Annotated in this window: 60 protein-coding genes and 1 other annotated feature (1 of these 61 only partly in view); of the genes, 41 read left to right on the forward strand and 19 right to left on the reverse strand. The window is 42.5% G+C overall.

Annotation, left to right across the window (positions count from 1 at the left end; genetic code table 11):
* Window positions 1-162: 162 nt before the first annotated feature.
* Window positions 163-819, reverse strand: coding sequence for a ClpXP adapter SpxH family protein (locus Q1X33_RS11390; RefSeq protein WP_005229705.1), 657 nt, complete (start codon window positions 817-819; stop codon window positions 163-165).
* 108 nt (window positions 820-927) lie between these two features.
* Window positions 928-1,503: a CYTH domain-containing protein gene (locus tag Q1X33_RS11395; protein WP_005229706.1), complete on the reverse strand. Its 576-nt coding sequence runs from the start codon at window positions 1,501-1,503 to the stop codon at window positions 928-930.
* Between the two features lie 196 nt (window positions 1,504-1,699).
* Here Q1X33_RS11395 and Q1X33_RS11400 point away from each other — a divergent pair, with 196 nt between their 5' ends.
* Genes Q1X33_RS11400 through mgtE form a run of 4 tightly spaced genes read left to right on the forward strand, consistent with a single transcriptional unit; the run spans window position 1,700 to window position 5,457 of the window.
* Window positions 1,700-2,368, forward strand: coding sequence for a GTP pyrophosphokinase family protein (locus Q1X33_RS11400; protein ID WP_005229708.1), 669 nt, complete (start codon window positions 1,700-1,702; stop codon window positions 2,366-2,368).
* Window positions 2,369-2,373: 5 nt separating this feature from the next.
* Window positions 2,374-3,171 (forward strand): NAD kinase, encoded by a 798-nt coding sequence (locus Q1X33_RS11405; RefSeq protein WP_026008090.1) that lies wholly within the window; start codon window positions 2,374-2,376, stop codon window positions 3,169-3,171.
* A 4-nt stretch (window positions 3,172-3,175) separates the two neighbouring features.
* On the forward strand, window positions 3,176-4,075 hold the full coding sequence (locus Q1X33_RS11410; protein WP_005229712.1) for an RluA family pseudouridine synthase: 900 nt from the start codon (window positions 3,176-3,178) through the stop codon (window positions 4,073-4,075).
* A gap of 17 nt (window positions 4,076-4,092) precedes the next feature.
* Window positions 4,093-5,457 carry a magnesium transporter gene (mgtE, locus tag Q1X33_RS11415; protein WP_005229714.1) on the forward strand — a complete coding sequence of 455 codons (1,365 nt, stop codon included), beginning with the start codon at window positions 4,093-4,095 and terminating at the stop codon, window positions 5,455-5,457.
* Between the two features lie 56 nt (window positions 5,458-5,513).
* Here the strand turns inward: mgtE and Q1X33_RS11420 are convergent, their stop codons facing one another.
* Window positions 5,514-6,350, reverse strand: a complete 837-nt coding sequence (locus Q1X33_RS11420; protein ID WP_005229716.1) for an AraC family transcriptional regulator — start codon at window positions 6,348-6,350, stop codon at window positions 5,514-5,516.
* 144 nt (window positions 6,351-6,494) lie between these two features.
* On the opposite strand from Q1X33_RS11420, the gene Q1X33_RS11425 reads away from it, so the two are divergent.
* Both Q1X33_RS11425 and Q1X33_RS11430 read left to right on the forward strand, forming a co-directional pair.
* Window positions 6,495-8,246 (forward strand): ABC transporter ATP-binding protein, encoded by a 1,752-nt coding sequence (locus Q1X33_RS11425; RefSeq protein ID WP_010749432.1) that lies wholly within the window; start codon window positions 6,495-6,497, stop codon window positions 8,244-8,246.
* Window positions 8,233-10,014 carry an ABC transporter ATP-binding protein gene (locus tag Q1X33_RS11430; RefSeq protein ID WP_005229720.1) on the forward strand — a complete coding sequence of 594 codons (1,782 nt, stop codon included), beginning with the start codon at window positions 8,233-8,235 and terminating at the stop codon, window positions 10,012-10,014. Before Q1X33_RS11425 ends, Q1X33_RS11430 begins: the two co-directional genes overlap by 14 nt.
* A 61-nt stretch (window positions 10,015-10,075) precedes the next feature.
* Here Q1X33_RS11430 and Q1X33_RS11435 read toward each other — a convergent pair whose 3' ends face one another.
* Window positions 10,076-10,717 (reverse strand): copper homeostasis protein CutC, encoded by a 642-nt coding sequence (locus Q1X33_RS11435; protein WP_005229722.1) that lies wholly within the window; start codon window positions 10,715-10,717, stop codon window positions 10,076-10,078.
* Between the two features lie 102 nt (window positions 10,718-10,819).
* Between Q1X33_RS11435 and Q1X33_RS11440 the strand changes: the two genes are divergently transcribed.
* The 5 genes from Q1X33_RS11440 (at window position 10,820) to Q1X33_RS11460 (ending at window position 16,180) form a co-directional block, all read left to right on the forward strand.
* On the forward strand, window positions 10,820-11,662 hold the full coding sequence (locus Q1X33_RS11440) for a methyltransferase domain-containing protein (protein WP_005229724.1): 843 nt from the start codon (window positions 10,820-10,822) through the stop codon (window positions 11,660-11,662).
* Between the two features lie 339 nt (window positions 11,663-12,001).
* Window positions 12,002-12,505, forward strand: coding sequence for a tRNA (uridine(34)/cytosine(34)/5-carboxymethylaminomethyluridine(34)-2'-O)-methyltransferase TrmL (trmL, locus tag Q1X33_RS11445; protein ID WP_301969675.1), 504 nt, complete (start codon window positions 12,002-12,004; stop codon window positions 12,503-12,505).
* A 17-nt stretch (window positions 12,506-12,522) separates the two neighbouring features.
* A complete protein-coding gene (locus Q1X33_RS11450; RefSeq protein WP_005229730.1) occupies window positions 12,523-13,176 on the forward strand; it encodes a histidine phosphatase family protein in 654 nt (217 codons plus the stop codon).
* Between the two features lie 20 nt (window positions 13,177-13,196).
* Window positions 13,197-15,851, forward strand: a complete 2,655-nt coding sequence (locus Q1X33_RS11455) for an ATP-dependent RecD-like DNA helicase (protein ID WP_005229737.1) — start codon at window positions 13,197-13,199, stop codon at window positions 15,849-15,851.
* A gap of 101 nt (window positions 15,852-15,952) precedes the next feature.
* The gene (locus tag Q1X33_RS11460) at window positions 15,953-16,180 is read left to right on the forward strand and encodes a hypothetical protein (protein WP_005229738.1); all 228 of its coding nucleotides are present in this window, start codon (window positions 15,953-15,955) and stop codon (window positions 16,178-16,180) included.
* Window positions 16,181-16,283: 103 nt separating this feature from the next.
* Here the strand turns inward: Q1X33_RS11460 and Q1X33_RS11465 are convergent, their stop codons facing one another.
* Entirely contained in the window at window positions 16,284-16,907 is a 624-nt protein-coding gene (locus Q1X33_RS11465; RefSeq protein ID WP_005229739.1) for a response regulator transcription factor, read from the reverse strand.
* On the reverse strand, window positions 16,904-17,983 hold the full coding sequence (locus Q1X33_RS11470; RefSeq protein ID WP_005229740.1) for a sensor histidine kinase: 1,080 nt from the start codon (window positions 17,981-17,983) through the stop codon (window positions 16,904-16,906). Before Q1X33_RS11470 ends, Q1X33_RS11465 begins: the two co-directional genes overlap by 4 nt.
* A gap of 116 nt (window positions 17,984-18,099) precedes the next feature.
* Between Q1X33_RS11470 and Q1X33_RS11475 the strand changes: the two genes are divergently transcribed.
* From Q1X33_RS11475 to Q1X33_RS11485, 3 genes are read left to right on the forward strand one after another with little or no spacing between them, the layout of a single operon-like run.
* Window positions 18,100-19,032, forward strand: coding sequence for an ABC transporter ATP-binding protein (locus tag Q1X33_RS11475; RefSeq protein WP_005229741.1), 933 nt, complete (start codon window positions 18,100-18,102; stop codon window positions 19,030-19,032).
* Between the two features lie 14 nt (window positions 19,033-19,046).
* On the forward strand, window positions 19,047-20,192 hold the full coding sequence (locus Q1X33_RS11480; RefSeq protein ID WP_005229746.1) for an ABC transporter permease: 1,146 nt from the start codon (window positions 19,047-19,049) through the stop codon (window positions 20,190-20,192).
* Window positions 20,179-21,351 (forward strand): ABC transporter permease, encoded by a 1,173-nt coding sequence (locus Q1X33_RS11485; RefSeq protein WP_301969676.1) that lies wholly within the window; start codon window positions 20,179-20,181, stop codon window positions 21,349-21,351. Before Q1X33_RS11480 ends, Q1X33_RS11485 begins: the two co-directional genes overlap by 14 nt.
* A gap of 53 nt (window positions 21,352-21,404) precedes the next feature.
* Here Q1X33_RS11485 and Q1X33_RS11490 read toward each other — a convergent pair whose 3' ends face one another.
* Window positions 21,405-22,376, reverse strand: coding sequence for a diacylglycerol kinase family protein (locus Q1X33_RS11490; RefSeq protein WP_201689455.1), 972 nt, complete (start codon window positions 22,374-22,376; stop codon window positions 21,405-21,407).
* A gap of 646 nt (window positions 22,377-23,022) precedes the next feature.
* On the opposite strand from Q1X33_RS11490, the gene bsh reads away from it, so the two are divergent.
* Window positions 23,023-23,997 carry a choloylglycine hydrolase gene (gene bsh / locus Q1X33_RS11495; RefSeq protein ID WP_151195002.1) on the forward strand — a complete coding sequence of 325 codons (975 nt, stop codon included), beginning with the start codon at window positions 23,023-23,025 and terminating at the stop codon, window positions 23,995-23,997.
* 60 nt (window positions 23,998-24,057) lie between these two features.
* On the opposite strand, the gene Q1X33_RS11500 is transcribed toward bsh, so the two are convergent.
* Window positions 24,058-24,585 carry an aromatic acid exporter family protein gene (locus Q1X33_RS11500; protein ID WP_301969677.1) on the reverse strand — a complete coding sequence of 176 codons (528 nt, stop codon included), beginning with the start codon at window positions 24,583-24,585 and terminating at the stop codon, window positions 24,058-24,060.
* 391 nt (window positions 24,586-24,976) lie between these two features.
* Between Q1X33_RS11500 and Q1X33_RS11505 the strand changes: the two genes are divergently transcribed.
* Window positions 24,977-25,675: an Ig domain-containing protein gene (locus tag Q1X33_RS11505; protein ID WP_005229756.1), complete on the forward strand. Its 699-nt coding sequence runs from the start codon at window positions 24,977-24,979 to the stop codon at window positions 25,673-25,675.
* Window positions 25,676-25,912: 237 nt separating this feature from the next.
* Here the strand turns inward: Q1X33_RS11505 and Q1X33_RS11510 are convergent, their stop codons facing one another.
* Window positions 25,913-26,356, reverse strand: a complete 444-nt coding sequence (locus Q1X33_RS11510) for a hypothetical protein (RefSeq protein WP_005229758.1) — start codon at window positions 26,354-26,356, stop codon at window positions 25,913-25,915.
* A gap of 544 nt (window positions 26,357-26,900) precedes the next feature.
* Here Q1X33_RS11510 and Q1X33_RS11515 point away from each other — a divergent pair.
* Window positions 26,901-27,410: a QueT transporter family protein gene (locus Q1X33_RS11515; RefSeq protein ID WP_005229760.1), complete on the forward strand. Its 510-nt coding sequence runs from the start codon at window positions 26,901-26,903 to the stop codon at window positions 27,408-27,410.
* Window positions 27,411-27,494: 84 nt separating this feature from the next.
* On the opposite strand, the gene cbpA is transcribed toward Q1X33_RS11515, so the two are convergent.
* Window positions 27,495-28,133 (reverse strand): cyclic di-AMP binding protein CbpA, encoded by a 639-nt coding sequence (gene cbpA / locus Q1X33_RS11520; protein ID WP_005229762.1) that lies wholly within the window; start codon window positions 28,131-28,133, stop codon window positions 27,495-27,497.
* A 155-nt stretch (window positions 28,134-28,288) separates the two neighbouring features.
* Between cbpA and rpmG the strand changes: the two genes are divergently transcribed.
* The 4 genes from rpmG (at window position 28,289) to Q1X33_RS11540 (ending at window position 30,905) form a co-directional block, all read left to right on the forward strand.
* Entirely contained in the window at window positions 28,289-28,441 is a 153-nt protein-coding gene (gene rpmG / locus Q1X33_RS11525; RefSeq protein ID WP_005229764.1) for a 50S ribosomal protein L33, read from the forward strand.
* A 12-nt stretch (window positions 28,442-28,453) separates the two neighbouring features.
* On the forward strand, window positions 28,454-28,624 hold the full coding sequence (secE, locus tag Q1X33_RS11530; protein ID WP_005229766.1) for a preprotein translocase subunit SecE: 171 nt from the start codon (window positions 28,454-28,456) through the stop codon (window positions 28,622-28,624).
* Between the two features lie 119 nt (window positions 28,625-28,743).
* Window positions 28,744-29,286, forward strand: a complete 543-nt coding sequence (nusG, locus tag Q1X33_RS11535; RefSeq protein WP_005229769.1) for a transcription termination/antitermination protein NusG — start codon at window positions 28,744-28,746, stop codon at window positions 29,284-29,286.
* 128 nt (window positions 29,287-29,414) lie between these two features.
* Window positions 29,415-30,905 (forward strand): DUF1576 domain-containing protein, encoded by a 1,491-nt coding sequence (locus tag Q1X33_RS11540; protein WP_005229777.1) that lies wholly within the window; start codon window positions 29,415-29,417, stop codon window positions 30,903-30,905.
* 152 nt (window positions 30,906-31,057) lie between these two features.
* Here the strand turns inward: Q1X33_RS11540 and sdaAA are convergent, their stop codons facing one another.
* The gene (sdaAA, locus tag Q1X33_RS11545) at window positions 31,058-31,930 is read right to left on the reverse strand and encodes an L-serine ammonia-lyase, iron-sulfur-dependent, subunit alpha (RefSeq protein ID WP_005229779.1); all 873 of its coding nucleotides are present in this window, start codon (window positions 31,928-31,930) and stop codon (window positions 31,058-31,060) included.
* Between the two features lie 13 nt (window positions 31,931-31,943).
* On the reverse strand, window positions 31,944-32,609 hold the full coding sequence (sdaAB, locus tag Q1X33_RS11550) for an L-serine ammonia-lyase, iron-sulfur-dependent subunit beta (RefSeq protein ID WP_005229781.1): 666 nt from the start codon (window positions 32,607-32,609) through the stop codon (window positions 31,944-31,946).
* A gap of 320 nt (window positions 32,610-32,929) precedes the next feature.
* Between sdaAB and rplK the strand changes: the two genes are divergently transcribed.
* The 4 genes from rplK (at window position 32,930) to rplL (ending at window position 35,331) form a co-directional block, all read left to right on the forward strand.
* Window positions 32,930-33,352 (forward strand): 50S ribosomal protein L11, encoded by a 423-nt coding sequence (gene rplK / locus Q1X33_RS11555; protein WP_005229787.1) that lies wholly within the window; start codon window positions 32,930-32,932, stop codon window positions 33,350-33,352.
* A gap of 100 nt (window positions 33,353-33,452) precedes the next feature.
* Window positions 33,453-34,142 (forward strand): 50S ribosomal protein L1, encoded by a 690-nt coding sequence (gene rplA / locus Q1X33_RS11560; RefSeq protein ID WP_005229790.1) that lies wholly within the window; start codon window positions 33,453-33,455, stop codon window positions 34,140-34,142.
* A gap of 63 nt (window positions 34,143-34,205) precedes the next feature.
* Window positions 34,206-34,332 (forward strand) — a sequence feature (ribosomal protein L10 leader region).
* Window positions 34,333-34,397: 65 nt separating this feature from the next.
* On the forward strand, window positions 34,398-34,898 hold the full coding sequence (gene rplJ, locus Q1X33_RS11565) for a 50S ribosomal protein L10 (RefSeq protein WP_005236672.1): 501 nt from the start codon (window positions 34,398-34,400) through the stop codon (window positions 34,896-34,898).
* A gap of 61 nt (window positions 34,899-34,959) precedes the next feature.
* The gene (gene rplL / locus Q1X33_RS11570) at window positions 34,960-35,331 is read left to right on the forward strand and encodes a 50S ribosomal protein L7/L12 (RefSeq protein ID WP_003127081.1); all 372 of its coding nucleotides are present in this window, start codon (window positions 34,960-34,962) and stop codon (window positions 35,329-35,331) included.
* A gap of 116 nt (window positions 35,332-35,447) precedes the next feature.
* Here the strand turns inward: rplL and Q1X33_RS11575 are convergent, their stop codons facing one another.
* Entirely contained in the window at window positions 35,448-35,621 is a 174-nt protein-coding gene (locus Q1X33_RS11575; protein WP_005231922.1) for a hypothetical protein, read from the reverse strand.
* Between the two features lie 148 nt (window positions 35,622-35,769).
* A complete protein-coding gene (locus Q1X33_RS11580; protein WP_005229799.1) occupies window positions 35,770-36,789 on the reverse strand; it encodes a branched-chain amino acid aminotransferase in 1,020 nt (339 codons plus the stop codon).
* A gap of 210 nt (window positions 36,790-36,999) precedes the next feature.
* On the opposite strand from Q1X33_RS11580, the gene Q1X33_RS11585 reads away from it, so the two are divergent.
* A complete protein-coding gene (locus tag Q1X33_RS11585) occupies window positions 37,000-37,968 on the forward strand; it encodes a pyridoxal-phosphate dependent enzyme (protein ID WP_301969679.1) in 969 nt (322 codons plus the stop codon).
* A 199-nt stretch (window positions 37,969-38,167) separates the two neighbouring features.
* Here Q1X33_RS11585 and Q1X33_RS11590 read toward each other — a convergent pair whose 3' ends face one another.
* Genes Q1X33_RS11590 through Q1X33_RS11600 form a run of 3 tightly spaced genes read right to left on the reverse strand, consistent with a single transcriptional unit; the run spans window position 38,168 to window position 41,356 of the window.
* Window positions 38,168-38,992, reverse strand: coding sequence for a TPM domain-containing protein (locus Q1X33_RS11590; protein ID WP_201689435.1), 825 nt, complete (start codon window positions 38,990-38,992; stop codon window positions 38,168-38,170).
* Complete coding sequence (locus Q1X33_RS11595) at window positions 38,989-40,110, reverse strand: hypothetical protein (RefSeq protein ID WP_034869341.1); 1,122 nt, start codon at window positions 40,108-40,110, stop codon at window positions 38,989-38,991. The genes Q1X33_RS11590 and Q1X33_RS11595 overlap by 4 nt, the downstream gene beginning before the upstream one ends.
* 16 nt (window positions 40,111-40,126) lie before the next feature.
* Entirely contained in the window at window positions 40,127-41,356 is a 1,230-nt protein-coding gene (locus Q1X33_RS11600) for an SPFH domain-containing protein (protein ID WP_010749514.1), read from the reverse strand.
* A 283-nt stretch (window positions 41,357-41,639) separates the two neighbouring features.
* On the opposite strand from Q1X33_RS11600, the gene dnaX reads away from it, so the two are divergent.
* From dnaX to Q1X33_RS11665, 13 genes are all read left to right on the forward strand, one after another.
* Window positions 41,640-43,361 carry a DNA polymerase III subunit gamma/tau gene (dnaX, locus tag Q1X33_RS11605; RefSeq protein WP_015509951.1) on the forward strand — a complete coding sequence of 574 codons (1,722 nt, stop codon included), beginning with the start codon at window positions 41,640-41,642 and terminating at the stop codon, window positions 43,359-43,361.
* A 20-nt stretch (window positions 43,362-43,381) separates the two neighbouring features.
* On the forward strand, window positions 43,382-43,696 hold the full coding sequence (locus tag Q1X33_RS11610; protein ID WP_005229811.1) for a YbaB/EbfC family nucleoid-associated protein: 315 nt from the start codon (window positions 43,382-43,384) through the stop codon (window positions 43,694-43,696).
* A gap of 14 nt (window positions 43,697-43,710) precedes the next feature.
* Window positions 43,711-44,307: a recombination mediator RecR gene (gene recR / locus Q1X33_RS11615; RefSeq protein ID WP_005229813.1), complete on the forward strand. Its 597-nt coding sequence runs from the start codon at window positions 43,711-43,713 to the stop codon at window positions 44,305-44,307.
* A gap of 20 nt (window positions 44,308-44,327) precedes the next feature.
* Window positions 44,328-44,975, forward strand: a complete 648-nt coding sequence (gene tmk, locus Q1X33_RS11620) for a dTMP kinase (RefSeq protein ID WP_005229815.1) — start codon at window positions 44,328-44,330, stop codon at window positions 44,973-44,975.
* 32 nt (window positions 44,976-45,007) lie between these two features.
* On the forward strand, window positions 45,008-45,337 hold the full coding sequence (locus Q1X33_RS11625; RefSeq protein ID WP_005229817.1) for a cyclic-di-AMP receptor: 330 nt from the start codon (window positions 45,008-45,010) through the stop codon (window positions 45,335-45,337).
* A gap of 14 nt (window positions 45,338-45,351) precedes the next feature.
* Window positions 45,352-46,284, forward strand: coding sequence for a DNA polymerase III subunit delta' (gene holB, locus Q1X33_RS11630; RefSeq protein ID WP_005231923.1), 933 nt, complete (start codon window positions 45,352-45,354; stop codon window positions 46,282-46,284).
* Window positions 46,285-46,313: 29 nt separating this feature from the next.
* A complete protein-coding gene (locus Q1X33_RS11635; RefSeq protein WP_005229821.1) occupies window positions 46,314-47,114 on the forward strand; it encodes a stage 0 sporulation family protein in 801 nt (266 codons plus the stop codon).
* A 19-nt stretch (window positions 47,115-47,133) separates the two neighbouring features.
* Complete coding sequence (locus Q1X33_RS11640; RefSeq protein WP_026008088.1) at window positions 47,134-47,481, forward strand: DNA replication initiation control protein YabA; 348 nt, start codon at window positions 47,134-47,136, stop codon at window positions 47,479-47,481.
* Window positions 47,482-47,551: 70 nt separating this feature from the next.
* Complete coding sequence (rsmI, locus tag Q1X33_RS11645; RefSeq protein WP_005229825.1) at window positions 47,552-48,412, forward strand: 16S rRNA (cytidine(1402)-2'-O)-methyltransferase; 861 nt, start codon at window positions 47,552-47,554, stop codon at window positions 48,410-48,412.
* A gap of 171 nt (window positions 48,413-48,583) precedes the next feature.
* The gene (locus Q1X33_RS11650; protein WP_005229828.1) at window positions 48,584-49,801 is read left to right on the forward strand and encodes an ammonium transporter; all 1,218 of its coding nucleotides are present in this window, start codon (window positions 48,584-48,586) and stop codon (window positions 49,799-49,801) included.
* 16 nt (window positions 49,802-49,817) lie between these two features.
* Window positions 49,818-50,159, forward strand: a complete 342-nt coding sequence (locus Q1X33_RS11655) for a P-II family nitrogen regulator (protein WP_005229830.1) — start codon at window positions 49,818-49,820, stop codon at window positions 50,157-50,159.
* Window positions 50,160-50,309: 150 nt separating this feature from the next.
* Complete coding sequence (dinB, locus tag Q1X33_RS11660; RefSeq protein WP_005229832.1) at window positions 50,310-51,434, forward strand: DNA polymerase IV; 1,125 nt, start codon at window positions 50,310-50,312, stop codon at window positions 51,432-51,434.
* A 19-nt stretch (window positions 51,435-51,453) separates the two neighbouring features.
* Window positions 51,454-52,110 (forward strand): DNA alkylation repair protein, encoded by a 657-nt coding sequence (locus tag Q1X33_RS11665; RefSeq protein WP_301969680.1) that lies wholly within the window; start codon window positions 51,454-51,456, stop codon window positions 52,108-52,110.
* 136 nt (window positions 52,111-52,246) lie between these two features.
* Here Q1X33_RS11665 and nrdG read toward each other — a convergent pair whose 3' ends face one another.
* On the reverse strand, window positions 52,247-52,843 hold the full coding sequence (gene nrdG / locus Q1X33_RS11670) for an anaerobic ribonucleoside-triphosphate reductase activating protein (protein WP_005229836.1): 597 nt from the start codon (window positions 52,841-52,843) through the stop codon (window positions 52,247-52,249).
* Between the two features lie 83 nt (window positions 52,844-52,926).
* Complete coding sequence (nrdD, locus tag Q1X33_RS11675; RefSeq protein ID WP_034869343.1) at window positions 52,927-55,122, reverse strand: anaerobic ribonucleoside-triphosphate reductase; 2,196 nt, start codon at window positions 55,120-55,122, stop codon at window positions 52,927-52,929.
* A 287-nt stretch (window positions 55,123-55,409) separates the two neighbouring features.
* On the opposite strand from nrdD, the gene Q1X33_RS11680 reads away from it, so the two are divergent.
* Window positions 55,410-56,174 (forward strand): ABC transporter ATP-binding protein, encoded by a 765-nt coding sequence (locus tag Q1X33_RS11680; protein ID WP_005229848.1) that lies wholly within the window; start codon window positions 55,410-55,412, stop codon window positions 56,172-56,174.
* A protein-coding gene (locus Q1X33_RS11685) for an FtsX-like permease family protein (RefSeq protein ID WP_301969681.1) crosses the window boundary here: on the forward strand, window positions 56,164-56,433 show its beginning. Its footprint extends 1,785 nt past the window's final position; only the first 270 of its 2,055 coding nucleotides appear in the window; its start codon is at window positions 56,164-56,166; its stop codon lies beyond the right edge, outside the window. The genes Q1X33_RS11680 and Q1X33_RS11685 overlap by 11 nt, the downstream gene beginning before the upstream one ends.

Below are 56,433 nucleotides of genomic sequence, written 5' to 3' on the forward strand. Positions count from 1 at the left end.
TGAAGAATCAATTCTGATTCATCAGTCCCATAAATTATAGAGCCCCAATCCGTAAAGGATTGGTTTGTTTTTTTGTTTGTCCACAATAAAAAACGCTGCGCAGCGAGCCAAACACAAGATCATCGTTTGGCTCGCTGCGCAGCGTCGCTATTGAATAGGGTTTCATAAAAGAATCAACCCGCGATCAATTTCATGAATAGTGGAAAGTTTTGGTGCTTTCAAAGACTGAGCTTTTTGCAAAAATGTATCGAGTTCTGTTGCTGTACCACAGACGAGCGGAAGACTTCTCAGTTCCTCTGATCCTTCTAAAAGGACCCCATATTCTTCTTCACTTGAAAAATCATACACCACAGCAGAGGGTGTGATCGTGATGCCCATATCTTTGGCTACACGCTGATCGGTGGCAAAGTTCTTTTTCACTAGCTCAGAGGATCGATCTTCTAGGAACATCTCTAAATCACCATTCGTTTCAGAAAATAATTCTTTCACTAAGGCATCGCTATATTCTTGTCTTTCGATCCCTATCCGTTGTTGCAGTTTCAACAAGAAATCCCGCGCAATTTTTTTCCCTTGCAACTGAGCGGCCTTATAGTCCAGTGATGCAGCATAGATTTGGTTGGTCTGTTCATTTCGCAAGACCAAATCCGTCTTATTCATGGACAAATAGTCCATTGAGACACCTACGGAAAACAAGTTAACGAAAGGTAGGATCTGCAAATGGATTTTTTTGCGGCTGGTGTTTAATTTATTGAGAATCTCTTTTTCGATATCATAACAAATAGGCCCAATCGGATTAATAAATAAAAACAGTTCGATCATTTGAATCTCTCCCCAATTAAGATTCTTTTGTACCTTGAAAAACAAAATAAGTATGTTTTATTAAATATAGCAAAAAAACGCGAAAAAAGTAAGCAAAAGGACAGCTTACTATGATTTTTCTTCAACGGCTCGGATGATCTTGTTTTTCGCTGGTCGGTAAGGAACGCCAAAGAGACGTAACAAGGAGTGAAAGGCATCTTTCCCTTTAATCGGTTCGTTGACTTCTAACTCCAACTCATAATCATGCTGTTGACCATACCAGCTTTCATCTAACGCGAGCAATCCTTCTTCAATCGGAAATTCCGCCCGTTTCGTTTTTAATGCTGCGATCATACGTAACTTGTCAGGCTCGATACCTGCCGCTCTTAGGCGTTGAGCAACGATACCCGTAGGTAGAATTTTTTCTGAAGCAATCAATGAAGCTGCGGACGTTTTCGTCAAAGGATCAGTCGTCTCTAATAACCCGTGCTCAATGGGGGTTTTTAGCGTTAATTCCGCATTGGTAGCAGTCGTGCGAATACGCAAGCCAAAGTGCTTTTCCCGCAGCTTATGATCTACCGTATCAAAATAGTAATTGGTTTGTATCTTAAATGCTTCTTCTGACAAATTGTAATAAGCAAGCAGCTGGTGGTATTCTTTTTCCGTCAACATTGTTTTATATTCAATCTCTACTTGTTCGACCATCGTTTCTCACTCTCTTTCTATTGCAACCATAGTGTACGCTGTTTCAACTATTCCGTCAAAGAAACCAAACAAAGAAAAGCAGAGATGTTGGGGGATAGACAAAAAATCTTTTGTTTCTGCTCTTCTGTTCATTCAGTTTTATTCCAAGAGTATGGTAGAATAAGAGGTATGTTATGAACAGAATCGAGGGAGAAGAATGATTCGAGATTGGGAAGAATTCTTAGCGCCTTATGAACAGGCGGTTTCAGAATTAAAAGTAAAATTAAGAGGCATACGAAAACAATATCGGGAACAAAACAAGCATGTTCCCATTGAATTTGTCACTGGGCGGGTCAAGCCAGTGGATAGCATTTTAACGAAAAGTAAATTACGTGGGATTGCTTTGGATCGGCTGGAAGAAGAGATGTCTGATATCGCTGGCTTGCGAATCATGTGTCAATTTGTGGAAGACATTCACCAAGTCGTTGAACTCTTACGAACACGCAAAGACATGAAAGTGATCATTGAACGGGACTATATCACCAATAAAAAAGCCAGTGGCTACCGTTCGTATCATCTAGTGATCGAATATCCCGTTCAACTGATCGACGGGGAAAAAATTATTTTAGCTGAGATTCAAATCCGGACACTAGCGATGAATTTTTGGGCAACGATCGAACATTCATTAAACTACAAATACCAAGGGGAATTTCCCGCTGAAATCAGTGAACGACTGCGTCGGTCGGCAGAAGCCGCCTATCAGCTAGATGAAGAAATGTCCAATATCCGTGAAGAGATCCAAGAGGCACAACGGTTATTTTCACATGGGAAAGGCAAGCGAGGCGGACATGATCAGAACCCGTTGCCAAAGGGGGAAACGGAATGAAAGGTATCCGCGTGGCAATCGTCCATAATCAAGAAAGCAAGTCGGTAGAAGTGACAAAGCGTTTAACTACGCTTTTAGAACAATCTGAAAATAAGATCGATCAAGACAATCCTGAATTAGTGATTTCTGTTGGGGGAGATGGCACGCTCCTTTCTGCTTTTCACTTGTACAATCATAAGTTGGACCAAGTACAGTTTTTAGGCGTCCATACGGGTCATCTCGGCTTTTACACGGACTGGCGAGATTATGAATTGGAAGAACTAGTCGAGTCATTATGCAATGACCATCAAAAAAGCGTCAGCTATCCGTTATTAGATGTCCGTATCACGTATGCGAATGGGAAATCAGACAAGCATTTCCTAGCATTGAATGAATCAACGATCAAGCGCGGCAATCGAACGATGGTTGCCGATATTTCTATTAAAGAAGACCTCTTTGAAAAGTTTCGCGGCGATGGCTTATCGATCTCAACGCCCACCGGCTCCACTGCTTATAACAAGAGTGTTGGTGGGGCAGTCTTGCACCCAAGTATCAATGCCTTTCAATTGGCAGAGATTGCTTCGTTGAACAATCGTGTCTTTCGGACCCTTGGTTCGCCGATCGTCGTGGGTCACCATGAATGGGTCAAAGTACAACTGCAGCAAAGCACCGACTATTTAGTGACGATCGATCAGTTTACCATCGAACAAGAAGAAATCGATGCTATCTATTACCGTATTGCCGATGAACGGATTCATTTTGCGTCTTATCGGCATATGCATTTTTGGAATCGGGTCAAAGATTCCTTTATTGGAGAAGAATAAACCCATGGAATTTACGTATCACTATACTGGACAAGGACAGCAAGTCAAATACTTTTTGAAGGAACAAGGGGTGTCCAAAGGACTGTTAGCAAAAATCAAATTTCAAGGCGGAAAGATATTTGTCAACGATCACGAGCAAAACGTCTTGTTTTCTTTGGCGCAAAATGATAGGGTAACTATTGTAATTCCTCCTGAAGGGGAACATGAGACGATGCTGGCTGACCCGACACCGATTGAGATCGTGTATGAAGATGCCCATCTGTTAGTCGTGAATAAGCCAGCAGGCATCTCATCGATCCCTGCGCAATATCATCCGACTGGCACGATGGCCAATCGCGTCAAGGCCTACTATCAAGCGCAGCACTATGAAGATCAAGTGATTCATGTAGTCACGCGGTTAGACCGTGACACATCAGGACTGATGCTTTTTGCAAAACATGGGTTTGCCCATGCGAAGCTGGATAGCCAGTTGCGAAAGAAGCAGGTCGTAAAAAAATATCAAGCCCTCGTTGCTGGTGAACTGCCCGCACTTTCTGCCCATGGTGAGATTGAGCTGCCGATTGCTAGGGACCTGACGTCACTATTGAAACGCAAGGTCAGTGACGAAGGAAAAGAAGCACGGACGGAGTATTGGCTAAAACAACGCAATTCAGATTGCGCTTTAGTTGATATTCAGTTACACACAGGCAGGACACATCAAATAAGGGTCCATTTTTCTGCAATCGGTTGTCCCTTATTAGGAGACGAGATGTATGGCGGTACAATGGCTCTTGGGATCAAACGACAAGCATTACACTGCTGTCAGCTGCAATTCCAGCATCCCTTTACGAATGAACCGTTGGCTTTTGAACTGCCTTTACCTGCAGACATGGCCGCTGTTTGTTCAGCTATCGATAAGCAATAACAAATGAGGTGAAGAGATTGGATGAAAATCAAGAATTAACCGAACGATTTGATCAACTGAATCAAGCACTAAAAGACAATGATATCCAGGGATTTCGTGAGGCATTCTTGGATCTGCATATCTACGAGCAGGGTCAATTCTACCAATCTTTAGAAGCAGACGATCGACAAATCGTCTATACGTATCTATCGCCGAAAGAATTGGCAGATATGTTTGACGTCATTGAAGAAGACGATGAAAACATGGTGGACTATCTTTCAGAAATGCGGCCGGCATATGCTGCAACGATGTTAGCAGAGATGTATACCGATAATGCTGTCGATCTACTGAATACATTGGACAAGAAACAAACGGCGAAATATTTGAGTCTGATGACTGCTGAAGCCGCTAGCGAGATCAAAGAACTATTGCATTATGAAGATGAAACAGCTGGATCATTGATGACAACCGAGTTTGTTTCCATTGTTGCCAACCAAACGGTTCGTTCAGCGATGTATGTCTTAAAAAATGCCGCAGATGTTGCTGAGACGATTTATTATATTTACGTCGTGGATACCGACAACAAACTTGTGGGCGTTATTTCTTTAAGAGACTTGATCATCAATGATGAAGATACCATGATTGCTGATATTTTGAACGAGCGGGTGATGTCGGTTCATGTTGGAGATGACCAAGAGGATGTCGCTCAGACCTTCCGGGATTATGACTTTCTCGCATTGCCAGTCACCGATTATGACGATCACCTATTAGGGATCGTGACCGTCGATGATATCATCGACGTTATCGATGATGAAGCAGCCAGTGATTATTCGGGTTTGGCAGGGGTCAATGTGGAAGAAGTCAGTGAGAACCCGATCAAAGCGTCTTCGAGACGCTTGCCTTGGCTTATCACCTTACTCTTTCTCGGAATGGCCACCGCCAGTCTGATCAGTCATTATGAAGAGTTGGTCAGCGAAGCAAGTATTCTCGCTGTTTTTATCTCACTGATCACTGGGACCGCCGGTAATGCTGGTACCCAATCCTTAGCTGTAGCCGTTCGTCGTCTGGCGATCAATGACGACAAAGAAAACAGCTTTATGAAGACGGTGGTCGGTGAAGTGCTGACGGGACTGTTCACAGGTGCCATCACGGGGTTGACGATTTTTGCTATCGTAGCTGTCTGGAAACAAAATCCGATTCTAGGGTTTGTGATTGGGATGGCGATGATGTGTGCCATCACAGTAGCCAACTTAGCGGGAAGTTTGATCCCGATGCTGATGGACAAGCTGGGTTTTGATCCAGCAGTGGCAAGTGGTCCGTTTATCACGACCCTTAGCGATTTGACCAGTGTTTTGATCTACTTCAACATTGCCAGTCTTTTTATGAACTATTTTATTCAATGAACAAAAAAGAGCAAGCCGATGATTCTTCATTCGAAGGAAGGTCATCGGCTTGCTCTTTAATTTTTTGGTTTTGGCAATACCCCAGAAGGAGAGACACCATAAAGTTTTTTAAAAGACTTGCTAAAGTGATAAGCATCCTGATAGCCCACAGCAGAGGCGACTTCTTTGATCGTGAGGTTTTCATTTTTTAACATGTCTTTGGCACGCTTTAAGCGAATCTCAATCAAGTAGTTGATGGGACTGACACCCGTCGCCTCTTTAAAAATCTTTGAAAGGTACGTCGGGCTGAGAAATTGATCCTGTGCGAGCTTCTCTAACGTGATTTCTTCTTTGTAATGATTTTCCAAGTAATAGACCGTATAGTTGACGATCTGTTGTTGTCGTCGTTGGCTTTTGGAAAGGTAAGGCAAGACATTGATATGGTCTTCATTTAGTCCACGTAAAATGTAGACGAGCATCTCCATCAAAACAGCCTTTTGCATCAATTGAAACTCATCCCGCTCTTCACTGCTTTCTCTTACCAACTGCCAGGCTTTTTCCAAAACTTGATGATGGTATTTGCCTAGCTCCAACAAGGGGTGTTTGTTAGGGAAAAAATTCCGTTTAAAACCTTCCAAAGAAATATTTTTTAAACCAATATGCAGCTGATGGGAGCGAGTGCCCTTAGGCTGCAATTCGCAGTGATCGACGCCAGGATTGAAAAGCATGACGCTGCCAGCACGGATTTTTTTCGCTGGTTCTTTTTCAAAATAATAGGTACTTTCTCCTTCTAATAAGACGCTGATTTCTAAAAAGTCATGATGGTGCATTTCTCCATGACTTTCTGATTGCGTCCATGGGTCAAAGAGATAGATGATTTCTGGATTAAACGTGCGAGGGTTAACTAAATTCATGGCTGATTCACTCCAATTGGGTGCTTATTTCCTGTAAAAAAAGGGAATGGTGCTTCTTACTAATATTTTACATCAAAATGAGTAAGAAAAACCATTCAAATCGCTTTTCAAAACGCTAAGCTTAACAACGAGAGGGGGAATTAGATGAGTAATACACAATGGATCTGGCGCTATGCCAAAAAGAACCGGGGAAAAATCATATTGGCAGTCCTGTTTTTAGTGATCAATGCAGCGCTGATCATTGTTAATCCGTACTTGGGAGGAATGGTGATCGATGATGTCATCAATCAGCAAAAAACGCACTTATTGATTCCATTATTGTTGATCATGATCGCAACGACCGTCATTCGTACCATTGTCCGCTACAGTTATCAAATTTTATTTGAACGGGTCGGACAAAATACGCTATACGATTTACGGGAAGACTTGTATCAGAAACTGCAGGAATTGGATTTCGACTTTTTTAATCACACACGGGTTGGAGATATTATGGCACGAATGACCGGGGATACTGATGCCATACGCCACTTTGTTTCTTGGGTGACCTATAATATCGCTGAATGTATCTTGTGGTTCTTTTCTGCGGTGGTGGTCATGAGCTTTATTGATTGGAAATTGATGTTGGCATTGGTGGCTGTCACACCGATCATTTTTCTGTTGACGAATCGCATGTCTAAAAAAGCACACCCACTGTTTTTTGATATTCGTGAGAGCTTTTCGCGCTTGAATTCAATGGTGGAAGAAAATATCGGCGGCAATCGAGTAGTGAAAGCTTTTGCTCGTGAAAATTTTGAGATTGAAAAATTTCGCTCCTACAACGAAGATTTTAAGACCCGCAATATGGCATCTGCCAAAGTATCCCGTACCTATCTGCCATGGCTTGACGGCTTAGCAGGAAGTTTGTCAGTCATTGCCTTGATTTTGGGTGGGATCTTCGTTATCAACGGCGAGATGACATTAGGGGATCTTGTTGCGTTTAATGGCTATCTTTGGATGTTGAATAATCCTATGCGCATGAGTGGTTGGTTGATCAACGATGTTCAGCGATTTTCTGCAGCCTGTATCAAAATTCGGCAAATGTTGGCGCAAGAATCGAAAATTCCTGTTCATCAACAAGAAAAATTAGAGCCAATCAAAGGATTTGTAGAGTTTAAAGATGTTTCCTTCCACTTTTCGGATGATCCGAATCAAAATGTGTTGGAAAACATCAACTTCAAAATTGGCCCTGGCCAAACGTTAGGGATCTTAGGGGAAACTGGGTCAGGGAAAACGACGTTAGTGAATTTAGTTGGACGCTTTTATGATCCGACTGAAGGGGAAGTATTGATTGATGGAAAAAACGCCAAAGAGTATCCCGTGCGCCAAATGCGGGAAAACATTTCAATGGTGATGCAAGATGTCTTCTTGTTTTCCAATACCATCTCCGACAACATTGCTTTTGGAAATCCTTTAGCGGATGAAGGCTTTATTCGGCAAATGGCGGTAGTCGCTGATGCAGACACCTTTATTTCTCGGATGCCTCAAGGCTATGAAACGATCGTGGGCGAGCGAGGTGTAGGGCTTTCTGGCGGACAAAAACAACGGATCTCCCTAGCACGGGCCTTAGCCAAAGATCCATCGATCTTGATTTTGGATGATACGACGTCTGCCGTCGATATGGAGACAGAATCGAAGATCCAACAGGAGCTGACAAAATTAACAGGAGAGAAAACGACGTTTATCATTGCGCATCGAATTTCCTCTGTTCGAGAAGCCGATCAGATTCTGATGATGGAAAAAGGACGAGTCGTTGAACAAGGGACCCATGAAGAACTTGTCAGTCTGCGGGGCAAATACTACGAAGTGTATCAAAAACAATTAGGCTTGTCAGGAGGTGAAGACGATGGCGAGAAATAAATTTGATGTGGATGAGGAATTAGACCAGGAGTTTAGCTGGAAGGATTTCAAACGCTTGTCACAATATGTCGTTCCTTATAAAAGAAGTATTGCCAAAGTCCTATTTACGATCATTCTGGCAAACTTAGCAGGAATGTTGGCGCCCGTTTTCACAAAGATCGCGATCGATTCATCGATTCCTGAGAAAAATGTCAACCAATTGCTGCTTCTAGGAACTGCCTTTCTAGTGACCTTGATCGTTATCGGCGTCTGCATGCGTTACCGTATCTACCATATCACGAATATTGGTCAAGACGTATTGAAGGATATGCGCTTTGATATTTTTGAACATCTGCAGCGACTGCCTTTTTCTTATTTTGATACAAGGCCCCACGGCAAGATCTTGATTCGCATAGTAAACTATATCAATACACTGAGTGACCTATTGAGCAACGGCCTGATCAATTTGATCTCGGATGTTTTCAACGTCATCATCACCTTGATCTTTATGTTTGCGATCGACTTCAAATTGACCTTGTATTCCCTTGCGTTGCTGCCAATTTTGTTCATCATGGTGATGGTGATCAAGAATAACCAGCGCAAAGCCTATCAGGTGTTGAGTAATAAACAATCCAATCTAAATGCTTACATTCATGAAAGTATTGCTGGTATCAAGATTACTCAATCCTTTGCGCGAGAAGAAGAAAATGCTGAGATCTTCCAAGAAGTCAGCAATGATTACCGGACTTCATGGATGAAAGCTGTCAAAATTCAGTTTCTGATGTGGCCAGGGGTGCAAAACATTTCAGTCATTACGACTTGTTTGATTTATTTTGTCGGCATTCGTCAGATCGGTGTCGATGTCAGCACAGGTACTCTGATCGCTTTTATCAGTTATATCAATAATTTCTGGAATCCAGTCATCAATATCGGGAATTTTTATAATTCTTTGATTACAGCAACAGCCTATCTTGAACGAATTTTTGAAACGATGGATGAAGTCCCAGATATCGAAGACAAACCAGATGCAAAAGTATTGCCAACGATGAAAGGGACCGTTGATTTTGAACACGTGACCTTCCGATACGAAGAAGGCAAAAACATTCTTTCTGATGTTAACTTCCACATTGAACCTGGGGAAAGTATTGCTTTGGTTGGTCCTACTGGTGCAGGGAAGACCACGATCATCAACTTGCTGAGCCGCTTTTATGATGTCAATGAAGGCAGTGTTAAAGTGGATGGGATGGACGTTCGTGACGTGACGCTGGAATCGCTGCGCTCACAAATGGGTGTCATGCTGCAAGATACTTTTATTTTCTCAGGAACGATCATAGAGAATATTCGCTATGGAAAATTAGATGCGACAGAAGAAGAGATCATCGAAGCAGCGAAGATCGTCCGTGCCCACGACTTTATCACGGAGTTGAAAGATGGCTATCAAACCGTCGTCGAAGAACGAGGAAGTACTTTATCTGCAGGGCAACGCCAACTGATTTCCTTTGCCCGAGCGTTGTTGGCTGATCCAAAAATTTTGATCTTAGATGAAGCGACCTCAAGTATCGATACGAAGACAGAAGAATTGCTGCAAGAAGGATTGTTGAAGCTGTTAGAAGGCAGAACCTCATTTATCATCGCTCACCGACTGTCCACGATCAAAAATTCTGATCGAATCTTTTACGTGGCAGGGGGGACAATCGCTGAATCGGGTAACCATGATCAGCTAATGGCACAAAAAGGCTTGTATCACCATTTGTATCAATCACAATACGACTTATTGCAAGCGATCTAAAAGAATCCCCACAAACGATAGAAACGCATCGTTTGTGGGGATTTCTTTGTGTCCTTCAAGCTCAATCGTTAAGGTCAACGATTCTGGTTCCATGAACTTCTTTTACACCTAGTGTATCGGCAACTTCTTGGGCATTTTCAAAGGAAATGCCACCGCCAGGTAAAATCGTTAAACGCTCACCAGCATAGGCGATCAATTCTTTCAGACGATCGAAATTTGCTTCGATTGGAGTGCCTGCAGCACCACCATGGGTCAAAATCCGCTGTACCCCATGCTCAGCTAACCAATCGATCGCCTTGAATTGGCGCGCTACAGGAATCGCGTCGAATGCCATGTGAAAAGTAACCTGCAAGCCTTCTGCGGTTTCTAACAGTAGCTCCAATGCTTCTTCGTCCAACCAGCCGCTAGGAGTTAAGCAACCTAGAACAACGCCGTCTGTTCCTAATTTTTTTGCTTCGATCAAGTCGGTATGCATGATTTTCAATTCTGTATCATTGTAAACAAAATCACCGCCCCGAGGTCGAATGATCGTCATAACGGGTATTCCTTTTTCGCCAGCATATTGCAGAACTTCTTCTTGCACGCCGGTACTTGGTGTTGTTCCGCCGACTGCTAAATTATCACAGAGTTCGATGCGCTTTGCACCTCGGGCGATTGCTAAGGGAATATTGGTATAGTTTTCTGCACAAAATTCTTTTAACATGATTTACCTCCATTTGATGGGTGTTCAATTGATTTGTTATTCTATCCACTAGCATTCTACCACAAGAATATGCTAAAGTAGAGCAGAGATGAGGGAAGTTGAATGTTAAAAAAAATCGATCGCGGGCGCCTATTTTTAAACGCCCATTATCACTTGTTTGAATGTCCATTGTGCCGCCAAGCATTTTTCCCGACCGAAAATGGCTTGGTTTGTCCAAATCGTCATCGATTTGACTTATCAAAGAAAGGCACACTTTTCTTTTTGGATCATCAAGTCAAAGCAGATTATGATCAAGCACTGTTTTTGCCGCGTCAACGAATGATCGCTAGCGGCATGTATGCACCAGTCCTTGAGACCATCAAAGCAGCTTTGGGAGATGCTAAGCATCTTTTAGATGTTGGCTGCGGGGAAGGCAGTTTTCTGGCTCAGCTGGTCAATGAAAAGACTCAGGCGGCTGTCGGCTTTGATATTGCCAAGGACGGAGTCTATCTAGCAACCAATCAAAACGTACCAGCTTTTTGGTGTGTGGCGGATCTGACCAACCTGCCGTTTGCTGAAGCGAGCTTTGATACGATTTTCAATCTATTTTCGCCGTCAAATTATGGGGAGTTTAACCGCATTCTAAGAAAAGGCGGACAGCTGATCAAAGTGGTTCCTGCGGCGGACTATTTAAAAGAGCTACGAGCCGCTTTTTATCCTGATAACGAAACAAAACAGCAGTATTCGAATGAACGGGTCGTTAGCAAATTTTTTGAACACTATCCCAACGCATCCCGTCAAAGAGTGACGCATGTTTTTGCGATCCCTGAAGAAAATCGTCAAGATTTACTTGCCATGTCCCCGTTAGAGTGGGGGGCTTCGGAGGAACGCAAAGAAAAGCTGCGACAAACCCCTTTGACACAGATTACGGTTGATGTTGAGGTGTTGATTGCGAAAATTTCCTGAAAATATTTTGAACTTTTTTGTTATTTACTCTTGCAATCATGCCATGGGAGTGATATATTGTTCTCAAGTCATTTTTCATTGGTTTTTATCAGGTTCCTGTTCTGATAAAAGTTAGTGAAAAGAGCTTCACTAACGTAACGACTCGCAGTGATCGACACCGAGTTGGTACGTTTTTTTTATGCCCAAAAAAGCGCCCAAAAAATGTTGTTTCTAGAAAAACAAGCGTGCCAAAATATGGTACTATAGAAGTTATTGAAGTAGTTACTGAGCATGCAATGGAAAACGTAACGTTTAACGACACAAATCAATGCGAGAACCGATCGAAAGGAGTTTTTATCTATGAATCACATCGTTCTTTTTGAACCTCAGATCCCAGCCAATACGGGGAATATTGCACGGACGTGTGCAGCAACAAATACTCATTTACACTTAATCGAGCCTTTAGGCTTTTCAACGGATGACAAGCAATTGAAGCGTGCTGGGCTTGATTATTGGCATAATGTCAATATTACCTATCATAAAGATTTAGCTGCTTTTATGGACTTTTTAGGAGCGCGTCCGTTGTACCTGATCTCGAAATTTGCCAATCGAGTGTATTCTGATGTCGATTACACCGCAGATGACGATCAGTTCTTCATTTTTGGGAAAGAAACGACGGGGCTTCCAGAAAGCTTTATGCGAGAGCATGCCGAAAAATGCTTGCGGATTCCGATGAATGATGAGCACGTTCGTTCCCTTAATCTTTCAAATACGGCGGCCTTGATCATTTATGAAGTTTTGCGGCAGCAAGGCTTCCCAGAGTTGGAATTGACGCATCATTACGAGAACGACAAATTAGACTAAGAAGCGAGGCTTTTTCGATGCAATTATACTTTACCCGTCACGGAAAAACAGAGTGGAACCAAGCACGCCGCTTTCAAGGAATGCTGGGGGATTCGCCGTTATTGCCAGAAAGTTATGACGAGATCAAATTACTCGGTGATTATCTGGCAGCTATTCCTTTTGAGAAGATTTACTCAAGTACATCTTTGCGAGCAAAAGTGACTGCCCAAGAGATCCAAGCAAGACTCCAACACCCTGTTGAAATCATTTATAATGAGAACCTGCGAGAAATCGGACTCGGTGAATTGGAAGGTCGGTCCATCGATGAAATGCATGAGAAGTATCCCCAACAACTGACTGATTTGCGTAATCACCTGGATCGATACGATCCCAGTGCCTTTAAAGGTGAGCCGATCCAAGAAACATTGAGCCGAATCGAGACCGTCGTCATGGATGCGGTGATGCAACATGAAGGCCCATTATTGTTCGTCGGTCATGGCGCATCCTTTACGGCTGCTATCCAGTGGCTTGCAGGCAAACCATTAGCCGAATTAAGAGAGCAAGGTGGATTAGTCAATAACAGCGTTAGCTTATTAGAGACGAATGAACAAAAAGTATTGCCTTTTGAACTAAAACTTTGGAATGAAGCAAGCTTTTTAAGCAATCAGGCAGGATTAGACGCTTTATTGTAAACCATGAAAGGAGCGGCACCATGATTCCAGAAAGAACGTTTTTTGTCGGCCATGTTGCCGCCATCTTTTTCCAGAATCCCAGCAATTTTTATAAAGTACTATTAGTTAAAGTCACTGAGAATAATGCCGACTACAAAGACTCGGAGATCGTCGTTACTGGTAGTTTCGGCGAAATCCAAGAAGAGGAAAAGTATCGGTTTTTTGGTGAGCTGGTCAATCATCCCAAGTATGGCGTCCAGTTGAAGGCCGAAAGCTACCAACAAGAACAACCGACCTCTGAACAAGGGTTGATCGCCTACCTTTCTGGAGAAAAATTTCCTGGGATCGGCAAGAAGACCGCTGAAAAAATCGTTGATCTTTTAGGAGAAGAAGCGATCGACCGGATGCTGGAAGAACCAACATTGTTGGAGCAGATTCCAGGATTGAATGAAAGTAAGCAAAAAATGATTTTAGATACCGTTCGGCAAAATCATGGGATGGATCAAGTGATCGTTGGCTTGAGCCGTTATGGTTTTGGTAGTCAGCTTTCTTTTGCAATCTACCAAGCCTACAAGAATGAAGCATTAGCAATTATCGAAGAAAATCCTTACCAGCTGGTGGAAGACATTGAAGGCATTGGCTTTAAACGTTCAGATGGCATCGCTGAGCAGCTAGGGATCGAAGCTTCGTCACCGCAACGGTTTCGAGCGGCGGTCTTGCATCAAATCTTCGCCCAGTCCTTGCAGACGGGTAATACCTTTATCCACGCTCAGGACTTGTTAGAGCAGACACTGCGTTTATTAGAGACGAGTCGTCCTATTGAGATCGCGCCAGACGACCTGGCATCAACGATCATTCAATTAGTGGAGGAAGGAAAAATCCAGCAAGAAGAAACTCGTTTATATGAAAACAGTTTGTACTTTTCTGAGTGGGGAATCGCTAGTTCAATCGAACGCTTGCTTTCCCGCAAAAAAGAGATCGTGTATCCTGAGAAAAAAATCAGCAAAACGCTGCGAAAAATTGAGAAGCATTTAGGCATCACCTATGGGTCTTCGCAAGAAGAAGCAATCAAAGAAGCCATTCGTTCGCCATTGTTTATTTTGACAGGAGGACCTGGTACTGGGAAAACGACGGTGATCAATGGGATCGTACAATTGTTTGCTGAATTGAACGATTTGGACTTAGAACCATCAAAATACAGCGACGAAACCTTTCCGATTCTCTTGGCAGCACCGACTGGTCGAGCCGCCAAACGAATGAACGAAACGACTGGCTTGCCAAGTGGTACGATCCATCGTTTGTTAGGCTTGAACGGACGTGAAAAAGCGCCATCGATCAGTCCAAAAGAATTAGAAGGCGGCTTACTGATCGTCGATGAGATGTCTATGGTGGATACATGGCTGGCGAATACCCTCTTTAAGTCGATTCCTACGAACATGCAAGTGATTTTTGTGGGGGATAAAGATCAGCTTCCTTCTGTGGGGCCAGGACAAGTTCTTCATGACTTGCTAGCGATCGATGCGATCCCGAAACAAGAATTGACGGAGATCTACCGCCAAGGCGATGGGTCAAGTATTATTCCACTCGCCCATGCCATAAAAAACGGGCAGCTGCCTGCAGATTTTACACAAAACCAAAAAGATCGTTCTTTCTTTGCGTGTGATGCTTACAAAATCGAACCGTTGATCGCTCAGATCGTGAAACGGGCAAAAGACAAAGGCTACACGCCGCAAGATATTCAAGTGTTGGCACCGATGTATCGTGGGGCAGCGGGTATCGATGCCCTTAATAAAATGATGCAAGAGATCTTTAACCCCAATGATGGGACCAAAAAAGAGGTGACCTTCAATGATACGGTGTATCGTATCGGAGATAAGGTCTTGCAGTTGGTAAACTCTCCTGAAGATAACGTGTTTAATGGCGATATGGGCCAAATCGTTGGGATCACTCTAGCCAAACAGTCGGAAGACAAGGTCGACGAGCTGGTCATTCAATTTGATGCCAACGAAGTGACCTATAAGCGGAATGAATGGAACAAGATCACGTTATCCTACTGTTGTTCGATCCATAAATCTCAAGGCAGTGAATTTCAAATGGTTATTTTGCCGATGGTTCATCAATACCAACGCATGCTGCAGCGCAATTTGCTATATACTGCTGTGACCCGTAGCAAAGAGATGCTGATTTTACTTGGTGAACCACAAGCGTACCAAACTTGTGTCAACCACGAATCTGCGACTCGTTTAACGACGCTGAAAGAACGCATCAATGGCACAGAAAAAATGACGCCGTTACAACGAGCAAAATTGGCCCAATTTGAAGAAGCGGATGATCCATTTTATGAGGATTCCTCTGTTGACACGAAAGTAAAAACGTCTTCGACGAAGATAAAGGAGCAATCCAGCACTGAAGTTAGTGCTAACAAGCAAGCGGTAGAAAAGACCTCAGATAGTGGGCTTGATTTGTTTGCTTTTGCCGAGACGGAACCGTCAGCATCAAATCAGACAGAAATGGCAAAGCCTCTTTCAGGGGATAAGGTTCTAAGTGAAGGGACTACGGGGGAAGAAGCACTCATCGAAGAAACGCCAAACGATGGTGTATTGACCTTAACGATGGTCAAAAAGCATTTAGTGGATCCAATGATTGGCATGAAGGATTGTTCTCCATACGACTTTATGCCCGCAAAAAATGGTTGATTCAAAGATGAGAAAATACTAAAAAAGGGTCGTTAGTGAGCGCTTTCTTTTGGTTTTTTAGCTTCTTATGCTAAGCTAAAATCAAAAGGAGGCGTTACGTTATGGCGAAAGAAACCGAAGATAAATTAGCAAAATTAGCAAAAGAATCTGGCAACGACTTTAAAAAATTAGATGAGATGGAAAAAGAATTCAAATTGGATGAAAGTCCTGAGTCAGAACGAGGCGATCGGGAAGAATCAGGGTTAGAAAAAACGTTAGATAAGGCGCCGATTTTTCCGCCTAACACACCGAATAACCCAACGAATCCTGGCAGTCCTGGAAATCCATAGCTTGTCCACAAAAATACTATGACAGTCGGATAATCGAGTAGAAAACAAAAAGCCTGAAGAATGCAGCTTCGCATTCTTCAGGCTTTTTTGCAATCGATGAGGTTTACTGTAAATGCTGATAATAATAGATCGCTAATTGCGTGCGATCCCGCAACTCCAGCTTTTCTAGTAATTGACTGATGTAATTACGAATGGTTCCATCACTCAAATACAAGGCATCAGCGATTTCTTTATTATTTTTACCCGCTGCTACTTCTTTGATGATCGCAAGTTCACGTTCGCTAAAAGATGCTTGATTATCTATCGCTGGTTGGTTCTTCATCATTTGCGTGAAGGTCTCGACGATCTCATTCCCAAACACGACTTGCCCATTGTATGCGGCTTTGACAGAAGGGATGATCGCTTGCAGGTTCTGTTTGATCAAATATCCTTTGACACCGATAGAAAAGGCTTCACGAATGTATTCTTGATCTTTGAAGGTGGTCAAAAGCAAGAGGATCGCTTGGGGAAATTTAGCCAGTATTTCTTTGGCAGCAGCGATCCCAGTTTGTTCCGGCATACGGATGTCGGTCAACAAAACGTCAGGACGATGGGCTTCGTAAAGAGCAATGGCGTCTTTGGCACAATGACCGATACCCAACACCTGAATCTCTTCTGTGCTTTCAAGAATGGTTTGTAACGAGGTCGTCACGAACGGGTCATCATCAATAATGACTACAGTAATCATTGGTGTTCCTCCTTTGGTAAAATGATCGTCAACTGAAAGCGTTGGTTTTCTTGCAAAATATGAACTTGACCTTGTAGCTCCTGGACCCGTTGACGCATCGTTTTTAGACCGATTCCGCTGTTTGCAGTTTGGGGTGAATTGACGTCCTCGTTGGTGATCTGCAAACGGTAAAAGGCGGGCAACGTGCGAAAATGCACGACAACGGTTTTGGCATGACTGTGTTTGATGCTGTTGGTCAAGGCTTCTTTGATGACCATTAAGAAACAGTTTTGCTGTGCTTCGCTCAATCCTTCAAACAAGTTTCCTTCAATCGTTACGGAAGAGGGGAAATCAGCAATCAGAAACTCTATGGCCTGCGGAAAAGAAATCGAGGTTTCATGGAGATCATGAACGCTTTGCCGAATGCGATCCATCCCAGTGTGAACCGTTGCACTCAAATTTGCTAACGGCACATTTAATTTCGGCTCTTGATTGATCATTTCAAGCGCACCAATTTGTAAAATGGCACTCGAAAGTAGATGGCCGACATTGTCATGGATATCTCGCGCGATTCGATTTCGTTCTTCCGCGATTTGTAAGGCTAATTTTGTCTCTTGTGACAGGGCTAATGCTTTGTTTTGTTCCGATAACTGCTGCTGCTTTTCCCAATGGGTATCTTTTGAAGCAATATATTTTTTCTCAAGATCGATCATTCGCTGCTCTTTTTTTCGTAAATAAAAAGCGAAAAGCAGTAGCAGGATGATAAAGGCGAGCTCAGTGGGTGAATGGTTGCCAACCGTCGAAATCAACAAAAAACCTAATAGGAATAAACCATCATCTTGTCTTTCTTTTGGAGCGATCACCCGCATCATTGCGGGCAAAAAGAGGGCAAGCGCTGGCCAAAAGGCACATAGCAGCAACAGAATAACTTGAAAAAACCAGCTTGGTTTCTTAGGCAGCAAATAACTGACGCCAGTAAATAAAACAGCGATCAGCAGATAGATGACTTGCACAGCAACAAATCCTTGGTTTACCAATAAGAACAATGAGATAGCGAGGAAAAAGCCCGCTTCGGTGAGTGGTCGATAGTTCGTCATAGGAGACTCCTTCATTGTGACAAATGTCATGGTTGGTTTAGCCAATCGTCACTAGTTTCTTTCCTTGAACTTTATTATAGTCAGATTAACAAGAAATTTGGAAGGAGTTTTTCATCATGATTATCGAAATTGATAAATTAGTAAAACGCTATGGTGATTTTGTGGCATTGAACCATTTTGATCTGCACGTACAAGAAGGAGAAGTTTTAGGATTATTGGGACCAAACGGGAGCGGGAAATCCACCGCTATCAACTGTATGCTCTCTTTGTTAAATTATGACAAAGGGACCATTAAACTGTTTGGATCAATCATGACCCCGGAAAATTATGCCGTCAAGGCAATGATTGGCGTCGTTCCTCAAGATGTTGCCGTCTTTGAAGAACTTAGTGTGCAAGAAAATATCGATTATTTTTGCGGTTTATATGTTGCTGACAAACAGAAACGCCAAGCCTTGATCGAAGAAGTGATTCAATTAGTGGGATTGGAAAATTTTGTGACGTTTCACCCAGGCGAGCTCAGCGGTGGGTTGAAGCGACGATTGAATATCGCCTGCGGGATCGCTCATAAGCCGCGCTTGATCTTTTTAGATGAACCCACGGTAGCGGTCGATCCTCAAAGTCGGAACAAAATTTTGGAAAGTATAAAAGAACTGAATCGTCAAGGAGCGACGATTGTTTATACGACCCATTACATGGAAGAGGTGGAGATTCTTTGTGACCAGATCGTGATTATGGATCAAGGACAGGTGATTGCTAAAGGAACCAAGGAATCTCTAAAAGATATGGTACGGACAGCGGATCGTTTGACCATCGATATCCCCTTACTGCCTGAGCCTGTATTGACAACGATTCAGCAAACCATTGCTTCTGATGGGATCGCCTATAAAAACGGTCAGCTTGAAGTAACAACGACGGAGCTGAATACAGTTTTATTACCGATTCTGACGCTCTTACAAGCAGAGCATATCACTTATGGAAAAATTGCAACCAAAGAAGCCACCTTGAATGATGTCTTTTTAGAGATCACGGGCAAGGAATTGAGAGACTAAAGGAGGGAATCACAATGTTTTGGCATTTTTATAAATACCGCACAAAAGTGTTGCTGCGAAATAAATCCATGCTGTTTTGGACGTTGGCGTTTCCTATCCTCTTAGGTCTAATGTTTATGGCTGCCTTCGGGGAGATCGATCAAGCGGGCAATCTAGAAACGATCACAACGGGGATCGTAAAGACTGGAGATCAAACAGCGCTTTCGGAAAATTTTCCCACCGTCCTTGAACAAGTAAAAATCAATGAAAAACCATTATTTGAACTCGAGGAATTACAAGAGGCAGAGGCAGCTGAGAAGCTGACTGCCGGTGATTTAGCTGGGTATTATCTGATTGATGATGAAACCATTTCTCTGCATGTGGGCCAAGCGGGCATGAGCCAGTCGTTGATGAAAAATGTAATGGATCAATTTTTACAACGCACAGCAATCATTGCTAGTAAAGCGGCAGAACTTGAGAGCCTTGATCTGGCACCAATTCTATCGGCTTTTGAGCAGGAAGCGACCTTTCAAGAAGTGAATGCTGATCGTGACATGAGTTTCAAAAGTTTCTATTTCTTTACGTTGATCGGGATGGCGATCCTCTACGGGACGATGTGGGGTGTCCGCAATGTCCAGGATCAGCAAGCCAATCAATCCGCGAATGGTATTCGGCTTTCCTTGATACCAAGGAAACGGACATTGGTTTCAAGTGCGAATTTAGCGGCAAGTTTTACGATTGTGTTAGTCGAAATCTATCTTATCTTAGCCGTCTTTCGTTTTGTCTATCAAGTAGACTTCGGCGAACGTTGGCAGTGGTTACTGCTGGTTGCCGCATTAGGATCATTGTGTGCGATTTTGCTAGGGACATTGATTGGGAATCTGACACCAAAAATGAATTTGGTGCAAAAGGACGGAATTTTGGTCTCCGTGACGATGGCAATGAGCTTTTTTGCCGGGATGATGGGCTCGGAACAAATCAAGTATTGGCTTGATCTGCATGTGCCACTGTTGGGGCAAGTGAATCTCGTCAATTTGATCAGTGAAAGCCTGTATCAATTGTACTACTATACAGATTTGACTAGCTTTTATACCAATCTTCTATGGCTGACTGGATTTATCGTCCTATTTGCCATCGGGAATGCTTGGATCGAAAGAGGGGTGCGCTATGACGCTTTATAAAACGATTTGGACTTTGCTTAAAGAAAATAAGTCGAACTTACTGATTGGGGTATTGATCACTGTTGTTGTCACATTCTTTTATGCACAAAGCATCGATGTCGAAAACACCTCTTTGCAAGAGGCAAAAATTGCTTTGATCAGTGAGGAGGAGTCGTCTGTCGTGGATGGTCTCCGAGCCTATTTAAAAGAAAAGCAAACCTTGGTCACGTTGGATGGCACCTCGCAAAAAGAAATTGATGATGCGCTTTATTTTAATCGTGTAAACATTGTCTTGCATGTGCCAGCAGATTTCACTTATCAAGTTGAGGCAGGCAAGATGCCGACGATCGAGATTCAAAGTCGACCCGATGCCTTTTCTAAAACAGTCGTCACTCAGCAAGTGAACACTTTTTTACAAACAGTCCTTTTGTTTCAGGAGGAAGGCAAAACCGTCGCAGCGGCGATAGAACAAGCGCAATCTGCACTAGCGGTCACAGGGGATGTGAAGCTGAGTGCAGAGTATGGGCAGCGAATGAAAAAACTGTTGACTGGCATGACCTTTAACTTATTGTCTTATGGGCTCTTTCTCTCGGTATTTAGCGGGTTTGGTGTGATCAACTTGGCATTCAATCGCAAAGAAATCAGCAAGCGAAACCAGAGTGCACCACTTCCGAAGCGTGTATTGCAGCGGAAAATCCTTCTAAGTTTGATCAGCTACTCGCTACTCTTGACCTTCGGCTTTCTACTACTGATGGTGTTATTAGTGATTCGCACGTCTTGGGATACAGCAGCCTGGTACCACATTTTGAATACGTTCTTGTTTTTATTGCCAGTTATCAGCTTTTCAGCTTGTGTCACTTCCCTGGTGAAAAACTCAGAAGCAATCGGTGGGATCAGCAATATCTTCATAACAGGAAGTTGTTTTGTCGGTGGTGTCTTTGTATCCGCGAATTTCCTGCCAGATATCGTCAATAAAATTGCAGCGTTTACGCCAACCTATTGGTTTGTACAAAACAATACATTGATCAGTGAAACCCTCACTTATAATCAAGCGTTCACAGAATCTTTTTGGTTCAATGGCTTCGTACTAGTTGCTTTTGCTGCCGTATTTTCAATGCTCCAATTTATTTTGGGAAGAGAAGGAAGCCGTCGTTGGCAATACCATTCGGCGAAAAATTAATGATCGAACGGATAGAAAAACGATACAAATCAGCAGCGATTTGTATCGTTTTTTTATGGGCACCAGAATAATTGTGAAGCCGTGGTAAAGGTAATATCAAAGGGGCGTTGCCCCATTTCCTCGCCATCTTCTTGTCCATGTTGAGGAACGGGGGAGATGATTCTCAGCTTCGAAGTGGAAAGATGGTGAAAGTAACGTGAATTCATGTGTTTCTTTCGCATCAGTAAGCCGATCAGCCAAAAAATCTTAAAAAGCGACACACGTTCGACAAGAACGAAATCAAACTTTTTCTCTTTGACTGAAGCGGTTGGAGCAATCGCCACACCGCCGCCAAAGTAAGGATGATTGGTCGTGGTACATAAAAAAGCTTTTTTGTAACTGAACTGCTGCCCATTGCACTCAACTAAGATCGGGAAGCCTTTTTGGCGAAACAAAACCCGAATAATCGCAGCGATATAGGAAAAGGAGCCAAGATTAAACTTATTTAGATTGCTTTTTGCCACAGAGTGATTGGTGGTATAGACGATTGCCGCATCAAGACCAATTCCGACATTATTAAGAGCAATGCCATTTTCTTCTTGGATCTGCTCCTCATAACGGATAATGGTCAATTCTTGAGGCTTAGTAGTACCAGCAATTTTCCAAAATGCTTTTTCTGGTTCCCGCGGCAACTCGATACTCCGAGCAAAATCATTTCCTGAACCAGCAGGGATATAGGCAACGGGGATTTGTTGTTGTTCAAGTTGTAACTCTGATACTACTTGGTGCAACGTTCCATCACCGCCGATAACCACCAATAATGGATAAAGCATCTCGCCATTTTCTAAATAGACCTCATCCCAAGGAATGAGGCGTTCTTTTAAGAGTTTTCGTGTGATCGTTCGTTCGTCCCCCGGCGACTTTGTTAAGTAGATTTGATGGGGAAAACGATGTTTTTTTACAATTTTTTGCACACGTTCCACCGCTTTTTTTCCTCGTCCACTGCCTGAGGCAGGGTTCACGAGGAAGTGATAATAATAGTTCATTTTATGAATAGCTCCATATCGTTTTTTCGTTCAATGCGATTAATTATAGCATGTTTCGACAGAAGGAGGGGGGACGATGCCTGAAAAAAAGAGCAAAAAAATAGATTCGACGATTGTGCTTTCTAGGTTCTCAAAGGTTCTTATGTCCACTTTGATCCTCAGGTAACGATGCCCATCGCCGAATCCTATTCAATTAGTAAGGAGTAACTCAAATTCCCACATCCTTTGTCTTTTATTCTAAGTTGACAACAATTCTTTTCTTGCAGAACCTGCTTCGTCTGCTTTACTGGGAATCCTTGCTCCTTACACTTATAGTATAGCAGGTTTTCCTATTTTAGCAATCGCTTACAATGTTTGCTTCGTGCTTTTTAGAAAATTTTAAACTTTCTAAAGGAAAGGTAAAAATAATAGCAACTTCCTCTTTTCGCACCAAACTCGGAAGCTGTCGTCCAAGTATTCCCGAAGGGAGCAAGCTGTGAGAAGGCAGGCATTTAAGCTGAAATTTTTTTTTGAATTTTAGTTCATATTAAAATAATTATAAAATTTCTAATTATCTTTTTATTAATATTTCTTCCGTTTTACTTGTTAAAAAAATGCGATAGGAGTAAATTAAAGGTGTAAAAAACTTATTTTAGGAGGAATTAGGATGTGTACTGCGCTAACGTATGTAACGAAGGATCATTATTTTGGCAGAAATTTTGATTACGATGTTTCTTATAAAGAAGTGGTGACCATTACTCCGAGAAATTACCAATTGAAATTTCGCAAAGTAAGTGAAATAGATCACCATTATGCGATGATCGGGATTGCTGCTGGAGTCGCTCAATACCCACTCTATTATGATGCGGTCAACGAAAAAGGCTTAGGTATCGCTGGTTTGAATTTTCCAGAAAATGCTGTATACAATGAGTTTCAAGAAGGGAAAGAAAACGTCACGCCTTTTGAATTCATCCCATGGTTACTAGGACAATGCGCTACCGTGGAAGAGGCAAAAGCCCTGTTGACGAAGGTTAATCTGGTAAAGATCAATTTTAGTGAAGAACTACCATTATCGCCATTGCATTGGATGATTGCTGATAAAAAAAGTGCCATCGTTGTTGAGAGTATGAGTGATGGTCTTCATATTCATGAAAATCCGGTAGGGGTCTTAACGAATAATCCGCCATTTGACTACCAGTTATTCAATTTGAATAACTACCGTGTGTTATCATCGAAAACACCAGAAACGCATTTTTCTGACAAGCTGGATTTTGATGAGTACAGTCGTGGAATGGGGGGCTTAGGTCTGCCAGGAGATCTTTCTTCAATGTCCCGTTTTGTCAAAGCGGCATTTACCCGATTGAATTCCGTTTCTGGAGAATCTGAATCCGAAAGCATTAGTCAGTTTTTCCATATTCTAGGTTCTGTCGAACAGCAAAAAGGACTATGTGATATTGGAAATGAAAACTATGAATACACGATTTATACTTCTTGCTGCAATACAGACAAAGGGATCTATTACTATCGTACGTATGAAAATAGTCAAATCGTTGCAGTCGATATGAATAAAGAAGATTTGGAAGGCAATGTACCGATCTCGTATCCATTAGTTGAAGACCAACAAGTATTTTTCAGTAACTGATCCATTTTTAAAACCCCATCTCAATGCCGTTTTGAGATGGGGTTCTTTTTCTGCTTTGTTTCAAACCGAATCGCTCTGATTCGGTGTTGCCTTCGTTTGTGCAGTGCGTTTATTGGGGAATGGGAAAAAGCGATTCACCAGTATGGCGATCGTCATGCCTATGAAGCTGTCAACAATCCGATTAAAGGCATACAAGTATGATTCAGTTTGAGGAATCATAAATAAAATCGTCAATAGTGTGGCACAGGCGCCAACTGTTCCCTCGGAGTAATCAAATTTGACCAATAAAGCGATCATCAACATGATCACTAAAGGGATTGCAATGATTTGTATAACGGACGAATGTCCGAAAAAGTTAAATATCGCAATACAAAACACAGAAACGATTGCACCGAAGCTGTTACCGGCAATCCGATGTTTCCCGTATTTGACGGTATTCTCATGATCTTCTCTTAATGTGAAAACAGCTGTGATCGTCGATACAACATACGTTTCACGATTTAGAAGAAAACTAATCAAAATACAAAGAAATACACTAATGCCAGTTTTTACATTTCTTAAGCCAAAGGTCAATCCAAATAATTTCAATCATGCCATCCTCTCAAAACAAATTTCAACGAAATAGATTATACCATATCGCAAGCACTCATTTTTTAGATTCTCAGAAAAATGAACAACGATTCTTTCATCGTGCGTTGAGAGGTAAATTCTATCAGTAGTCGAAAAGCTAGTTTTATACTATGCACTTATCAATTTTGAGTATTGAAAGGAATACAATAAGTAAACCTAACTTTAAATGAATTGATTTTCGCGTTCCTCGTTTAAAGCTCCTTTCCATTTCCATGAGTGATCCTTCTTTTGATTTTTCAGTCCTGTTATCATTTATATAAGTTCTTCTGATAAAAAACTACTTATTGTTTATAAAAAGTTTGTTTTTTAGATATTATATTGAGATAATCAAAAATAAGGAGGGCATAAAATGAAAAAAGTTTCTGTATTACTTGTTTTCTTACTTGGTTTTGTTGTTTTTCCAGTGACAGTTTTCGCTGCTTCTTCACCGAGTGTGAGCTATCAAACGAATGTCCAGTCTCAAGGGTGGCAATCATGGAAAACAAACGCTCAGACGTCAGGGACTACAGGAAAAGGGAAGCGACTTGAAGCAATCAAAATAAAAATTACAAACGAAAAATATAAAGGAAGTATTGAATATAAAACATCCATTCAGAAACAAGGATGGGAAAAATCTTTTAGAAAAAATGGTGCGCTATCTGGTACAAGCGGTAAGGGGCAGCGTTTGGAAGCGATCCAAATCAAAATTACCGGTGAGATCGCTAAGTATTATGATGTCTATTATCGAGTCAATGCACAACAATTTGGCTGGATGGGCTGGGCAAAAAACGGGCAGTCCTCAGGAACTTCTGGCTTTGGCTTTCAATTGGAAGCCATTCAGATCAAGCTGGTAAAAAAAGGTGGGAAAGCACCTGGAACGACAAATAATGGCTTTCGAGATGGACGAAAAAAATATGTAGATAAACGGGGCATAGGGTTGATCAAAGGGTCAAAACAAAAGATTTATCACCTACCGGGCAGTCAATACTATAAGAAAACGACCAGTCCGATTCGTATGTTCAAGACAGAGGTGGAAGCTTACAAAGCGGGCTTTCGACCAGCTAAATAGAGGGGTGGCAGGCATTCGCTGAGTAAAAAAAACTGTGAAAAATCGCTTTGCCAAAATGGGAACGAGAAGGAAGGTATCTTTGATCAAAAAGTAATTGAAGCGGCTGATTCATTCTAAACATCCCTTTCCATTAGCGAAAAGGGATGTTTTACGTATTCAAGATGATTTCTGTGCGTAGATCAGACGAATCTTAAAGTCATTCAGCAATTATCCTTTCATCACGCGATGCGCCTTCATTTAGCGAGGTTTCAACACAAAGCCACCATCTTCATCGTTCATTTCTTCGGTAGGCGTAAAAATAATATTTTTACCATCTCTTTCAAGGGTAAAGAAGGTTGTTTCATGTTCATTATCTGGGTTTTGCATCATCAACTCATTTTCATCCAGCGTATAATTCATCGTGTACTCAAACTGAGCTAAGAATTCTTCCACAAAAGCTTCACCAAGTTCTTCCATCTCACTCGCTGCTTCTGACTCGAGAGAGCTTGGATCGATACCAAAAGTTAGCTCGTTTTCAGTAAATGATACAGTCATAATAACCTCGTCTTCATCATCTTCTGATTCTGCGAGCCAGTCATTTTTTTGTAAATCTTCTTGCGTGACATTCTCATTACTATTCCCACAACCAACTGCAAAGACCAGTAGAAACAAAATACCAACACTAACCATTAATTTCTTCATTATTACACCTTTTTCCTATTATTTTTGTTTATCTTTGACTATATAGTAACATAAAAACTATACGAATAACCGAAATAAAAAAATACATTCTTCATAATGAGGGAGGGCGTTTGAAAAAAAGGAGTTTGTTGACGAGTATGGCTTTTATTCCGTGAGCCGATCAATGATTCGCGTGTGAATGGCAGCAAGAAGACAATCAACGTTCAGGTTGATCATAGTCATCCTAGCTTCTGTTTTCTTAACCATGATAGTTATCGCTTCACAAGGCATTAGGAAATCTGACGATGGATGATGTATTGGTAGTCGAATAGGGCTAGAAAATGGGAGCTGCAAAGTGTTTCTTTGAATCAATGAATGAAGGAATTGAGGGTGCAATTCCTTCTGTACAAATTTTCGTCAGGTGATTCCGATGTGATTTGAAGATTAAATGGCTGGTTTAACATTGATATATGGCTATTAATGTGTATAATAAGTACTTGTGCGAAGCGCACCGCGGTTCATCAACCATCCCGCGTAATCAAAACTCGGAGAAAGTAGGGATCAAATGGAAAAATCAACAAATCTAACCAATCAACGTTTGCGTGTCGTCGCAGCCAATGGGATCATTATGGCACTTTATGTTGCTGTAACGGTTCTGGTCGCACCAGTCGCCTCAGGAGCGATTCAATTCAGAATATCTGAAGGGTTGAATCACTTAGTCGTTTTCAACAGAAAATTGATGTGGGGTGTCGTCGGTGGGGTCGTTGTGTATAACTTGTTCTTTGGAATGGGGATCTTGGATGTCGTATTCGGCGGTTTCGGAAGCTTTTTAGCCTTAGGAGCAACTGCCTTGGTACATAAGAAGATTCCAAATGTTTTCTTAAGACTCGCATTTAATACAATTGTTTTTTCATTAAGCATGTTCCTGATTGCGATTATGCTAAACATCACCTTAGCATTACCTTTCTGGCCAACCTTTGCAACAACGGCATTGAGTGAATTTATCGTGATGACGATCACTGCACCTGTGATGTATATCATCAATCGTGCCGTTCGTTTCGATAAGCGCGTTTAAAAAAAATCTTGTTTTTTGCTTTGATGGTTCTCAAAAAACAAGAAAAAAGATCATTCCTTTCTTTTTTAGGAATGATCTTTTGTTTTATTCTGCTTTTAGGTCTTCGATCTCCACAACTTTGAAATTTTTTGCTTCCAGTTGAGAAACGATCTTGTCGCATAATTCTTTTGATGTGTTCGCTGGTAAAGTGATCATCGTACGACGGATAAATTCATCTTTACCGATATCCAGTGTGATACAGCTGGCAATACTGCTGTATTTTGCGATTATTTTTGCGATGACTGCTAAGTCGCCTTGTTGACCAGTTGATGCGATCGTCAACACATAGCTTCCTTGCTCAACACTCCATGACTGTGACAACATGTTCAACAAAGAACTGTGTGTCAAGATGCCATAAAATTGATTGTTTTCATCTAATACAGCAATATAAGGCAATTCTTTGATCGTGAAGAAAACGTTAAAGAAAGAAGAATTGACATAAATAAATTTGGTCGCATTTTTTAGTAGATAAGTGACTGGCAAAGTCATGTCGCCGCCGTTTGCTTTGTGGCGATAAATGTGCATTTTATAAATATTTCCTCTGAAAATCTTGCCTGATTCATCTAGGATAGGCACACAACGATAACCAGATTCTTCCAAAATTGCCAGCGCTTCTTCTAAAGTAGCTGTTTCTTTTACCGTTGTTAAATCGCGTTTTTTGTAAACCATTGTTTTTAATAACATAATTTTCCCTCCCAAATACCCATTTAACACCATTATCATACCACAAAATTAGAAGAAACTATATTTTTACGACAGAAAATCAAAAATTGACACATTCTTAAATAAATGGTATTTTTAGTGTTGGAAAACTTTATAAAAAGGGGGAGGACACTAAGATGGCAACAAAAAAAGCTGCTTTGGCTTGTTCTGTCTGCGGATCCCGCAACTATTCAAAATCAGTCAGTGAAGGTAAAAAAGGCGAACGCCTTGAAATCAACAAATTTTGCAAGTATTGTAATCAATATACGTTGCATCGTGAAACGAAGTAAGGAGGGAATCAAATGAAATTTTTGAAAAATGTTGTTGAAGAAATGAAAAACGTTTCTTGGCCATCGAAAAAGCAATTACGCAAAGATACCTTTGTGGTGATTCAAACAACCATTATTTTTGCATTGATGTTCTTTGTGATGGACACACTGATTCAAACAGTCTTCAATTGGATCCTAAAGTAAGACTTCTTGCTGATAGCGCTAGTCATTTATCGCAAATCATGCTATAATCGCTTTGAGGAAAAACTTCGGTGCAGCTGAGGTTTTTTTATTTTACAAAAAGATGGGGAGTCCGAAAAAAAATGGAATCTTTTGAAAAAAATTGGTATGTACTGCATACGTATTCTGGCTATGAAAACAAAGTAAAAGCGAACCTAGAGTCACGTGCACAAAGCATGGGTATGGGTGATTATATTTTCCGTGTCGTCGTTCCCGAAGAAGTAGAAACAGAAGAAAAAAACGGCAAAACCAAAGAAATCGTTCATAAAACATTTCCTGGCTATGTATTAGTTGAAATGGTCATGACGGATGAATCTTGGTACGTTGTACGTAATACTCCTGGGGTAACAGGCTTCGTTGGTTCCCATGGTGCAGGAAGCAAGCCAGCGCCTTTATTACAAGAAGAAATCAATTCAATTTTACGTTCGATCGGTATGAGCACTCGGACAGTTGAACTGGAAGTAGAAATTGGCGAAACCGTCAAAATCATCGAAGGTGCGTTTTCTGGTCTAGAAGGACAAGTAGCAGAAATCGATGAAGAAAAACAAAAACTAAAAGTGAACATCGATATGTTCGGTCGTGAAACGAGTACAGAACTTGATTTTGAGCAAGTAGATAAGATTTAACTACTGGATTCACTAGCAAGAATGACTCTTTTACGGTAAAATAACAGTAATGAGAATAAAGTGGACCAATTCGTTGGCCCACTTTTTTTCTCAAAATCAGTAAGCGCTTTATAAGAGGAAGGGGTCCTATGTCAAAACTAGTCACTTTTTTTAGAGTAAAGTTTCACAATGATTTCCATCCCCATGGTAAAGGGATGATCTCTGTACATAATGGATATAGCTTGTTATTTCTTTTCAATTTGCTGCTATTTTTCTTTGCTATGTTGTTTTTTGATCCAATGGTGGCAATCGAAGAGCTCAAGTTGATTTTGTTTTCGGAAAGTCATTTAGTCACCGATTATATTGCCATGACCTCGGTAGGAACGGCTTTGTTAAATAGCAGTCTGATGACCTTTGTAGCGATCTCGATTTGCTATCACTATCGGGTACCGATCACGGGCGGGGCAGTCTCCGCAATCTTCATGGTGACTGGCTATGGCTTTTTTGGGAAAAATCTCCTGAATTTTATCCCAATATTTTTAGGCGTTCGACTGTATTCGTATTTTATGAACGAACCATTGAAAAAATTTCTGTTGATCGCCCTCTATGGGTCATCGGTTTCCCCAATCGTCAGCTATTTTGCTTTCAATGATTCCTTACCACCATACTTTAGTCTAGTGATGGGGTATGGCATTGGGATCTTCACCGGTTTTTTGATGGTTCCTATGGCCTTATACTTTCAAGCGCTGTTTCAAAGCGTCAGTCTATACAGTGCGGGATTTACTTCAGGGATGCTATGTACACTGGTCGCTGCCATCTGCCGAATGTTTGGCTTGACGATCGAGCTAAGAACATTAGTATCTCAAGAGCAGCAACCTCGATTGATTTTTATGATGCTGGTTTTAGGAGGGGTATTCGTCGGCTATGGCTTGTTGATGGCGATCAAGAAAAAACGATTGAATATGCGAGCGATTTGGTCGCATAGTGGCAAAATCGAGCGCGATATTTTAAGGGATACCGGCGTTTACAATACGATGATCAATATGGGGTTAATGACATTCTTGTTAGTGGCTTACGTAGTCAGTATTGGTGCGGTTTTAAATGGACCAGTTATCGGTGCGATCTTTTGCGTCATCGGCTTTTCTGCTTGTGGCTCTCATGTGTTTAACTCGCTGCCTTTATTGGCAGGGGTGACGATCGCCAATCTATTGAGCGTATACACCATCAACGAGACGGTTACAGTCACGTCAGCGATTTTTGCGATGATGCTCTGTGCAGTAACGAATGCCTATGGCTGGAAAGGCGGCTTGGTGGTTGGTTTTGTCCACGCCTCAATGGTACTGAATATTGATTTCTTACATGGCGGGTTGAATTTGTATAATAATGGTTTTTCTGGCGGGCTCGTCGCCATGATGATCATTCCCTTATTGGATCTCAGCAAACAGCTCTGGCAAAAATCAGCCGATCAGGCACAAGCTACCGAGGAAGAAAAACCACAAATGGACTTGAAGGCACAAGAAAGCGAGCAGCCATTAGTCCCATTGGATCAAACAGAAGGAAAAACTAAATTTTCCGAGCCTGTAAAGGTATTAAAACCCGTTGCCCAAAAGAAACACTATGGAGTAGGTGATTGGGAGTAGAGACATTGTCAGTGCTGTTTGTTACTTGTTTAACAAATAGGAGGGACTTATCTTCCTGCGGCAAGTAATAGAGAGAAAATGAAAACCAACCAAGAACAAGCAACGATTGGTTGTTCTTGGTTGGTTTTTATTCATGTTCGTTTCTAAAAAAATCAACGATTGGCTTCTAAGATTTCTGCCTGCAAGCGTTGAGCAGTCGGTGTCGTGGCTAGACCGCCTTCAGCCGTTTCCTTGAAAATGCTAGGCATTTGCCGACCGACTTGATACATCGCTAAGACCACTTCATCAGGTGGGATAACACTTTCGATTCCTGCCAGTGCCATGTCGGCAGAGATAAAGGCTTGGGAAGATCCCAGGGCATTGCGCTTCACGCATGGGACTTCGACTAAGCCCGCGACAGGGTCACAAATCAAGCCCATCATATTTTTGAGGGTGATCGCCACCGCTTGAGCCGCTTGGTGAGGGGTGCCACCTTTTGCACAAACCAAAGCTGCCGCTGCCATTGCGCTAGCAGAACCGATCTCCGCTTGACAACCGCCTTCGGCTCCAGAAATCGAGGCATTGTTGGCAATCACTAGACCAAAGGCGCCGGCTGTAAACAAAAAGTCGACTTGTTGCGCTCGAGTCAGTGCCAAACGTTCACGTACGGCCATCAAGACACCAGAAACAACACCCGCACTACCGGCGGTCGGTGTTGCACAGATCAAGCCCATTTTCGCATTGACTTCGTTGACTGCAATGGCATTTTGGACCGCTTGTAGAATGGTTTCTCCGCTTAAAAAATCACCGGCAGCAAGGTAGTCGTTCATGCGTGTCGCATCGCCGCCGGTCAATCCCGTCACCGATTTTACACCAGCGACACCTTCAGCGACTGATTGTTCCATAACAACTAAATTCTTTTCCATGATTGCAAGGATCTGTTCGCGACTACGGCCAGTATTTTCAGCTTCGATCGCAATCATCATCTCTGCAACGGAAGGATAATTTTTACTCTCTGTTACTAATTCTTCTATTGTATAGAACATGTTCCTATCTCCTTTAATCAAAATACGCAGCGCTGTAAACGTGCGGCAAAACTTTGATTTGTTGCGCCAGCTGATCATTGCGCTGATCGACTTCGATGATCATGATTGCTTTATCACCGACAGCTTCTCTTGTTACGGTCATCGTACCGATATTGATTTGAGCCTCTGATAGTAAATTGGTTACTTTCGCAATCATTCCTGGAACATCTTGATGGACAATCACATAAGTTGGCGTACCCAGCGTCAGAGAAATTTTGAAGCCGTTAAGCTCTGAGATTTGAATATTGCCACCACCGATCGAAATACCAGTGACGGATAGTTTGTGGCTACCTTTTGTCAAAATCATCTTGACCATATTCGGATGTTCCGCTTTTTCTTTTTTAGGAACGAATAGGACTTCGATCCCTTTCTCATAAGCGATTTTTAAAGAGTCTGCTAGACGAGCATCATCTGGCTCCATGCCTAAGAGACCGCCAACTAACGCAATATCGGTTCCATGACCGCGATAGGTTTTGGCAAACGATTCATACAACAGGATATCAACACTGTCTGGCTGTTCCCCAAAAATACTGCGAACGATTTTTCCGATCCGAGCCGCACCGGCTGTATGAGAACTGCTGGGACCCACCATGATGGGACCGATTATATCAAATACACTGCGGTATTTTAATTGTTCCATTTTTTTCACCTCGATAGTAGTAAACGAATAGGGAAGAATTCCAGTAGTAGTGTAGCATAAAAAAATGAGAGAATGAAAAAAGCAGACCAAAAGCAAGAGATTTTTATTTATTTTTTTATCGAAGGAATGACGAAAAGCGCTGGTGAGTATTTTTTTCAAAAAAAATCAGCTGAAAAACCTTGAATTATTCCTTAAAGATGCTATAATATTCCAGTGTGCTTTCGTCACACGTTTTTTGTGTGTGCACATGAATCACCAAAGTGGGAGGAGAAATTTGGATCTCCAATTAACCACATCACGGACTCAAGGAGGTATGTCTCGTGGCAAAAAAAGTAGAAAAAATCGTTAAATTGCAAATTCCTGCAGGTAAAGCAACACCAGCTCCGCCGGTAGGTCCTGCGCTAGGTCAAGCGGGTATCAACATCATGGGATTCACTAAAGAATTCAATGCTCGTACAGCTGATCAAGCAGGTTTGATCATTCCAGTAGTGATCTCTGTATACGAAGACCGTTCATTTACTTTCGTTACAAAAACACCACCAGCAGCAGTATTGTTGAAAAAAGCAGCAAACGTTGAAAAAGGTTCAGGCGAACCAAACAAAACAAAAGTTGCAAAAGTTTCACGCGATCAAGTAAAAGAAATCGCTGAATTGAAAATGGAAGACCTAAACGCAGCTGACGTTGAAGCAGCAATGCGCATGGTTGAAGGAACTGCACGAAGCATGGGGATCACTGTAGAATAATTACAGCCCTAAGGAAGTAGCTTCTCAGTCGGCTTCATATTGAAAAATATGGGACACGTGGGAGGTTCTACCGTTATAACCACATCAAGGAGGAAACAAAATGGCTAAAAAAAGCAAAAAAATGCAAGAAGCATTGAAAAAAGTTGATGCTACAAAAGCTTATTCAGTTGAAGAAGCAGTAGCTTTGGCAAAAGAAACAAATATTGCAAAATTCGACGCAACGGTTGAAGTTGCTTACAAATTAAACGTAGACCCTAAAAAAGCGGATCAACAAATCCGTGGCGCGGTTGTATTACCAAACGGTACTGGTAAAACACAAACAGTTTTAGTTTTTGCTAAAGGCGATAAAGCCAAAGAAGCAGAAGCAGCTGGTGCTGATTTCGTTGGTGACGACGATATGGTTCAAAAAATCCAAGGTGGCTGGTTCGATTTTGACGTTGTTGTTGCAACGCCTGACATGATGGCTACTGTTGGTAAATTAGGTCGTGTATTAGGCCCTAAAGGTTTGATGCCTAACCCTAAAACTGGTACAGTAACAATGGACGTAACAAAAGCAGTTAACGAAGTTAAAGCTGGTAAAGTAACTTACCGTGTTGACAAAGCTGGAAACATCCACGTACCAATCGGAAAAGTTTCATTTGAAGATGACAAATTAATCGAAAACTTCAAAACAATCCATGAAACATTGTTGAAAGCTAAACCTTCAGCAGCAAAAGGTCAATACATGAAAAATATCTCAGTTACAACAACATTTGGTCCTGGGATCCATGTAGAACAAGCTTCTTTCTAATTTAATACAAAAATTCAAAACTTTTATTGACTTGACTGCCTTATCTATGGTAAGGTAGTCAAGGTTAAAAGTTTAACTGTACCGAAGACAGTAGGTGGCATTTGCCTTAATTTCCTACCGAGGACGTTTATTGAGAATCTTCAATAGTCCCTCTATGTCTACGGTGGCATAGAGTTTTTTTATTGTCCTTTTTAGGACAAAGGAACAGTTTGTTTCGAAGAAACTCTTCCATCAAAATCAGGAGGTGAAATATAAATGAGTGAAGCAGCTATCGCTAAAAAATCCGCGATCGTTGATGAAGTGAGTGCAAAATTCTCTGCAGCCGCATCTGTAGTCGTTGTTGACTACCGTGGACTAACTGTTGATGAAGTAACTCGCTTACGTAAACAATTGCGTGATGCAAACGTTGAGATGAAAGTTATCAAAAACTCAATTCTTTCTCGTGCTGCTGAAAAAGCTGGTCTAGAAGGTTTAGGTGAAGTATTCACTGGTCCTACTGCCGTAGCATTCAGTAACGAAGACGTTGTTGCACCTGCAAAAATCATTAACGATTTCGCAAAAGACGCAAAAGCTTTAGAAATCAAAGGCGGTATTATCGAAGGCAAAGTTTCTTCATTGGAAGAAATTACTGCATTGGCGAAATTGCCAAACCGCGAAGGACTTCTTTCTATGTTGCTATCTGTGCTACAAGCACCTATCCGCAACGTGGCTTACGCTGTCAAAGCAGTGGCAGAAAAAGAAGAAGATGCAGCATAATTGCCGCATGATTTTTCAGTATTAAAAAACTAAACTACTTACTTAAATGGAGGAAAACAAAATGGCATTGAACATTGAAAACATTGTCGAAGAGCTAAAAGGCGCGACGATCTTAGAATTAAACGATTTAATTAAAGCTATCGAAGAAGAATTTGGCGTATCTGCTGCAGCTCCTGTAGCTGTAGCTGGTGGAGCTGGCGATGCTGGTGCTGCTGAAGAACAAACTGAATTCACTGTAGAATTGACTGCAGCTGGCGATCAAAAAGTTAAAGTTATCAAAGCAGTTCGTGAAGCAACTGGCTTAGGCTTGAAAGAAGCGAAAGCAGTCGTTGACGGAGCTCCTTCAGCAGTTAAAGAAGGCATCTCTAAAGACGAAGCTGAAGCATTGAAAGCAGCTTTAGAAGAAGTTGGCGCTTCAGTAACGGTTAAATAATTTTTCTTAGTGTCAAATCCTTTTGTATGAAGGGGTTTGGCGCTTTTTTTAGTAAATGAAATTCCTGCAAAAGGAATAAGCAGCGATCCCCGTTTCTTACTAGCGAGGATCACTGCTTATTTTTTTCGGAATTGTTGGAATAGGAACACAAAAATAAAAAAGAAAAATGCTTCCCACAATGTTGTGGTCCAGCTAAAGCTGCGGTTGATACCAAAAACGAGATTACCGATATTGGAAACCACCAAATACAATGCTGTTGCAAGCAAAGAATAGCCGAGTCGTTTACCCATCATTACGCCTCCCTTTGCTATGATTGTAACAAGTCGAAAGAGTTGTGGCAATCAATTCTCTCCTGATGGAAAGGAATTGGTTGGCGGAAAGAGAATAAAACGAACGATCACAGTGGACCGTTCGTTTTATAATGGTCTATGGGTGTGGCTATTTCAATGGGACATCAAAGATCCAACCTGTTGGGGCCGCAATATCCCCAAATTGAATGCCGGTCAATTGATCATACAATGCTTTTGTTTGTGGACCAACTTCCGTTTCACTATAGAACACATGAAAATCCTCACCGTTTTGGATCCCGCCGATTGGGGAGATAACAGCAGCTGTTCCGCAGGCACCCGCTTCGACAAACCGATCCAGCTCATTGAGATAAACATCGCCTTCAACAGGGGTCAATCCTAATGAGTGTTGCGCTAGATGCAGCAATGAATATTTTGTGATACTTGGCAAAATAGAAGGAGATTTTGGTGTCACAAATTCATTGTCAGCCGTGATTCCGAAAAAGTTAGCAGAACCGACTTCTTCGATTTTGGTATGCGTTTCTGGATCCAGATAGATGCAGTCGGAAAATTTCCGCTGATGGGCTTCGTATCCAGGCAACAAACTCGCAGCATAATTTCCACCAACTTTGGCTGCGCCAGTACCATTTGGTGCCGCGCGATCATAATCAGAAACAATGAAATTGGTCGGTGTCAATCCGCCCTTAAAGTAAGGACCGACAGGCATACAAAAAACAGTAAAAATATACTCTGGTGCTGGACTGACACCGATGTTTTCTCCGACCCCAATCAATAGAGGACGAATATACAAGGTGGCGCCGCTGCCATAAGGTGGAACATATTCCTGATTTGCTTTTACTACTTGTTTTACCGCATCTAAGAAAAAGTCCTCAGGAACCTCTGGCATGCGCAGGCGATAGGCACTGCGATTCATCCGTTTGCTATTTTCGTCTGGACGGAACAAATTGATGCCGCCATCTTTTCTTCGGTAGGCTTTTAGTCCTTCAAAACATTGTTGTCCATAATGAAGAGCGGTTGATCCCTCGTGGATATGCAGATAATTATCCTCGGTAAGTTCGCCTTCATTCCAAGAACCGTCTTTCCATGTTGCCAAAAAACGCCATGGCGTCTTGATATAAGAAAACCCTAAATTTGACCAATCGATTGTCATTCGTTCACACCCTTTTTTAATTTTTCTAAGTATAGCACTTCAGAAAAGAAATGTCATTATTTTCTGAAAATTCTTCTGTAAGAATAGTTGGTGACATTGACGTGTAAAGGATAGGGAAGTGCTCTTTGCTTGTACGAGTTCCCCAGTTTGTTTTTCTACAATTTCTGTGCTTCAATGAGAGTATAAAAAAACAAAAAAGGGGGAACGTTTGTGATTGAGGAAGTGTTGACGGACAGTCTGGGGATCGCTGCTGCGTATCGACGATTGAAACCAATCATGATCCATACACCACTTGCACCAAGTAATATTTTAGGCAAAGAAAAAGAGGGCGCGATATTTTTGAAATTAGAAAATCTACAGCGTACCGGCTCCTTTAAAGCGCGGGGGGCGTATAACAAGCTCGCTTCATTGACTGATTCAGAAAAACTTCGCGGTGTCATCGCATGTTCTGCAGGAAATCATGCGCAAGGTGTTGCTCTCGCAGGAACGTTACTGGGGATCAATGTCCGAATCTTTATGCCATTAACGGCTGCTAAAACAAAAATAGAGGCGACAAGAAGCTATGGCGCACAAGTCGTTTTAGCAGGAGAGACGTTTGATGAAACCAAACAACTGACAGTAGACGCCATGAAAGAAAGTGGCGAAGTTTTTGTCTCTCCCTTTGATGATCGTGCAGTAATGGAGGGGCAAGGAACGATTGCGATCGAACTGTTGGAGGATCTTCCAGATGTTGATAATGTCATTATTCCCATCGGCGGTGGTGGGTTGATCGCTGGGATGGCTTTAGCCTTAAAAGAACTTCGTCCAGAAGTCAAAATCATCGGCGTTCAATCCTATGGCGTTTATGGTATGATCGCATCGATCTGGCAGCAAAAGCTGGTAGCCAATCGCCGCAGTAGAACGATCGCCGATGGCTGTGATGTTGCTTTAGCAGGGGAGCTGACCTATGATGTTTTAAAGACCCGTATCGATGAAACGGTCTTAGTTGAAGAATCCGACATCGAACAAGCGATCCATTACTTGGCTTTGAAGGAAAAAGTCATTGCAGAAGGTGCTGGTGCATTAAGTACAGCGGCGATTTTAAGCGGACAGATCGATCATTTACTTCGAGGAAAGAAAACTGTGGCTTTGGTCTCCGGCGGCAATATAGATTTCTCTGTGTTTAAGGAAATGATTTGAATAAAAAGCATACTCAAGTAAAATCGATGAGGTTCATTTAAAATTATCAAAAGGATCTCTATATCTTTACCTGCGATAGGGTCAAAATCATTGTGACGATAGCTAAAGGATCTTGTCGATTCATGGTATGAATAGCAGCAAAAAAAAGAGTTCCCGTTTGAAGGAACTCTTTTTTACATTCAAAACAACTATTTAACGATTAGAAACTGCGTCCGCCGCCGCCGAAAGTACCGCCACCAGAAGAGTGGGTCGTACTGCCGCCGCCACCGCCAGAAAAACCGCCACCACCGCCGCCTCCGCCATTATTCGAAGGACGAGGGATGCGTCTGGTTGTGACAAAGGAGTTGACTAAGCGATCTTCTTTTTGGGTCAGATCAATACTTGATTTTTCTAGATAGTTAAATTTGTAGCCGCCCATTTTTAATTGGTAACGGGATTTAACAATGATGAAAAAGGCGATACTGATCACTGCTGCGATTGCTAAGCAAATAGCAATTTCTAGTGGCGTCATCACTTTGTAATAAGTAATTTTTCCAGTATCACGATCGATACGATAGTGATCGGCAGGAACACCTGCTTCCACAAAACCAGCTGCTTTTTGCAGATAGACCAATGCCGCTTGGTAATAATTTCCCTCTGCCATTTGGTCAAATACCGCATCAAGAAGATTATCTAGACGTGAATCGGTGAGGTAATCGATCATATTTCCAGAAGTCGAAACGTGAAATTTACGTTGCGACATATCGATCACCAAAGCGGATCCATTGTTGTCGTTGCCGATCCGTCTTGAAAGATACCGATTAGTATACAACTCGATATCTCCCGTGTTGCTGTTCGTTGTTTGAATAAACACTTCGCCTTTGATTTTCGCATTCAGCGCTTCTGCTTCTTCATTCAACTTCTGGATTTCTTGTTCGGTAAAAAGTCCAGCGTGGTCTGCGACTGTCTCTTCGGCTGCAAAGGCGGGCAGGGTGGTTAAGAAAAAGCCAACCAGCAGAAGCAACAAATAAGATAGTTTTTTCATAAGAAATACGCTCCAATCAATGCGAGGATGGTCGTTGCCGCGAAAATTGCGCCACTGACGATTCCCAAGCGTTTGTAACTGATCGGTAAAACACCGCTGACTTTTCCTGTTTGCCCATTCATCGCATAATAAAAGGCACTCTTGTTTTCATCATCGGCTCGATAGGTCACTAGCCATACAGGAAGCAAAACGTAGTTGTTTTCTTCTTTTGTTAGATTGATGGATCGATTGTTGCGTTTAAAACTAGTATAGCCATTGACCGTACCTGCTAGCAGATTTTCAGCATACCCCGATAACTCGTTTTTGACTTCGTCGGAAAGATCAATGTATTCAATGTCTCTTTTTTCTGCTTGGAAGCCGGCTAAATACTGACTGCGAAAATTAACAGCTTTTTCAAGGGGAAACGGCTGAACGCCAGTCACCATTTTTTGTTGGACGTTTTTTGACAACGCATGCTTGAGTAATTCGTTTATTTTGATTTTGCCTCGTCGCAAGACGTCGTATTGTTTATGCTCGGTATATTCAATGTCACCCACTCGCCAAATTCGCAAGGAGGTACCCATTCCTGAAAGGGAGCCGTTCATCTCGGCATCGACGACCCAATAAGGAAAGTATACGCCAGTCAATTTCTCTACTTGTGCTTGATCGAAGAAATCCCGTGGGACGAATTTTTTCTTTTGTGCCCATTCTAAGAACTTTTGGGTTGCTTCTTCTTTTTCAATCGCAAAGGGAAGGACTTTGTTTGGCAAAAATTCTCCCGAAAGCCGTCCAGATAAAACGACCGGGTTATGGCAAAAGTAGCAATAAGTTGCGGCCGTCGTCGCATCCGTCACGATTTCAGCACCGCAGCTGGGGCAGGTGAAAAGGTCCATCTGTCCCGCTTGTGCATTGGCTTGTTGCTGCACTTCTTCTTCAAGGCTCGGCTCCGTCACTGAGGCAGCCGTGGCATCTACAGAAGAATCAGCGGCCATTTGCGCTTCATTTTGCTTTTCTTCAAAGGCAGTGACTTCGTCTTCAGTAAAAATACTCAGACAAAATGGACAATGAAATTTTTGATCGCCAGGATCAAAGGTTAAAGCGCCCCCGCAATTGGGGCACTTATGTGTGATAACATCCATCAGCAATCCTCCTCAATTAGTCGACTGGGACACCTTTGAAAGGTTTGCCGCAATTCGGACAGAATTTTGGAATGCCGTTGGCTAAATCGATCACTTCACCACAATCGCTGCATTTCATTTTCAGACTTGGTCCATCGCTCGTTGGTTTAGGCGTGCCGCAATTGCTGCAGAATTTACCAGTATTAGATGTGCCGCATTGTGGGCAGTCCCAATGATCTGCGTTGCTTTGTGCAGGTGCTTGTTGCTGCTGCATCTGCTGTTGGTTGTTTTGTGACGCTTGGTTCAAATAACCGCCACCAGCGTTCATCCCCATGCCCATGCCAACAAACCCAGTCGTAGCGCCAGCGGCATTGCTACCGGCAGATTCCATACCACGAGCTACCGAACCTTGAACATAGCCTTCACGAATCGAAGGGTCACCTAACATTGCCCCTTGGTTCCGCATGTTGATCAATTTTACGGAATCATCCGTATAAGAGATGCTTGCGACTGCAACCGAAACGATTTCCATTCCTCGGAGTTCTCGCCAGCTGTCATCAAGAACTGTTCCCATATATTTGCTTAATTCCATGCTCTTAGATGGAACGTAAGAAATTCGTTCGCCATCAGCTGACATTTTGTTGATCGCTGTTTGTAGGGCGGTCAAAAATTCAGCTAAGTACTGCTCGTTGATGTCGTTGATATCGACTTGACTTTTGTTTTTTGGGATCGCATTCGTATAGAACAAAATTGGATCGGTAATTCGTAAGGAATAGTTTCCGTGCGCCCGCAAGAAAAGTTCTGCGTTGTAAAAGTTGTCAAAATAATTCAAAGGCGAGGAAGTACCGAAGCGAATCCCTTTGATTTCTTGTAGATTGATATAAAAAACTTGTTGTTTTTGCGGTGTAACGCCACCAAACTTAAAGCGGTCAAACGTTTCAGAAATCGCATCTTTCAATGAACCGTTTAACATTGAAGGCGCTAATTCGTTTTTCACTGTATAGTAGCCTTCTTCGGCGGTATAATCGATGATTCGCCCGCCATCAACCAATAACATCATCATATTCGGATAGACATGGATCACTGAGCCATCAGTGATGACATCTTCTGTGCCTTTTCTGTTGGAACCGCGTTTGTCATTACGCCGCACTTTGACACCTTTTGTCATTACTGTCGAATCGCTCATATTGTCAGGCTCGATCACCTCTAGCCATTGATCTGCTAATCCGCCGCCAATTGCGCTTGTTGCCGCTTTGATAATACCCATTTTCAGTCCTCCTTTAAATTGTTTTCATCACAATAGATGAACATAGATTCATTATACCATAGGAGGTGAGATTTACGTTATCAGTCTAAAGTTGGAGAGGAGTTTTTCGCAAAATCCATCAATAAACGGTTCGTTCGCAGGTGGATTTGAATAAAAGAGAAAAATTGGAGATTGCGGATTAAATTTCCATTTCTTTTGAGATTCCCCCACGCAAACGGTGGTTTTTTTGGCTGATATTACGTATAATAGAAGGTAGCGAATTTTGAAATGAGTGTGGAAAACTATGGCTTATCAAGCATTATATCGTGTTTGGCGTTCTCAGCGTTTTGATGATGTTGTCGGACAAAAAGCAATTACCCAAACCTTAAAAAATGCAATCGATCAAAACCAGATCTCGCATGCCTATTTATTTACGGGTCCTCGAGGAACCGGGAAAACAAGTGCAGCGAAAATTTTTGCCAAAGCCATCAATTGTCCGAACCAGGTCAACGGTGAGCCTTGCAATGAGTGCGATATGTGTCGCTCAATCACAGCAGGGACGCAAGAAGACGTGATCGAAATCGATGCGGCAAGCAACAACGGTGTAGAAGAAATTCGCTTTATTCGTGATCGTGCGAACTATGCACCGACCCAAGCTGAATACAAAGTTTATATCATTGATGAAGTGCACATGCTGTCAACAGGCGCATTCAACGCTTTACTAAAAACATTGGAAGAACCACGGAAAAATGTTGTCTTTATTTTGGCAACAACAGAGCCCCATAAGATTCCAGCAACGATCATTTCTCGAACCCAACGTTTTGATTTCAAACGGATCAATACGCAAGATATCGTGGGTCATTTAGAAACGGTCCTTACTACTAGTGAGATCAATTACGAAGCAGAAGCTTTACAGATCATTGCGCGAGCCGCAGAAGGCGGTATGCGGGATGCCTTGAGTATCACCGACCAGGCGATCGCTTTTAGTGATGGAACCGTAACGACCCAAGATGCTCTTGAAGTGACGGGCAGCTTGTCCTATGAAATGATGGACCGTCTGATGCAAGCTTGCGGGGAAAAAGAAGTTGCCGATGCGTTAGCGACCTTGCGGGAGTTATTAGCCTCTGGTAAAGAAGCCCGACGTTTATTGGAAAACTTGTTGGTTTATTGTCGAGACTTGCTGATGTATCAACAAGCGCCGCAGCTGCTATCTGAAAAGTCGCTGCAATTGACTGAAGCGTTTCAAACACTGGCAAAAAATACCCCGCCAGCAAAAATCTATCACTGGATCACGGTCTTAAACGATACGCAAAATGAAGTACGATTTACGAACAATCCTACGATCTATCTGGAAGTGGCTGTGGTCAAATTAGCCAATGATCCAGAAAGTGCTGCTGTTGCTAGCAATTCAGCTGATAATAGTCAAGAAGTGGCGCAGTTACGGCAAGCATTGCAAAAACTTCAGGCAGAGGTGCAACGACTGCAGGAGAATCGACCGGCAGGTGCCGTTGCGGAAACCACTGCGCCAGTGAAGAAAGCCAAGGCGACCACTACGTTCCGTTTACCAAAGGAACGCGTGTTCCAAGTACTGAAAAGTGCAACGAAGAAAGACTTGGCAAACGTTCGCAATGTTTGGGACGATCTTTTGATGTCTCTTTCCGTGACGCAAAGAGCGATGCTGCATTCCAGTGAAGCAAAAGCTGCCAGCGAATCGGGCGTCGTGATCGCTTTTGACTATGAGATCTTATGCCAGCGAGCAAGTAACGACCAAGAGTTTCAATTGATGATCCATAATCAATTGTCTCGCATGATCAAAGACTACGCCCCCCAGGCTGTCTTTATCACAAAAGAAAGTTGGCCAGCACTACGGCAAGAGTTTTTGGCCGGCGGTCAAGCAACGGCAGATTCGGAAATTGAAGTAGACCAAGAAGAGACCGAAGCCGCTCCTGTCGAACCTGAAAATGACGACTTAGTAACAAAAGCGCAAGAGTTATTTGGTGAATTAACCAGCATTGAAGAAAATTAATGAAAATGGAGTGATTGATAATGATGCGAGGCATGGGAAATATGCAAGGCATGATGAAACAAATGCAAAAAATGCAAAAAGAAATGATGAAAGAACAAGAAGCGCTGAACAGCAAACAATTTATCGGCGAATCGACAAATGGCTATGTCAAAGCGACCTTTACTGGCGATAAGACATTACAAGACATTACTATCAATGAAGCGATCGTTGATGCTGACGATGTGGAAATGCTGCAAGATATGATCATTTTAGCTGTCAATGACGGATTGAAGAAAATTGAAAAAGAATCGGAACAAACGATGGGCAAATATACAAGAAACATTCCGGGTCTATAAAAGGAGAAATGACGGTGCAATATCCTGAACCGATCGCCCGATTGATCGACAGTTACATGAAACTGCCGGGAATCGGACAAAAAACCGCGACACGTTTGGCATTTTATACGATCGATATGAAAGAAGAAGTCGTCAATGAGTTTGCCAAATCGTTGCTTAGTGTCAAACGAGATTTGCACTTTTGCAGTATTTGCGGAAATATAACTGAAGAAGATCCTTGTGAGATCTGTAGTGATCCAACAAGAGACAAAGAAACGATTTTAGTGGTTGAAGAGCCTAAAGATGTCATGGCACTAGAAAAAGTCCGGGAGTATCATGGACTTTATCATGTGCTGCATGGCGTGTTATCCCCGATGGAAGGGACAGGTCCAGAAGATATCAACATTGCATCGCTGATACAGCGGCTGCATGATGATCAGGTCAAAGAAGTGATTATTGCGACCAATGCGACCACGGAAGGTGAAGCAACGGCGATGTATATGTCACGTTTGATCAAGCCTGCTGGTATTAAAGTCACGCGTTTGGCTCATGGCTTATCTGTGGGCAGCGATATTGAATACGCGGATGAAGTGACCTTGCTAAAAGCAGTAGAAGGTCGCCGAGAATTATAAAGATATTGGAGGCAATTAGGGTGAATGGATTGTTTATAACCATCGAAGGACCGGATGGTGCTGGAAAAACCAGTGTGATCGAAGAGTTGTATCCTCGGTTACAGCTTGAAGCAACAAGAAAAATCGTGAAAACAAGAGAACCAGGCGGTGTTAAAATCGCTGAAAAGATTCGTAAAATTATTTTAGATCCGCGAAATGAAGAAATGGATGAGCGGACGGAAGCCTTACTTTATGCAGCGGCCCGCCGCCAACACTTGATTGAGGTTGTCCTGCCGGCATTAAATGCTGGACACATCGTGATTTGTGACCGCTTTGTTGACAGTTCGCTTGCCTATCAAGGAGCTGGACGCCGCATCGGGATTCCTGAGATCGCACGGATCAACGAGTTTGCGACGGAAGGAACGACGCCTGATTTTACCTTGTATCTAGATGTTGACTCTGATACTGGCTTGCGTCGCATCCAAGAAAACCGCGCACATCAATATGACCGCTTAGATTCGGAAGGATTGGAGTTTCACCAACGGGTTCGTCATGCGTATCTTAAGCTGGCGGAAGAAAATCCTGTACGCATTCATAAGATTGATGCTAGAATGGGGTTACAAGAAGTTGTTGAATCCAGCTATTCAGCAATCGTTGAATCGTATCCTGCTTACTTCAAGTCAATCTAGAGTAGGTTGGATAACACAAAGGAGATGGTCCCATGAAATTAATTATGGCAATCGTACAAGACAAAGACAGTAATCGTTTGGCAAATGAGTTTATTGATGCCAATATCCGTGCTACAAAATTGTCCTCAACGGGTGGGTTTTTAAAGGCTGGCAACAGTACGTTTATCATTGGTATTGAAGACGATCGGGTACAAGATGCATTAGAATTGATCAAAAAAACCTGTCAATCAAGAAAACAATATGTCTCGACACCGATGTCTTTAGACATTTCCTTAGACGGTCAAGTTCCTTATCCAGTCGAAGTCGAAGTCGGCGGAGCAACTGTGTTCGTGCTACCGGTTGACGGATTCCATCAATATTAAAAAAGGAGCTTTTCATGGAGGAGTTATTTCTACAAGAATATCAGCCTCTTGTTTTTGCCCAACTAAAAAAAAGTATCAAGCATGGGCGCATTGCTCATGCTTATCTTTTTGAAGGGGACAAGGGGACTGGCAAGCACGAATTAAGTCTGTGGCTCGCAAAACGCCTTTTTTGTACCAATGTGCAAGAAGAAGCCCCGTGCGGCACATGCAGCAATTGTCTGCGGATCGCCCAAGGAGAGCATCCTGACGTCATCCAAATCGAGCCGGATGGGCAGATGATCAAAGTCGACCAGATTCGGCAGCTGCAAGAGGAGTTCTCAAAAAGCGGCTTTGAAAGTCGTCTGAAAATCTTTATTTTGTCTCAAGCAGACAAAATGAACAACAGCGCTGCCAACAGCCTATTAAAGTTTTTAGAAGAACCGGTGGGAAACTTTTTGGCGATTTTAGAAACCGAGAGTTTAGGACGTATTTTGCCGACGATTCAGTCTCGCTGTCAGATCATTCATTTTTCGCCGCTGTCAAAAGAAAAACTACAGGAGAAGCTGCAAGAAGAAGGACTTTCCAAAGAGACGAGTCGACTTCTGAGCCACTTGACTAATAGTTATCATAAAGCAGTTGAAATCTCGCAGGATGAATGGTTTAATGAAACTAAGGATGCTGTTAAGCGTTGGGTGAATTACCTTTTGAAGAAAGACCCGCAAGCATTTATTTTTGTTCAGAAAAAATTATTGGGTCTAGCAAAAGAAAAAAATCAGCAATCAGAAATCTTTTTGCTCTTGTTATTTTACTTTCAAGAGGAACGAGATCGATTGTTGGCACAAGGTTTATGGGGAAAAGAGATCAATCGTGCCATTGAAGCCGCATTGCAAGCACAAAAAAAATTGCAAGCCAATGTGTCTTTCCAAGGAGTGGCAGAACAATTTTCCGTGAAAATCATCTATGGATAAAACGCAGCAGCCGGAAGAGGAGACCAGAGATGATCGAAGTTGTCGGAGTGCGTTATCATGACGTAGGCCAGATTTATTTTTACACACCAAAAAAACAGACCTATACCATAAATGAACAAGTCATCGTGGAATCACAAGATGCCAAATGTCTTGCCACGGTGGTTACCAAAAGCAGAAAAATGAATGAGAGCGATTTGCCTCAAGCAGTCAAACCGATCCTGCGTCGAGCGACGAAAAAAGATTTGGAGCAAGCTGCCGCCAATCAAAAAGCAGCAGACGAAGCGTTGAAAATTGGGAAAGAAAAAATCCGAGCACACCAGCTGCCAATGAAGCTGATTCGGGTGGCATATACCTTTGAGCGCACAAAACTGATTTTTTCGTTCACGGCAGAAAGCCGCGTTGATTTTCGTGAGTTGGTCAAAGACTTGGCAAGTGAATTTCATACACGGATCGAACTGCGCCAAATTGGTGTCAGGGATGAAGCAAAGGCGCTAGGCGGAGTTGGACCCTGCGGTCGCAAACTATGCTGTGCGACGTTTTTAGGCGATTTTATCCCAGTGTCCATCAAGATGGCTAAGGATCAAGGACTCTCCTTAAATCCTGCAAAAATTTCAGGGTTATGTGGTCGTTTGATGTGTTGTCTTAAGTACGAAAGTGAAGAGTATGAGCGTGCAAAAAAAGAATTGCCGGATCGCGGCAAGGAAGTTGAAACGCCAGATGGCAAAGGACGTGTGGTTGGGCTGGATCTGTTGAGCCGAGTGATCAAAGTCCGTTTGCATGATCGGCAAACACCAATCGAGTATGATTATGAAGAACTAGTGACAAAATAAGTAGGTGACCATAATGAGCATGGACAAACGATCAATATATGACGGATTGAATCAGTTAGAAGTGGAGTTGCAAAATTCCTTGAATAATCTAGCGGAAATGAAGCAGTCTTTGCAAGAAATCGTCGAAAAAAATACGACATTAGAATTGGAAAATCAACGCTTACGTGAACACATTCGTGAGTTGAACCAAGTGGCAGATGCACCCGCTGAATCGGTCAAACAAGAGCTTTCTAAATCACGGATGAATTTAGAAAAGATTTACGAAGAAGGATTTCATGTTTGTTATGACTTATACGGTTCTCGCAGAGAACATGACGAACCTTGTGCGTTTTGTCTAGAAGTGATCTATCGTGAAAGCGGCAAATAGCTGACAGACGAAGCGGTTCGTTAGAAAAAAGATCAGTTTCTGCTGGTCTTTTTTTCGAAAGGAGCAGTACATGCAAAAGCAGCAAAGTTATAAACATGACACTGGAAAACTGTATCTTGTTCCAACACCGATCGGTAACTTGGAAGATATGACGTTCCGATGTGTCAAAATTTTAAAAGAAGCGGACCTGATCGCAAGTGAAGATACTCGAAATACCCAGAAATTGTTAAATCATTTTGAGATTGCGACACCGCAAAAAAGCTTACATGAACACAATTATAAAGAACGGGTGCCACAGCTGATAGAACAGCTGCAAATGGGCAAGACTATTGCCCAATGCAGTGATGCTGGTATGCCCTCCATTAGTGATCCAGGTCATGAATTAGTCAAGGCGTGCTTGGTCGAAGGAATCGCAGTGATTGCGCTCCCAGGACCTACGGCTGGTTTGACCGCGCTGATCGCTTCTGGCTTATCACCGCAGCCGAATCTTTTTTATGGCTTTTTACCTCGTAAGAAAAAAGAACAAAAGCAAGCTTTAAGTGAATTGGCAAGCCAAGAAGCTACGATGATTTTTTATGAGTCACCGTATCGAATCGCAGCGACGATCGAAACGATGAAAGAGGTATTGGGAGAACGTCAAGCAGTTATCTGCCGTGAATTGACGAAAATCCACGAAGAATACTTGCGAGGGACCTTTTCAGAATTGATTGAATACCTCGACCAACAACCAATCAAAGGGGAATGCTGTCTATTAGTGGAAGGCGCTTCTGAAATCCCTGAAGTCGTTTATGAAGGAAGCTATGCTGAACAGGTGGCAGCCTTGATGAAAGAGGCAGACTTGTCCTCAAAAGAAGCCATCAAAGAAGTGGCTAAACGCAATCAAGTGAAGAAACAGCTTGTTTATCAAGCCTACCATCAATTAGAAACGTAATCATACCGAGAATTCTCTCGGTATTTTTTTGTCTTTTTTCGGACTTGTGTTAAATTATCTGACATCGACAGTTAGCTATTTTCAGAAAATTCACGATTTTCTCAGAAAAATCTAGATTATTTGAAAATATGATGTTAGGATAGCTAACATAAAGAAAAGGAGGCGTCAAAAATGAACACAGGGAATATTGCATTTATTTTAATTTGTAGCGGCATGGTTTTTCTTATGACTCCAGCATTGGCATTTTTTTACGGAGGATTGGAACGTCGCAAAAACATCCTCAATACCATGATGATGGTGATTTGTACGATGGGCTTGGCGTCTGTGCTATGGGTCGCTTTAGGGTATACCTTATCTTTTAGCGGCACAGGCTCATTTATTGGGAATTTAGATAAAGTCTTTTTCAATCATGTCTCGATGACAGAAGGAGAAGGGATTCCTGAAGGGTTATTTGCGGCCTTTCAAATGATGTTTGCCTTGATCACAACGGCGATCATTACTGGATCTGTCGTGGGCAGAATGCGTTTCTCAGCTATTTTCCTATTTATCGGCTTCTGGCTAGTTCTCGTGTATTTTCCAATGGCACATATGGTATGGGGCGGCGGTTTTTTAGATGCGATCGGCTCGATCGATTTTGCAGGAGGCAATGTCGTTCATATCAGTTCGGGTATCAGTGGGTTAGTCTTAGCGATCGTTGTCGGTAAGCGGCGAGAATTTCATCAAACCGAATATCGTCCTCATAATATTCCCTTTGTTGTACTAGGTGCTGGCCTTTTATGGTTTGGCTGGTTTGGCTTTAATGCTGGCTCTGCGTTAGCAGCTGATGGTCTAGCGATCCACGCCCTAATGACCACGAATACGGCAGCAGCCAGTGCGATGCTTTCTTGGATGCTGATCGAAAAAATCGTGTTGGGCAAACCGACGATCGTTGGTGCGTGTACTGGAGCCGTCGTGGGCTTAGTTGCCATCACACCAGGTGCGGGATTTGTCTCGCTTTGGTCTTCCTTTATCATTGGCGCTTTAGTCAGTCCGTTTTGCTACTTCTTTATTTCTGTCATCAAACATCGTCTAGGATTAGATGATGCGCTGGATGCCTTTGGCTGCCATGGCGTAGGCGGGATCTTTGGCGGTTTGATGACGGGGATCTTTGCGGATCCAGCAGTGGGTGGACGGTCAGGATTGCTCTATGGCGGCGTTGATCTTTTTCTCGCACAAGCCGAAAGTATCGTATTTACGATTCTATTCGCAGGTATCTTATCCTTTGTCATTATCACTTTGATCAAATGGGTAATGCCGATTCGCGTATCGCAACAAGAAGAAGCAGTGGGGATGGATCGGATCGAACATGACGAAACGGCCTATCCTACCTTTATGGGGTTAGACTCTTAAGAGTGGAGGAGCAGTCATGAAAAAAGTTGAAGCGATTATTCGCCAAGAAAAATTAGAAGAACTAAAGGCCGCTTTGGATCAGTCTGATTTGATCAGCGGCATGACAGTCAGTCAAGTGCTGGGCTGTGGCAATCAAAAAGGCCTCAAAGAGTTTATTCGTGGCCAAGAAGTGATCACAACTCTTTTACCAAAAGTAAATGTCCGTTTTGTTTTAGCAGATGAAAAAGTCGACGCGGTGATTGAGCTGATTGTATCGATCTGTCGGACAGATGAAGTCGGTGACGGCAAAATATTCGTCTACCCGTTGGAAGAAGCGATTCGGATTCGCACTAATGAACGAGGGGAAGCTGCCTTATAGTAGAACTTCTTGGACCATGAAGAGGGCCGCAAAAGCAGTGAATATAGAAGGAAGGACCAATGAAGATTGGTCCTTTTTGCGTACTTCCCTCGATTCCTTGCTTGATAGGGAACCTCTGTTCGTTTATAATAAGAAATGAGGTGAACAACGATGTCGGAACTGCAATTTCCCTTAAAAAATGATACGAGCCGCAAAATTATTCATATTGATATGGATGCTTTTTTTGCTTCGGTGGAAGAACGGGATGATCCAGAGCTTGCCAAGCATCCCCTCGTCATTGCCCGTCACCCAAGTGATACTGGCGGACGAGGAGTGGTCACGACCGCCAATTATCTGGCACGACAATATGGCATCCACTCGGCAATGAGTGCGCAAAAAGCCTATGAGCTTTGTCCGCAAGCGATTTTTAAACCGGGAAATCATCAAAAGTATCGTGAAGTGTCCCAGCAAGTCAGAGAAATTTTTCATCGGTACACCGACATCATCGAACCAGTTTCTATTGATGAAGCGTATCTAGATGTCACAGTCAACAAGATCAATTGTCCTTCAGCAATTAAGATCGCTCGTTTGATTCAACGAGACATCTGGCAAGAGACTCATCTGACCTGTTCGGCAGGAGTCAGTTACAACAAATTCTTGGCAAAACTGTCTTCGGATTATCATAAACCACGAGGATTGACGGTGGTGATGCCAGATGAGGCAGTGGCATTTTTGCAACAATTACCCATTGATAAATTTCACGGGATCGGGAAGAAAACTGTTCCGCGGATGCATGAGTTAGGTATTTTTACAGGAGCTGATCTGTATGGCTGGAGTGAGATGGCGCTGATTCGTGAATTTGGCAAAATGGGGTATTCCTTGTATCGGAAAGTTAGAGGGATCCATGATTCCCCAGTTAGTGTGACGAGAGAACGGAAATCAGTTGGAAAAGAGCATACATACGGCAATCCATTAACCAGTGAAGAACAAGTATTGAGCCAGTTACGGGCTATCGCAGAAGAAGTCGAAAGATCACTGAAGCGCACACAAAAACATGGCAAGACGGTCGTGTTGAAAGTTCGTTACAGTGATTACTCTACGATCACCAAGCGAGTGACCTTGCCAACCTATGTTCATAAAAAAGAACAGCTATTTTCCGAAGCAAGTCTGATTTGGGAAGAAATTTTAGGTCTGGAAAAAGGCATCCGTCTTTTGGGGATCACCGTCACAAATCTTGATCCACTGACCTATGAAAATATCGTACTGCCCTTATGGCAACTATCTGACGAGCAGTAGTCAGAAGAGGAGGAGCAAAATGACACTCTATCAAGTATATGACACGATGGTGGGGTTGGCTGATCAGGAGCGAAGTGAAAAAATGGCCGCCTACATGCGGCATCAGTTTGATTTTTTAGGCATTCCTACGCCGTTGCGCCGCCAGCAGGAGAAAGCGACCTTGAAAGCAGCAAAACAAACGAAAACGGTTGATTGGGACTTTATCGATCATTGTTGGCAAAGCAGCTATCGGGAACACCAATACCTTGCGATTGATTGTTTAGTGGTGATGGAGCCGTTTCTAGCGGCCATCGATCTGGCAAAAATTGAACAGCTAGTCATAACAAAAGCTTGGTGGGATAGCGTGGATGCCCTAAGTGAGGTTGTCAGAAAACTAGTTTGCCGACTGCCAGCGTTAAAAGCTGAAATGCTTCGCTGGAGTCTTGAGGAAAATCTTTGGCTGCGGCGAGTGGCAATACTCCATCAACTGCTGCAAAAAGAACAGATGGATCGACCACTGCTTGAAGAGGTCCTCGTCAATAATTTGGGGAGTTCTGAATTCTTTATCAACAAAGCCATTGGTTGGAGCTTACGAGATTATGCCAAGACGAATCCTCAGTGGGTCCAAGACTTTCTGCTTCGCTATCAAACAAGTCTGGCGCCTTTGACGATTCGTGAAGCAAGTAAGTACCTGTAAAAAGCTTGGTCACTGAGTTGAGATAACATAAAAAACACCGTGCATCATCTTTGAAGAAAGAGGAGGTGACCGCCAAAAGTTCGATTTTTTGGTCTAACTTTTGGGGTCACCTCAAGATGCACGGTGTTTTTAGTTTTTAAATTTGTTTTTTGATTTGTTCGTAGCTTGCTTCAGCATCTTTGCACTTTGCCCAGATAACCGCTTTTCCTTGTTCCCGAGATGCAGCAAGATCAATGATTCGTTGATTGCTGCTGCCGCGAAACTGCAAGTTTAAATTTCGTTTGCTCAGTTCAAAACGACCGTCGACTAAAATATCGATTTTGGATAAAAGTTCCAATTTATCGGGTGTTTCCAAAAGCAATTCTTCATAGGTGTAGCCTGACCAGCTCCAAATATCTTTGCTGTGCCCAAATTCAGCACGAACCCGATCAACGACTTTCAGACAGACTGTTGTGTTCAAGAAAGGTTCGCCGCCTAGGAGGGTCAGCCCTTGGACATAATCATGCCGCAGATCTTCGATGATTCGATCCTCTAGTTCTTGCGTAAAAGGTGTACCATAGCGAAAGTTTTGGACCGCTTTGTTGAAACATCCTTCACAAGCAAAGAGACAGCCGCTCACGTATAAACTATTTCGAATGCCTTCACCATCAACAAAGTTGAAGGCTTTGTAATCAGCAATATAATTTTGGCTATATTCTTTGGCTTGCCATTCTTTAGGTTTCGGATTTCTCATAAGAAAACTTCTTTCTATCATGAATTACAGGGATTGGTCTTCAAGAAAAGGAGTGTAGAAGAATTCTAGCACTCCTTTTTCGTTTATTCTTGCAAATGTTTGACCCGGGCAGAAATTTCTTTGTGCCGTCCATTGACCATTGGACGAGCTTGAGGATTTCCAAGATACCCACAGGTTCTTTTGACGACGTCACAACTTTTTGGGTCATGATTGCCGCATTGCGGGCATTCGAAGCCCCGTTCGGTTGGATTGAAATCTCCTTCATACCCACACTCATAACAGTGATCGATAGGGGTATTTGTTCCAAGATAGGCGACCCGATCATAAGCGTAATCCCAAACCGCTTCTAACGCTTTTGGATTTTGCTGCAAGACTGGGTATTCACAGTAATGAATAAACCCGCCAGAACAGTATTTTGGATATTCTTTTTCAAAATCAAGTTTTTCAAATGGTGTCGGATTTTTCCGCACATCATAGTGGAAGCTGTTGGTGTAGTATTCTTTGTCGGTAATGTTTTCAACTTCACCGAATTTTTCGGTATCCAAGCGGCAGAAACGATCAGTCAGGCTTTCACTAGGCGTCGAGTATACGCTGAAATGATAGCCGTATTCATCGCCCCAAGCATCTGCATGAGCTTTCAATTCTTTCACGATCGCTAGGGTAAAGGCTTTTGCTTCTGGATCTTGTTCCCATGTTCCACCATAAAAAGCCGAAGCAGCTTCATACAAACCGATATATCCAAGAGAAACAGTAGCACGTTTGTTTTTGAATAGTTCATTCACATTGTCTTTGCGATCCAAGCGTTCACCGAAAGCCCCGTACATATAAAGGATCGGCGCATTCGCAGGACTGGCTTCTTTACAGCGCTCCACCCGATAGACAAGAGCATCCTTGACGATTTGCAGACGATCTTCCAGCAGCGTCCAGAATTTTTCTTGATCACCATTTGCTTCTAAGGCGATCCGAGGAATATTCAATGTTACGACGCCTAGATTCATCCGACCGACATTGACTTCTTCGCCACGTTCGTTTTTCCAGCCTTGCAAGAAAGAACGACAGCCCATCGGCACTTTAAAGCTGCCGGTCAATTCAACCAATTTATCATAATTCAAAATATCAGGATACATCCGTTTGGTGGCACACTCTAAAGCCAGTTCTTTAATATCATAGTTCGGATCGGTAGGGGCCAAGTTGACGCCACGGCGAATACTAAAGATCAATTTTGGAAAAATAGCGGTACGCTTTTCACTGCCTAACCCGTTGATGCGAATTTGGAGAATCGCTCGTTGGATCTCCCGTTCGAACCAGTTGGTTCCTAAACCAAACCCAAGGGAAGTAAACGGCGTTTGTCCGTTTGAGGTGAATAACGTATTGATTTCGTATTCTAGACTTTGCATTGCATCGTAGATATCTTTGCGCGTTTTGCTCTTCGCATAAGCTTCCCGACGTTCAGGCGACTCGATCCATTCTTCGGCATCTTTTAGATGCTTTTGATAATTCAACTCAGCAAAAGGAGCCAATAATTCATCTGTTCGATCAGCAGAACAGCCGCCATATTGACTCGATGCTACGTTTGCAATGATTTGTGAGATTTGAGCGGTTGCCGTTTGGATCGATTTTGGCGATTCCACTTCGGCGTTCCCAATTTTAAACCCATTATTCAGCATGCCTTTAAAATCGATCAAGCAGCAGTTGGTCATTGGGGTGTAAGGATGATAATCCAAGTCATGGTAATGAATGTCGCCTTTTTGGTGAGCATTTGCCACGTGAGGAGGGAGCATTTTCAAACCGATCGATTTTCCTACGATCCCAGCGGTCAAATCACGTTGTGTATTGAACACATTGCTATCTTTATTGGCATTCTCATTGACGACCGATTGATCTTTATTCATCAATTTGTTGATCGTAAAATTGATGTCTGTGGCTTTGCTGCGCTCGAAATCACGATGGGTCCGATAGTTGATATATTCTTCAGCCAAGGCATACTCGTTTTTTGCTAATAAGATATGCTCGACGATATTTTGGATCTCATAGATTTTTACATTCGTACGAAAACGTTCCGCGATCTCGTGATCGACACTGTCAACGATCTCGGTGATTTTTTCGTGGTCGATGGGAGAAAGCTCGCCGTTGATTTTTCTTAGGGCTTTCACTAACGCATCGTAAATTTTTTGATCATCAAAATCGACAAGCCGTCCATCACGTTTTACGATTTTTAACTGACGCAAAGCGGACTGTCTTTCCAACCCTTGCTCAGGATTTCTCTTAATGTTCATCATTTCTACCACTCCTTATCTTCCTCAATATAATAAAACAAATTGTAGAAATGAGCAACTATATATAGTGGTGAATAAGGGTTGATAAATTGGATATACACAATATATGGTGTATATTCATTGGAGTGTTTTCTGAGAAAACTGATAAGATTAAGGGTTTGGTTGTTCCATGTTTCACATAATGAATAAAAAACTTTTTTAAATTTATTTTTTCTCTGTTTTGAAGCAGAAGTATTCAATGAAAAAGTATGCTACCATAAGGAGAGAATTTTATTAAAGGAGGGTTCTATGTGAAAAATATGATTGATGTGAAGCATCTGACCAAAAGTTACGGCACTCGTTTCAATCAAACCAAAGTATTAGATAACCTTTCTTTTGCAGTGGATCAAGGAGAATTTGTTGGAGTCATGGGGCCAAGCGGTGCTGGGAAAACGACCCTGATGAATCTTTTGTCTTCAATCATGCGACCTAGCTTAGGCTCGATCTATATCGATGGCAAAGACATTACCCGAATGTCGGAAAAAGCCCTCAGTGATTTTCGTCGTCAGCAGATCGGTTTTATCTTTCAAGACTTTAATCTTTTAGAGACGTTGACTGCCAGAGACAATATCTTGCTTCCCCTTGCCATTGATCGTTTGCCCGTGAGTGAAACCCAAGAGCGCATTGAACAAACGGCCAATTTGTTAGGAATCGAGCACTTGTTAGATCGCTACCCAGAAGAATTGTCTGTAGGGCAAAAACAGCGGGTCGCTGCTGCTCGAGCAATCATTAGTCGTCCGGCGGTCCTTTTTGCTGATGAACCCACTGGCGCCCTTGATTCAAAAGCGGCGACAGAATTGTTACGGTATTTAGCACAAATCAATCAACAAGAGAAAACAACGATCTTGATGGTCACCCATGATCCTTTCACCGCCAGCTACTGCAACCGAATTTTATTCATCCGAGACGGTGTCTTCTTTGCAGAAGTCGTCAAAAAAGGCGGGCGTCAGGAATTTTTTGAAAAAATCATCGATATGCAGGCAACGATTGGAGGCGGTCCGCGCCATGTTGTTTAAAATCGGCTGGCGGAGTTTTTTACGGCAGTTTCGCAACTATATGGTGTACTTTATTTGTATGATGACTGCTGTGATGATTTTTTATTCCTTTAACGCCTTGATGAATGATCGTCTGCTCAATCAACGGGTCCAGCAAGATATCCGCATTGAAGGGGTTTTAGGATTCGGCAGCAGTGTGGTTGCCTTTGTCGTCTTGTTTTTTATGCTGAGTGCCAATCATTTTTTTCTTAGTCAGCGGCAAAAAGAAATCAGTGTTTAC

It is taken from the genome of Enterococcus sp. B2E4 (assembly GCF_030499455.1).
GTDB classification, from domain to species: Bacteria; Bacillota; Bacilli; order Lactobacillales; family Enterococcaceae; genus Enterococcus_D; species Enterococcus_D casseliflavus.

Excerpts from the sequence above, each read along its gene's own strand:
- Q1X33_RS11485 (WP_301969676.1), top strand. The coding sequence starts at position 20,179 with ATGACGCTTTATAAAACGATTTGGACTTTGCTTAAAGAAAATAAGTCG.
- Q1X33_RS11390 (WP_005229705.1), bottom strand. The coding sequence starts at position 819 with ATGATCGAACTGTTTTTATTTATTAATCCGATTGGGCCTATTTGTTAT.
- Q1X33_RS11590 (WP_201689435.1), bottom strand. The coding sequence starts at position 38,992 with ATGAAAAAACTATCTTATTTGTTGCTTCTGCTGGTTGGCTTTTTCTTA.
- sdaAB (WP_005229781.1), bottom strand. The coding sequence starts at position 32,609 with ATGGAACAATTAAAATACCGCAGTGTATTTGATATAATCGGTCCCATC.
- Q1X33_RS11430 (WP_005229720.1), top strand. The coding sequence starts at position 8,233 with ATGGCGAGAAATAAATTTGATGTGGATGAGGAATTAGACCAGGAGTTT.
- Q1X33_RS11540 (WP_005229777.1), top strand. The coding sequence starts at position 29,415 with ATGTCAAAACTAGTCACTTTTTTTAGAGTAAAGTTTCACAATGATTTC.
- rpmG (WP_005229764.1), top strand. The coding sequence starts at position 28,289 with ATGGCAACAAAAAAAGCTGCTTTGGCTTGTTCTGTCTGCGGATCCCGC.
- Q1X33_RS11450 (WP_005229730.1), top strand. The coding sequence starts at position 12,523 with ATGCAATTATACTTTACCCGTCACGGAAAAACAGAGTGGAACCAAGCA.
- Q1X33_RS11625 (WP_005229817.1), top strand. The coding sequence starts at position 45,008 with ATGAAATTAATTATGGCAATCGTACAAGACAAAGACAGTAATCGTTTG.
- Q1X33_RS11610 (WP_005229811.1), top strand. The coding sequence starts at position 43,382 with ATGATGCGAGGCATGGGAAATATGCAAGGCATGATGAAACAAATGCAA.
- Q1X33_RS11490 (WP_201689455.1), bottom strand. The coding sequence starts at position 22,376 with ATGAACTATTATTATCACTTCCTCGTGAACCCTGCCTCAGGCAGTGGA.
- rplJ (WP_005236672.1), top strand. The coding sequence starts at position 34,398 with ATGAGTGAAGCAGCTATCGCTAAAAAATCCGCGATCGTTGATGAAGTG.
- nrdG (WP_005229836.1), bottom strand. The coding sequence starts at position 52,843 with ATGAGAAATCCGAAACCTAAAGAATGGCAAGCCAAAGAATATAGCCAA.
- secE (WP_005229766.1), top strand. The coding sequence starts at position 28,454 with ATGAAATTTTTGAAAAATGTTGTTGAAGAAATGAAAAACGTTTCTTGG.
- Q1X33_RS11480 (WP_005229746.1), top strand. The coding sequence starts at position 19,047 with ATGTTTTGGCATTTTTATAAATACCGCACAAAAGTGTTGCTGCGAAAT.
- nusG (WP_005229769.1), top strand. The coding sequence starts at position 28,744 with ATGGAATCTTTTGAAAAAAATTGGTATGTACTGCATACGTATTCTGGC.
- dinB (WP_005229832.1), top strand. The coding sequence starts at position 50,310 with ATGTCGGAACTGCAATTTCCCTTAAAAAATGATACGAGCCGCAAAATT.
- trmL (WP_301969675.1), top strand. The coding sequence starts at position 12,002 with ATGAATCACATCGTTCTTTTTGAACCTCAGATCCCAGCCAATACGGGG.
- Q1X33_RS11580 (WP_005229799.1), bottom strand. The coding sequence starts at position 36,789 with ATGACAATCGATTGGTCAAATTTAGGGTTTTCTTATATCAAGACGCCA.
- Q1X33_RS11640 (WP_026008088.1), top strand. The coding sequence starts at position 47,134 with ATGGACAAACGATCAATATATGACGGATTGAATCAGTTAGAAGTGGAG.
- Q1X33_RS11400 (WP_005229708.1), top strand. The coding sequence starts at position 1,700 with ATGATTCGAGATTGGGAAGAATTCTTAGCGCCTTATGAACAGGCGGTT.
- Q1X33_RS11460 (WP_005229738.1), top strand. The coding sequence starts at position 15,953 with ATGGCGAAAGAAACCGAAGATAAATTAGCAAAATTAGCAAAAGAATCT.
- Q1X33_RS11425 (WP_010749432.1), top strand. The coding sequence starts at position 6,495 with ATGAGTAATACACAATGGATCTGGCGCTATGCCAAAAAGAACCGGGGA.
- Q1X33_RS11510 (WP_005229758.1), bottom strand. The coding sequence starts at position 26,356 with ATGAAGAAATTAATGGTTAGTGTTGGTATTTTGTTTCTACTGGTCTTT.
- Q1X33_RS11440 (WP_005229724.1), top strand. The coding sequence starts at position 10,820 with ATGTTAAAAAAAATCGATCGCGGGCGCCTATTTTTAAACGCCCATTAT.
- Q1X33_RS11600 (WP_010749514.1), bottom strand. The coding sequence starts at position 41,356 with ATGGGTATTATCAAAGCGGCAACAAGCGCAATTGGCGGCGGATTAGCA.
- Q1X33_RS11420 (WP_005229716.1), bottom strand. The coding sequence starts at position 6,350 with ATGAATTTAGTTAACCCTCGCACGTTTAATCCAGAAATCATCTATCTC.
- Q1X33_RS11455 (WP_005229737.1), top strand. The coding sequence starts at position 13,197 with ATGATTCCAGAAAGAACGTTTTTTGTCGGCCATGTTGCCGCCATCTTT.
- sdaAA (WP_005229779.1), bottom strand. The coding sequence starts at position 31,930 with ATGTTCTATACAATAGAAGAATTAGTAACAGAGAGTAAAAATTATCCT.
- Q1X33_RS11665 (WP_301969680.1), top strand. The coding sequence starts at position 51,454 with ATGACACTCTATCAAGTATATGACACGATGGTGGGGTTGGCTGATCAG.
- Q1X33_RS11655 (WP_005229830.1), top strand. The coding sequence starts at position 49,818 with ATGAAAAAAGTTGAAGCGATTATTCGCCAAGAAAAATTAGAAGAACTA.
- Q1X33_RS11395 (WP_005229706.1), bottom strand. The coding sequence starts at position 1,503 with ATGGTCGAACAAGTAGAGATTGAATATAAAACAATGTTGACGGAAAAA.
- Q1X33_RS11470 (WP_005229740.1), bottom strand. The coding sequence starts at position 17,983 with ATGACGAACTATCGACCACTCACCGAAGCGGGCTTTTTCCTCGCTATC.
- Q1X33_RS11635 (WP_005229821.1), top strand. The coding sequence starts at position 46,314 with ATGATCGAAGTTGTCGGAGTGCGTTATCATGACGTAGGCCAGATTTAT.
- rplA (WP_005229790.1), top strand. The coding sequence starts at position 33,453 with ATGGCTAAAAAAAGCAAAAAAATGCAAGAAGCATTGAAAAAAGTTGAT.
- Q1X33_RS11435 (WP_005229722.1), bottom strand. The coding sequence starts at position 10,717 with ATGTTAAAAGAATTTTGTGCAGAAAACTATACCAATATTCCCTTAGCA.
- holB (WP_005231923.1), top strand. The coding sequence starts at position 45,352 with ATGGAGGAGTTATTTCTACAAGAATATCAGCCTCTTGTTTTTGCCCAA.
- Q1X33_RS11410 (WP_005229712.1), top strand. The coding sequence starts at position 3,176 with ATGGAATTTACGTATCACTATACTGGACAAGGACAGCAAGTCAAATAC.
- Q1X33_RS11505 (WP_005229756.1), top strand. The coding sequence starts at position 24,977 with ATGAAAAAAGTTTCTGTATTACTTGTTTTCTTACTTGGTTTTGTTGTT.
- Q1X33_RS11515 (WP_005229760.1), top strand. The coding sequence starts at position 26,901 with ATGGAAAAATCAACAAATCTAACCAATCAACGTTTGCGTGTCGTCGCA.
- Q1X33_RS11575 (WP_005231922.1), bottom strand. The coding sequence starts at position 35,621 with ATGGGTAAACGACTCGGCTATTCTTTGCTTGCAACAGCATTGTATTTG.
- Q1X33_RS11650 (WP_005229828.1), top strand. The coding sequence starts at position 48,584 with ATGAACACAGGGAATATTGCATTTATTTTAATTTGTAGCGGCATGGTT.
- nrdD (WP_034869343.1), bottom strand. The coding sequence starts at position 55,122 with ATGATGAACATTAAGAGAAATCCTGAGCAAGGGTTGGAAAGACAGTCC.
- cbpA (WP_005229762.1), bottom strand. The coding sequence starts at position 28,133 with ATGTTATTAAAAACAATGGTTTACAAAAAACGCGATTTAACAACGGTA.
- Q1X33_RS11595 (WP_034869341.1), bottom strand. The coding sequence starts at position 40,110 with ATGGATGTTATCACACATAAGTGCCCCAATTGCGGGGGCGCTTTAACC.
- dnaX (WP_015509951.1), top strand. The coding sequence starts at position 41,640 with ATGGCTTATCAAGCATTATATCGTGTTTGGCGTTCTCAGCGTTTTGAT.
- Q1X33_RS11465 (WP_005229739.1), bottom strand. The coding sequence starts at position 16,907 with ATGATTACTGTAGTCATTATTGATGATGACCCGTTCGTGACGACCTCG.
- rplL (WP_003127081.1), top strand. The coding sequence starts at position 34,960 with ATGGCATTGAACATTGAAAACATTGTCGAAGAGCTAAAAGGCGCGACG.
- Q1X33_RS11475 (WP_005229741.1), top strand. The coding sequence starts at position 18,100 with ATGATTATCGAAATTGATAAATTAGTAAAACGCTATGGTGATTTTGTG.
- bsh (WP_151195002.1), top strand. The coding sequence starts at position 23,023 with ATGTGTACTGCGCTAACGTATGTAACGAAGGATCATTATTTTGGCAGA.
- rsmI (WP_005229825.1), top strand. The coding sequence starts at position 47,552 with ATGCAAAAGCAGCAAAGTTATAAACATGACACTGGAAAACTGTATCTT.